Origin of the sequence: Kribbella sp. CCNWLW201 (assembly GCF_037203805.1) — a bacterium.
In the GTDB taxonomy this organism is placed as follows: Bacteria; Actinomycetota; Actinomycetes; order Propionibacteriales; family Kribbellaceae; genus Kribbella.
The window spans coordinates 112,616-169,992 of the sequence record NZ_JBBCBQ010000014.1 but is presented as its reverse complement, the minus strand read 5'-3'; the positions used below and the strand labels follow the sequence as shown (position 1 = coordinate 169,992).

The 57,377-nt window shown below is 68.7% G+C and carries 55 protein-coding genes (1 of these 55 cut by a window edge); 41 read left to right on the top strand and 14 right to left on the bottom strand.

Annotated features, from left to right (window positions below; genetic code table 11):
• Window positions 1-73 precede the first annotated feature (73 nt).
• A complete protein-coding gene (rpmB, locus tag V9K99_RS39200; protein WP_132153237.1) occupies window positions 74-295 on the top strand; it encodes a 50S ribosomal protein L28 in 222 nt (73 codons plus the stop codon).
• A 58-nt stretch (window positions 296-353) separates the two neighbouring features.
• Here the strand turns inward: rpmB and V9K99_RS39195 are convergent, their stop codons facing one another.
• Window positions 354-1,349, bottom strand: a complete 996-nt coding sequence (locus V9K99_RS39195; RefSeq protein WP_337008348.1) for an SAM-dependent methyltransferase — start codon at window positions 1,347-1,349, stop codon at window positions 354-356.
• Window positions 1,350-1,728: 379 nt separating this feature from the next.
• Between V9K99_RS39195 and V9K99_RS39190 the strand changes: the two genes are divergently transcribed.
• From V9K99_RS39190 to V9K99_RS39120, 15 genes are all read left to right on the top strand, one after another.
• Window positions 1,729-3,348 carry a DAK2 domain-containing protein gene (locus V9K99_RS39190; RefSeq protein ID WP_337008350.1) on the top strand — a complete coding sequence of 540 codons (1,620 nt, stop codon included), beginning with the start codon at window positions 1,729-1,731 and terminating at the stop codon, window positions 3,346-3,348.
• Between the two features lie 10 nt (window positions 3,349-3,358).
• Entirely contained in the window at window positions 3,359-5,593 is a 2,235-nt protein-coding gene (recG, locus tag V9K99_RS39185; RefSeq protein ID WP_337008352.1) for an ATP-dependent DNA helicase RecG, read from the top strand.
• Window positions 5,590-6,150, top strand: a complete 561-nt coding sequence (gene rsmD / locus V9K99_RS39180; protein WP_337008354.1) for a 16S rRNA (guanine(966)-N(2))-methyltransferase RsmD — start codon at window positions 5,590-5,592, stop codon at window positions 6,148-6,150. The genes recG and rsmD overlap by 4 nt, the downstream gene beginning before the upstream one ends.
• Entirely contained in the window at window positions 6,143-6,613 is a 471-nt protein-coding gene (coaD, locus tag V9K99_RS39175; RefSeq protein ID WP_337008356.1) for a pantetheine-phosphate adenylyltransferase, read from the top strand. The genes rsmD and coaD overlap by 8 nt, the downstream gene beginning before the upstream one ends.
• A 129-nt stretch (window positions 6,614-6,742) precedes the next feature.
• Window positions 6,743-7,264 carry a YceD family protein gene (locus V9K99_RS39170; protein WP_337008358.1) on the top strand — a complete coding sequence of 174 codons (522 nt, stop codon included), beginning with the start codon at window positions 6,743-6,745 and terminating at the stop codon, window positions 7,262-7,264.
• Window positions 7,265-7,333: 69 nt separating this feature from the next.
• The gene (gene rpmF, locus V9K99_RS39165) at window positions 7,334-7,525 is read left to right on the top strand and encodes a 50S ribosomal protein L32 (protein WP_077012766.1); all 192 of its coding nucleotides are present in this window, start codon (window positions 7,334-7,336) and stop codon (window positions 7,523-7,525) included.
• A 14-nt stretch (window positions 7,526-7,539) separates the two neighbouring features.
• A complete protein-coding gene (gene rnc / locus V9K99_RS39160) occupies window positions 7,540-8,268 on the top strand; it encodes a ribonuclease III (RefSeq protein WP_337008367.1) in 729 nt (242 codons plus the stop codon).
• 1 nt (window position 8,269) lies between these two features.
• Entirely contained in the window at window positions 8,270-9,124 is an 855-nt protein-coding gene (gene mutM / locus V9K99_RS39155) for a bifunctional DNA-formamidopyrimidine glycosylase/DNA-(apurinic or apyrimidinic site) lyase (protein WP_337008369.1), read from the top strand.
• A 181-nt stretch (window positions 9,125-9,305) separates the two neighbouring features.
• A complete protein-coding gene (locus V9K99_RS39150; protein WP_233712037.1) occupies window positions 9,306-9,461 on the top strand; it encodes a hypothetical protein in 156 nt (51 codons plus the stop codon).
• Window positions 9,462-9,732: 271 nt separating this feature from the next.
• On the top strand, window positions 9,733-13,293 hold the full coding sequence (gene smc, locus V9K99_RS39145; RefSeq protein WP_337008700.1) for a chromosome segregation protein SMC: 3,561 nt from the start codon (window positions 9,733-9,735) through the stop codon (window positions 13,291-13,293).
• Window positions 13,294-13,383: 90 nt separating this feature from the next.
• On the top strand, window positions 13,384-13,878 hold the full coding sequence (locus V9K99_RS39140) for a hypothetical protein (RefSeq protein ID WP_337008374.1): 495 nt from the start codon (window positions 13,384-13,386) through the stop codon (window positions 13,876-13,878).
• Between the two features lie 46 nt (window positions 13,879-13,924).
• Entirely contained in the window at window positions 13,925-14,455 is a 531-nt protein-coding gene (locus tag V9K99_RS39135) for a sigma-70 family RNA polymerase sigma factor (protein ID WP_337008376.1), read from the top strand.
• Complete coding sequence (locus V9K99_RS39130; RefSeq protein WP_337008378.1) at window positions 14,452-15,135, top strand: anti-sigma factor family protein; 684 nt, start codon at window positions 14,452-14,454, stop codon at window positions 15,133-15,135. Before V9K99_RS39135 ends, V9K99_RS39130 begins: the two co-directional genes overlap by 4 nt.
• 44 nt (window positions 15,136-15,179) lie before the next feature.
• Window positions 15,180-16,271, top strand: coding sequence for a threonine aldolase family protein (locus V9K99_RS39125; RefSeq protein ID WP_337008380.1), 1,092 nt, complete (start codon window positions 15,180-15,182; stop codon window positions 16,269-16,271).
• 191 nt (window positions 16,272-16,462) lie between these two features.
• Window positions 16,463-17,020, top strand: a complete 558-nt coding sequence (locus V9K99_RS39120) for a dihydrofolate reductase family protein (RefSeq protein WP_337008382.1) — start codon at window positions 16,463-16,465, stop codon at window positions 17,018-17,020.
• Here V9K99_RS39120 and V9K99_RS39115 read toward each other — a convergent pair.
• Together V9K99_RS39115 and V9K99_RS39110 are read right to left on the bottom strand one after the other, a co-directional pair.
• Complete coding sequence (locus V9K99_RS39115) at window positions 17,013-17,918, bottom strand: M56 family metallopeptidase (RefSeq protein WP_337008384.1); 906 nt, start codon at window positions 17,916-17,918, stop codon at window positions 17,013-17,015. The two genes, V9K99_RS39120 and V9K99_RS39115, sit on opposite strands and share 8 nt — an antisense overlap.
• Window positions 17,915-18,301, bottom strand: a complete 387-nt coding sequence (locus V9K99_RS39110; RefSeq protein ID WP_337008386.1) for a BlaI/MecI/CopY family transcriptional regulator — start codon at window positions 18,299-18,301, stop codon at window positions 17,915-17,917. The genes V9K99_RS39115 and V9K99_RS39110 overlap by 4 nt, the downstream gene beginning before the upstream one ends.
• Window positions 18,302-18,385: 84 nt before the next feature.
• On the opposite strand from V9K99_RS39110, the gene V9K99_RS39105 reads away from it, so the two are divergent.
• From V9K99_RS39105 to V9K99_RS39070, 8 genes are read left to right on the top strand one after another with little or no spacing between them, the layout of a single operon-like run.
• Entirely contained in the window at window positions 18,386-19,798 is a 1,413-nt protein-coding gene (locus V9K99_RS39105) for a cytochrome ubiquinol oxidase subunit I (protein WP_337008388.1), read from the top strand.
• Between the two features lie 13 nt (window positions 19,799-19,811).
• Entirely contained in the window at window positions 19,812-20,810 is a 999-nt protein-coding gene (cydB, locus tag V9K99_RS39100) for a cytochrome d ubiquinol oxidase subunit II (protein ID WP_337008390.1), read from the top strand.
• Complete coding sequence (gene cydD / locus V9K99_RS39095) at window positions 20,807-22,432, top strand: thiol reductant ABC exporter subunit CydD (RefSeq protein WP_337008392.1); 1,626 nt, start codon at window positions 20,807-20,809, stop codon at window positions 22,430-22,432. The genes cydB and cydD overlap by 4 nt, the downstream gene beginning before the upstream one ends.
• The gene (gene cydC, locus V9K99_RS39090; RefSeq protein ID WP_337008394.1) at window positions 22,429-24,075 is read left to right on the top strand and encodes a thiol reductant ABC exporter subunit CydC; all 1,647 of its coding nucleotides are present in this window, start codon (window positions 22,429-22,431) and stop codon (window positions 24,073-24,075) included. Before cydD ends, cydC begins: the two co-directional genes overlap by 4 nt.
• 43 nt (window positions 24,076-24,118) lie before the next feature.
• On the top strand, window positions 24,119-25,291 hold the full coding sequence (gene ftsY / locus V9K99_RS39085) for a signal recognition particle-docking protein FtsY (RefSeq protein ID WP_337008396.1): 1,173 nt from the start codon (window positions 24,119-24,121) through the stop codon (window positions 25,289-25,291).
• A 60-nt stretch (window positions 25,292-25,351) separates the two neighbouring features.
• Window positions 25,352-26,032 (top strand): hypothetical protein, encoded by a 681-nt coding sequence (locus tag V9K99_RS39080; protein ID WP_337008398.1) that lies wholly within the window; start codon window positions 25,352-25,354, stop codon window positions 26,030-26,032.
• Window positions 26,033-26,069: 37 nt separating this feature from the next.
• Window positions 26,070-26,477, top strand: coding sequence for a YciI family protein (locus V9K99_RS39075; RefSeq protein ID WP_337008400.1), 408 nt, complete (start codon window positions 26,070-26,072; stop codon window positions 26,475-26,477).
• Window positions 26,474-27,685, top strand: a complete 1,212-nt coding sequence (locus V9K99_RS39070) for an RNA polymerase sigma factor (RefSeq protein ID WP_337008402.1) — start codon at window positions 26,474-26,476, stop codon at window positions 27,683-27,685. The genes V9K99_RS39075 and V9K99_RS39070 overlap by 4 nt, the downstream gene beginning before the upstream one ends.
• On the opposite strand, the gene V9K99_RS39065 is transcribed toward V9K99_RS39070, so the two are convergent.
• A complete protein-coding gene (locus V9K99_RS39065; RefSeq protein WP_337008404.1) occupies window positions 27,657-28,616 on the bottom strand; it encodes an asparaginase in 960 nt (319 codons plus the stop codon). The two genes, V9K99_RS39070 and V9K99_RS39065, sit on opposite strands and share 29 nt — an antisense overlap.
• Before the next feature lie 38 nt (window positions 28,617-28,654).
• Complete coding sequence (locus V9K99_RS39060; protein WP_337008406.1) at window positions 28,655-29,230, bottom strand: helix-turn-helix domain-containing protein; 576 nt, start codon at window positions 29,228-29,230, stop codon at window positions 28,655-28,657.
• A gap of 81 nt (window positions 29,231-29,311) precedes the next feature.
• On the opposite strand from V9K99_RS39060, the gene V9K99_RS39055 reads away from it, so the two are divergent.
• From V9K99_RS39055 to V9K99_RS39045, 3 genes are read left to right on the top strand one after another with little or no spacing between them, the layout of a single operon-like run.
• Entirely contained in the window at window positions 29,312-30,256 is a 945-nt protein-coding gene (locus V9K99_RS39055; RefSeq protein ID WP_337008408.1) for an NAD(P)/FAD-dependent oxidoreductase, read from the top strand.
• 26 nt (window positions 30,257-30,282) lie between these two features.
• Window positions 30,283-30,735 (top strand): RNA polymerase sigma factor, encoded by a 453-nt coding sequence (locus tag V9K99_RS39050; RefSeq protein ID WP_337008410.1) that lies wholly within the window; start codon window positions 30,283-30,285, stop codon window positions 30,733-30,735.
• Complete coding sequence (locus V9K99_RS39045) at window positions 30,732-31,967, top strand: hypothetical protein (RefSeq protein ID WP_337008411.1); 1,236 nt, start codon at window positions 30,732-30,734, stop codon at window positions 31,965-31,967. Before V9K99_RS39050 ends, V9K99_RS39045 begins: the two co-directional genes overlap by 4 nt.
• Here the strand turns inward: V9K99_RS39045 and V9K99_RS39040 are convergent.
• Window positions 31,923-32,570: a TetR/AcrR family transcriptional regulator gene (locus tag V9K99_RS39040; protein WP_337008413.1), complete on the bottom strand. Its 648-nt coding sequence runs from the start codon at window positions 32,568-32,570 to the stop codon at window positions 31,923-31,925. The genes V9K99_RS39045 and V9K99_RS39040 overlap by 45 nt on opposite strands.
• A 254-nt stretch (window positions 32,571-32,824) precedes the next feature.
• Here V9K99_RS39040 and V9K99_RS39035 point away from each other — a divergent pair, with 254 nt between their 5' ends.
• Genes V9K99_RS39035 through V9K99_RS39020 form a run of 4 tightly spaced genes read left to right on the top strand, consistent with a single transcriptional unit; the run spans window position 32,825 to window position 37,837 of the window.
• On the top strand, window positions 32,825-34,171 hold the full coding sequence (locus V9K99_RS39035) for an ammonium transporter (protein WP_442914759.1): 1,347 nt from the start codon (window positions 32,825-32,827) through the stop codon (window positions 34,169-34,171).
• Complete coding sequence (locus tag V9K99_RS39030; protein ID WP_132212583.1) at window positions 34,168-34,506, top strand: P-II family nitrogen regulator; 339 nt, start codon at window positions 34,168-34,170, stop codon at window positions 34,504-34,506. Before V9K99_RS39035 ends, V9K99_RS39030 begins: the two co-directional genes overlap by 4 nt.
• A complete protein-coding gene (locus V9K99_RS39025; protein ID WP_337008419.1) occupies window positions 34,507-36,768 on the top strand; it encodes a [protein-PII] uridylyltransferase in 2,262 nt (753 codons plus the stop codon). It abuts the gene before it with no gap.
• A 10-nt stretch (window positions 36,769-36,778) separates the two neighbouring features.
• Complete coding sequence (locus V9K99_RS39020; protein WP_337008420.1) at window positions 36,779-37,837, top strand: DUF2332 domain-containing protein; 1,059 nt, start codon at window positions 36,779-36,781, stop codon at window positions 37,835-37,837.
• A gap of 234 nt (window positions 37,838-38,071) precedes the next feature.
• Here the strand turns inward: V9K99_RS39020 and V9K99_RS39015 are convergent, their stop codons facing one another.
• The 3 genes from V9K99_RS39015 to V9K99_RS39005 form a co-directional block, all read right to left on the bottom strand.
• Complete coding sequence (locus tag V9K99_RS39015; protein WP_337008421.1) at window positions 38,072-38,806, bottom strand: arginase family protein; 735 nt, start codon at window positions 38,804-38,806, stop codon at window positions 38,072-38,074.
• A gap of 241 nt (window positions 38,807-39,047) precedes the next feature.
• A complete protein-coding gene (locus V9K99_RS39010; protein WP_337008423.1) occupies window positions 39,048-39,983 on the bottom strand; it encodes a hypothetical protein in 936 nt (311 codons plus the stop codon).
• A 57-nt stretch (window positions 39,984-40,040) separates the two neighbouring features.
• Window positions 40,041-40,472, bottom strand: a complete 432-nt coding sequence (locus tag V9K99_RS39005; RefSeq protein WP_337008425.1) for a hypothetical protein — start codon at window positions 40,470-40,472, stop codon at window positions 40,041-40,043.
• A gap of 146 nt (window positions 40,473-40,618) precedes the next feature.
• On the opposite strand from V9K99_RS39005, the gene ffh reads away from it, so the two are divergent.
• The 8 genes from ffh to V9K99_RS38965 all read left to right on the top strand — a co-directional run bounded on the left by ffh (window position 40,619) and on the right by V9K99_RS38965 (window position 50,909).
• Window positions 40,619-42,187: a signal recognition particle protein gene (ffh, locus tag V9K99_RS39000; protein ID WP_337008427.1), complete on the top strand. Its 1,569-nt coding sequence runs from the start codon at window positions 40,619-40,621 to the stop codon at window positions 42,185-42,187.
• 193 nt (window positions 42,188-42,380) lie between these two features.
• Window positions 42,381-43,730, top strand: a complete 1,350-nt coding sequence (locus tag V9K99_RS38995) for a lytic transglycosylase domain-containing protein (protein ID WP_337008429.1) — start codon at window positions 42,381-42,383, stop codon at window positions 43,728-43,730.
• Between the two features lie 261 nt (window positions 43,731-43,991).
• A complete protein-coding gene (locus V9K99_RS38990) occupies window positions 43,992-45,140 on the top strand; it encodes a lytic transglycosylase domain-containing protein (protein ID WP_337008431.1) in 1,149 nt (382 codons plus the stop codon).
• Window positions 45,141-45,164: 24 nt separating this feature from the next.
• Window positions 45,165-46,259, top strand: coding sequence for an amidohydrolase family protein (locus V9K99_RS38985; protein ID WP_337008433.1), 1,095 nt, complete (start codon window positions 45,165-45,167; stop codon window positions 46,257-46,259).
• Between the two features lie 131 nt (window positions 46,260-46,390).
• The gene (locus V9K99_RS38980; protein ID WP_337008435.1) at window positions 46,391-47,764 is read left to right on the top strand and encodes an N-acetylmuramoyl-L-alanine amidase; all 1,374 of its coding nucleotides are present in this window, start codon (window positions 46,391-46,393) and stop codon (window positions 47,762-47,764) included.
• Window positions 47,765-47,896: 132 nt separating this feature from the next.
• Complete coding sequence (locus V9K99_RS38975; RefSeq protein WP_337008437.1) at window positions 47,897-49,066, top strand: sensor histidine kinase; 1,170 nt, start codon at window positions 47,897-47,899, stop codon at window positions 49,064-49,066.
• A complete protein-coding gene (locus V9K99_RS38970; protein WP_337008439.1) occupies window positions 49,054-49,692 on the top strand; it encodes a response regulator transcription factor in 639 nt (212 codons plus the stop codon). The genes V9K99_RS38975 and V9K99_RS38970 overlap by 13 nt, the downstream gene beginning before the upstream one ends.
• 101 nt (window positions 49,693-49,793) lie before the next feature.
• Window positions 49,794-50,909, top strand: a complete 1,116-nt coding sequence (locus V9K99_RS38965) for an alpha-lytic protease prodomain-containing protein (RefSeq protein WP_337008441.1) — start codon at window positions 49,794-49,796, stop codon at window positions 50,907-50,909.
• Window positions 50,910-50,960: 51 nt separating this feature from the next.
• On the opposite strand, the gene V9K99_RS38960 is transcribed toward V9K99_RS38965, so the two are convergent.
• On the bottom strand, window positions 50,961-52,313 hold the full coding sequence (locus V9K99_RS38960) for a flotillin family protein (RefSeq protein ID WP_337008443.1): 1,353 nt from the start codon (window positions 52,311-52,313) through the stop codon (window positions 50,961-50,963).
• Window positions 52,314-52,339: 26 nt separating this feature from the next.
• On the bottom strand, window positions 52,340-52,534 hold the full coding sequence (locus V9K99_RS38955; protein WP_337008445.1) for a hypothetical protein: 195 nt from the start codon (window positions 52,532-52,534) through the stop codon (window positions 52,340-52,342).
• A gap of 123 nt (window positions 52,535-52,657) precedes the next feature.
• On the opposite strand from V9K99_RS38955, the gene V9K99_RS38950 reads away from it, so the two are divergent.
• Window positions 52,658-53,044, top strand: a complete 387-nt coding sequence (locus V9K99_RS38950) for a hypothetical protein (protein WP_337008447.1) — start codon at window positions 52,658-52,660, stop codon at window positions 53,042-53,044.
• Window positions 53,007-55,205, top strand: a complete 2,199-nt coding sequence (locus tag V9K99_RS38945) for a caspase family protein (RefSeq protein WP_337008449.1) — start codon at window positions 53,007-53,009, stop codon at window positions 55,203-55,205. Before V9K99_RS38950 ends, V9K99_RS38945 begins: the two co-directional genes overlap by 38 nt.
• Here the strand turns inward: V9K99_RS38945 and V9K99_RS38940 are convergent.
• The 3 genes in view from V9K99_RS38940 to V9K99_RS38930 are tightly spaced (each overlapping or abutting the next) and all read right to left on the bottom strand, a layout consistent with a single transcriptional unit that may run on beyond the window.
• On the bottom strand, window positions 55,171-55,995 hold the full coding sequence (locus V9K99_RS38940) for a carbohydrate ABC transporter permease (protein WP_337008702.1): 825 nt from the start codon (window positions 55,993-55,995) through the stop codon (window positions 55,171-55,173). The genes V9K99_RS38945 and V9K99_RS38940 overlap by 35 nt on opposite strands.
• The gene (locus V9K99_RS38935) at window positions 55,995-56,945 is read right to left on the bottom strand and encodes a carbohydrate ABC transporter permease (protein ID WP_337008451.1); all 951 of its coding nucleotides are present in this window, start codon (window positions 56,943-56,945) and stop codon (window positions 55,995-55,997) included. Before V9K99_RS38935 ends, V9K99_RS38940 begins: the two co-directional genes overlap by 1 nt.
• Window positions 56,942-57,377: the final stretch of an ABC transporter substrate-binding protein gene (locus tag V9K99_RS38930; protein WP_337008453.1), read on the bottom strand. The gene runs 854 nt beyond the window's last position; 436 of the gene's 1,290 nt are visible here — the last part of the coding sequence; its start codon lies beyond the right edge, outside the window; the stop codon is at window positions 56,942-56,944. Before V9K99_RS38930 ends, V9K99_RS38935 begins: the two co-directional genes overlap by 4 nt.

The following is a 57,377-nucleotide window of genomic DNA, read 5'->3' as shown; positions in this document are numbered from 1 at the left end:
ATGCCGAATTGGTGGGGCGCCGACACACATGTAACATGGTCTGTCGGTGTCACGACCCTGAACACGGAGAATCATGTCTAAGAAGTGCGATGTCTGCGGCAAGCAGCCGACGTTCGGCAACAGCGTTGCCCGCCTGGGTAAGGGTGCGATGATCCGCCGGGTCAAGGCTCGTACGCCCCGGCGGTTCAACCCCAACATCCAGCCGGTCCGGGCGCTCATCAAGGGCACCCCGACCCGCATGAAGGTCTGCACGTCCTGCATCAAGGCCGGCAAGGTCCAGCGCGTCGTCGGCTGACCCCCAGCTTTCTCCGTTGTAGGGCCTTGAAATAGGCGCCCGGGTTCAGCCCGGGCGCCTATTCGTGTCTGGCGATCACCGTGATCTCGTTGCGGTTGTGATGGAGCTGCCGGGCGTGCAGTACGTCGTACCCCTGCCGCAGCACGTCCATCCCGCGCCGCGCCCCGTCCAGCGGGTTCTTCCCGCCACCCTTCAGCGTGACGACCGCCAGCCCGCCGCGACGCAGATGCGCGCCGGCGTCGAGCATCATCCGGGCGCTCATCACCTGATCCATCCGCATGTCGTTCACCACCACGTCGAACCGCACCCGGTTCTCGGCGAAGAACCGCCCGGCCGTCGTCGCCGCATGGTGAATCCGCCGGTCGCCGCGCAGCCGCGGGTCCAGCGCGCCCGGATCCACCGACCAGACCTCCTGCCCGTGCAGCCGCAGAATCCGCGTCCAGCCACCCGGCGAGGCGCCGAGATCCAGCGCCTTCCCGCCCGCCGGCAACTCCAGCCCGAAGGTCGCGATCGCCTCCTCCAGCTTGAACTCCGACCGCGACACCCGCTCCTCCGACCGGGCCAACCGCATCCGCCCACCCGGCCAGTCCGACAGGCTGTGCTGGAGCCGGTTGAGTCCCAGCAGCACGCCTCGGCGGCCGACGAAGCAGGAGACGACGACCTCCTGGCCGGAGCGCGTCACAGCGACGCCGCGGTCGGCGAGTGCCTCCTCCAGCCGGTGGTAGTACGACCCTCCAGTGCCGGCGCTGTCGGTCCAGGCCTGGACGGCGAGCGCCTTCGGATAGTCCGGCAGTTCGCCCAGCACCAGATCGGCGAGTTCGTAGTCGGGCGGCAGTTCCTGGAAGCTCGCGATCTCCGTGGTCAGGTGCCGCACGAAGATGATCCGCCCCGCATCGCACGCCGCGGCAAGCTCCTCGACCGATGGGCCTACGACGCGCCCGAGGTCCCCGCTGACGCGCTCGATCCGGACCTCCCGCCCGAACTCTGCCCGGATCTCCCGCACAGCCCACTCATAGCTGTCGGCCGCGACCGAGAACAGCACAGCCCTGCCCACTACGTCTCCCACCTCTCGCCGCAGCCCCGACCTTATCCACCCCAACCCCTCCGCCGGTTCGGGCCGCTCCCGACCAGATCATCGAGTGGGGGAAGCGTGTCGCTGGAAACCGCTCTCCGAAAGCACATTGCTTTCACTCGACACGGTGGCTTCACTCGCCGGGGACCTCTGTCGACACGGTGGCTTCACTCGCCGGGGACCTCTGTCGACACGGTGGCTTCACTCGCCGGGATCTCTGCCGGCAGGGTGGTTTCAGTGGCGGGGTTGGGGCGCACGGTGGCTTCGGTGGCGGGTGAGACGTGCACGGTGGCTTCAGTGGCCGGGGCGAGCGGGGGTGTGCCGCGGGCGGAGGGTGGGGGAAGAGGTTAGCCTTCCGGGCGTGGAGGAACTGACCGTCGAAGTGTTGCGGGCCTGGGCTCGGACCGCGCTGGCCGACTTGGGCCGGGCGCGGACCGAGATCGACGAGCTGAACGTGTACCCGGTGCCGGACGGCGATACCGGGACGAACCTCTACCTGACCTGGGAGGCCGCCTGCGACGCGCTGCCTGAGGGTGAGCTGACGTTCGCCGAGGCAGTCCAGGCGTTCGGCCGCGGCGCCCTGCTCGGCGCTCGAGGCAACTCCGGCGTCATCACGTCTCAGCTCGTCCGCGCCTGTGGCCTCCGCCTCGCCGAGAACCTCCCGCGTGACCAGGACGCCGACGATCACGCCGTACTGGCCGATCCCAGGATGAGCGAGCCGGTCGCGTTCGCGGATGCGCTCAGGTACGCCGCTGATGCCGCGTACGGCGCGGTCGCGCAGCCGGTCGAGGGCACCATGCTCACCGTCGCCCGGGCCGCCGCGACCGGGGCGATGACGGCCGCCAACGACGGGAAGAGCCTGGCCGACGTGTGCCTGGCCGCCGTCGCGTCCGCCCGACAGGCGCTCACGAAGACGACAGAGCAGTTGGACGTACTGCGACGCGCGGGCGTCGTGGATGCCGGGGGAGCGGGCCTGGTCGTCATCCTCGGCGCGATGGAATCGGTGCTGACCGGACGGCACGTGACAGTCGACGTACCGGCCCGGGTCGAGCCCCAGGGCGAAAACGCCGTGAGCCAGGACGGCCCGGCGTACGAGGTCATGTACCTGCTGGATGCGCCGGACGACAAGATCGGCGACTTCCGGCAGAACCTGGCCGGACTCGGCGACTCGGTGGTGGTCGTCGGCGGTGACGGACTGTGGAACGTGCACGTCCACACCGACGACGTCGGCGCCGCGATCGAGCAGGGCATCGACATCGGCCGGCCGCACCGGATCCGGGTCACCCACTTCGCCGACCAGGCCCACCACGAGCCCATCCCGGGCCGCGCGGTGATCGCGGTGGTCGCCGGCGACGGTCTGGCGGACCTGTTCACCGAGGCGGGTGCCCAAGTGATCCGCGGCGGCCCCGGCCGGAGGTGCTCCACCGGAGAGCTGCTGAAGGCGATCGAGCGGTCGAAGGCGCCCGAGATCGTGCTGCTGCCGAACGACAAGGACTCCATCGCGGTCGCCGAGGCTGCCGCGACCGCGGCCCGGCAGGACGGGATCCGGGTCGCCGTCATCCCGACCCGGGCGCAGGTCCAGGGGCTCGCCGCGATCGCCGTACACGATCCCGACCGCAGCTTCGACGACGACGTCGTCCACCAGTCGGCGGCCGCCGGGCAGACCCGGCACGGCGCGGTCACGATCGCGGTGAAGGACGCCTGGACGATGGCCGGGATGTGCCGGATCGGCGACGCACTGGGCGTGGTCGACGGCGACTTCGCGCTGATCACCGAGGACCTGGAGGAGGCGGCGATCGGCGTGGTCGACCGGCTGCTCGGCGGCGGTGGAGAGCTGCTCACGATCGTCACCGGCCAGGGCGCGGAGCCCGGTCTGGTGGTCGCGCTGGAGCGGCACGTCCGCCGGAATCGCAAAGATGTCGATGTCGTGGTGTACGACGGAGGACAGGACAGGTACCCGCTGCTGATCGGGGTGGAATAGCGGTGTTGACATGAAGGCGGACATGGACCGGAAGCTCCGCGACTTCCTCGGTGCCAGGACGGCCAAGACCTTCGCGGACGTTCTCGGCCTGGAGACCGTCGGGGAACTGCTGCGGCACTACCCCCGCCGGTACCTGAAGAAGGGCGAGCTGACCCCGTTCGACGAGCTCGAGGTCGGCGACCAGGCGACCGTGAACGGCCGGGTCAAGAAGGTCACCGTGCGTTCGCTGGACACCAAGGCCGAGATCCCGATCGCCGACGTGCAGAAGTGGGCCCGGCGCAAGACGCTGACCAAGGTGGTCGTCACCGACGGCCGGCGCGACCTGGAGCTGGCCTTCTTCAACCAGCCCTGGCTGGCGGCCAAGCTGCAGCCCGGCACCGCCGCCCTGTTCTGGGGCGAGGTGACGATGTTCCGCGACATCATGCAGCTGAAGAGCCCGGGCACCGAGATCCTCGACGACGAGGACCTGTCCGAGGCCGAGATCGAGCGCCGGGCCAGGCCGTTCCGGCCGCTCTACCCGGCCACCGCGAAGTTGCCCACCGCAACGATCGAGCGGAGTATCAAGATCGTCCTGGACAGCCTGGACGAGAGCCTGGACGACCCGATCCCGGAGCTGATCCGGCGTAAGGAGAAGCTGCTCGGGCTGCGCGAAGCGCTGCAGAAGGTGCATCTGCCGGACACCGAGAAGGACATCCGCGACGCACAGCAGCGGTTCCGGTTCGAGGAAGCACTGGTGATGCAGACGATCCTGGCCCAGCGCCGGGCCGTCACCGACGCGCTGAACGCGGTGCCGCGGCCGCGCACCGAGGGCGGCATGCTGGACGAGTTCGATCAGCGGCTGCCGTTCAAGCTCACCGAGGGCCAGGCCGAGGTCTGCGAGGAGATCTTCGCCGACCTCGCCCGTCCACACCCGATGCACCGGCTGCTTCAGGGCGAGGTCGGCTCCGGCAAGACCGTGGTCGCGCTGCGGGCGATGCTGTCGGTGGTCGACGCCGGCGGTCAGGCCGTCCTGCTCGCGCCGACCGAGGTGCTCGCGACCCAGCACCACAAGACGTTGACGAAGATGCTCGGCGATCTGGCCGAGGAGGGGATGCTCGGCGGCGCGGAGCGGGCGACGCGGGTCGGCCTGCTGACCGGGTCGCTCGGCGCGGCAGCCCGTCGTACGGCGATGCTGGACGCGGCCAGCGGAGCGGCGGGGATCGTGGTCGGCACGCACGCCTTGCTCGAGGACAAGGTGCAGTTCGCGGACCTCGGGCTCGTGGTCGTGGACGAGCAGCACCGGTTCGGCGTGGAGCAGCGGGCGGCGCTGAGCCAGAAGTCCGGCGACAACACGCCCCACGTGCTGGTGATGACCGCGACCCCGATCCCGCGGACCGTGGCGATGACCGTGTTCGGCGACCTCGCGGTGTCGACCCTGACCGAGCTCCCGGCCGGGCGCTCGCCGATCCAGTCGTCCGTGGTCCCGGCGAAGGAGAAGCCGGACTGGCTGCAGCGGGCCTGGGCGCGGGTCCGCGAGGAGGTCGGCAAGGGCCATCAGGCGTACGTCGTCTGTCCGCGGATCGGCGACGACGTGAAGAACGCGGCCGACGAGGAAGGCGAGTTCGTCGCGGGTGAGGAGAAGACGTCCAAGGCTCGGCCACCCATCTCGGTGGTGCAGGTCGCTGAGGCGCTGGCCGAGATCCTGCACGACCTGCGGGTGGAGATCCTGCACGGCCGGCTGCCCGCCGAGGAGAAGGACGCGGTGATGACCCGGTTCGCGGCGGGTGAGGTCGACGTCCTGATCGCGACCACGGTCATCGAGGTCGGCGTCGACGTACCGAACGCCTCGACGATGGTGATCATGGACGCCGACCGGTTCGGCATCTCCCAGCTGCATCAGCTGCGTGGTCGGGTCGGCCGGGGTCGCGTGCCGGGGCTGTGCCTGCTGGTGACGGATCTGTGGCCCGGGTCGAAGTCGTACGGGCGCCTGGACGCGGTCGCGTCGACCACGGACGGGTTCGAGCTGTCCCGGATCGACCTGGAGACCCGGCGCGAGGGTGACGTGCTCGGTGTGGCTCAGTCGGGCAAGCGCAGCAGTCTGAAGCTGCTCAGCGTGCTGCGGGACGAGGAGATCATCTTCACCGCGCGACACGTGGCCAACTCGATCGTCTCGGTGGACGCGGAGCTGGCCGACTACCCGACCCTGCGGTCGTTCGTCCGGAGCGCACTGGAGTCCGAGACGACCGAGTATCTGGAGAAGACATGACCCGGATCATCGGGGGAGCGGCCGGTGGGCGGCGGATCGTCGTACCGCCGGGGACTGGGACGCGGCCGACCGCGGATCGGGTGCGGGAGGCGCTGTTCTCGTCGCTGGAGTCGGAGTTCGGCAGCTTCGACGGGCTGGCGGTGCTCGATCTGTACGCCGGTTCCGGGGCGATCGGGCTCGAGGCGCTGTCCCGTGGAGCCGCGCGGGTCGTGCTGGTCGAGTCGGACCGGCGGGCGGCCGAGGTGATCTCCGCCAACATCCGGGCGGTCGGGATGCCGGGTGTGACCGTGCTCACGCGTCCGGTCGAGAAGGTCGCGGCGGGAGACAGTCCCGCGCTGTTCGATCTGGTGTACGCCGACCCGCCGTACAAGCTGGAGACCAGTGAGCTGCAGGACGTGCTGACCGAGCTCGCCGCGAACGGTTGGCTGGCCGACGAAGCCGTGGTCGTGGTCGAGCGCGGCAAACGGGAGCCGTGGGAGTGGCCGGCCGGATTCGCCGCGCTGCGGGATCGCAAGTACGGCGAGGCCCGGCTTTGGTACGGTCACCGCCATGAGTAAGGCGGTCTTTCCAGGCACCTTCGACCCGCCCACGAACGGGCATCTCGACATCATCGCCCGGTCGTCGGCCGCCTTCGACGAGGTGATCGTCGCGGCCGGGGTGAACCAGTCCAAGAACCGGCTGTTCGAGGCGGACGAGCGGATCGCGATGCTGACCGAGATCGCCGCGCCGTACCCGAACGTCCGGATCGGCACCTTCGAGGGCCTGCTGGTCGACTACTGCCGGGCCGAGGGCGCCGGCGTGATCGTCAAGGGGCTGCGCTCGGCCGCCGACTACGACTACGAGCTGCAGATGGCCCAGCTCAACCACGCGATGACCGGGGTCGACACGGTGTTCCTGCCGACCCGGTCGGAGAACGCTTTCATCTCCTCCAGCTGGGTCAAGGAGATCGCCAAACTGGGTGGCGAGGTCGCCTCCTTCGTGCCGCCGAGTGTTTACGCGCGGTTACTGGAGAAACTCTAGAATCGCCCCGAATTGGGCGACTGGCCGCGGTGTTGGTAATGTTGAGCACCGGTCTCGACGAGACCGAGATCTTGCCTGCCCACGCCTGAAAGGGATGTCCTGAGCGTCTTGGACCCGCGGTCCCCCCTCGTGATCGATACCCACGAGCTGACACGCCGCGCCGGGTCCCAGCGCGAAGTCTCCTTCACGGCACCGGCTCCGGCGGATCTCGGAATCGACGTGATCGGCGTCCCCGAGGGCGATCAGATCCAGTTCGATCTACGGCTGGAATCGGTTGTCGAAGGGGTGCTCGTCACCGGGACGGCCAGTGGTCGTCTGGTCGGGGAGTGCGCGCGGTGCCTGGTCGATATCGAGGACGAGTTCCTCGCTGACGTCCAGGAGCTGTACGTCTACCCGGAGAGCGAAGCCGAACCGGACGAGGCCAGCCGGATGGAGGGCGATCTGATCGACCTCGAGCCGGTGCTGAGGGACCAGGTGGTGCTCGCGCTGCCCTTCCAGCCCTTGTGTACGGACGACTGTCCGGGTCTGTGCCCCGAGTGTGGGGTACGCCTGGCGGACGACCCCGGCCACAACCACGGAGAGGCGAGCGACCCGCGCTGGGCCGCGCTCAGCGGCCTGCTCCAGCAGGACGAACGACCGCACGACAACTAGATACCGAAAACACGTCAGCCAGCCGGCCGGGTCCCACCAGGCCCCCGGCCGAACCGAGGAGTCATAACCGTGGCCGTTCCGAAGCGGAAGATGTCGCGCAGCAACACCCGCAGCCGCCGGGCCCAGTGGAAGACCACTGCCCCGTCGCTGGTCACCTGCGTGAACCCCGCCTGCCGCGCGAAGCACCTGCAGCACACCGTTTGCCCCACCTGCGGCCAGTACGGCGCCAAGGGCGAGCGTCGCCAGGTCGTCGAGAGCTAAACGGCACCAACCCAGTGAACTCTGCCAACGAAACGGGGCTCTACGCCGAGCTGAACCAGCGGCTCGGCGTATCGCTGGCTGACAATTTGCTGGAGCACGCCTTCACCCACCGTTCGTACGCGTACGAGAACGGTGGGCTGCCGACGAACGAGCGGCTGGAGTTCCTCGGGGACTCCGTGCTCGGCGTCATCGTCACGGAGTCGCTGTTCCGCAACCATCCGGACCTGTCCGAGGGCCGGCTGGCGAAGCTGCGCGCCGCTGTGGTCAACATGCGCGCGCTGGCCGGCGTCGCCCGCGAGCTCAAGCTGGGCAAGTACCTGCGGCTCGGCCGGGGCGAGGAAGCGACCGGCGGGCGGGACAAGTCGTCCATCCTGGCCGACTGCGTCGAGGCGCTGATCGGTGCCGTCTACCTGGACCGCGGCTTCGAGACCGCCGGCCAGGTGGTGCACACCCTGTTCGACGACCTGATGGAGTCCTCGGCCCGGCTCGGTGCCGGCCTGGACTGGAAGACCTCGCTGCAGGAGCTGGTCGCCCAGCTCGGCGTCGGGGTCCCCGAGTACGTGATCGCCGAGTCCGGCCCGGACCACGCCAAGACGTTCGAGGCGCGGGTCCGGATCGGCACGGACACCTACGGTCACGGCATCGGCCGGAGCAAGAAGGAAGCCGAGCAGCAGGCCGCCGAAACCGCCTGGAAGGCGTTGCGCGCCGCGCACCCGGACAGCACGGACCCCTCGCAGTCCTGAGGTGCCAGAGCTTCCGGAAGTAGAGGTCGTCCGCCGGGGCCTGGCGGAGTTCACCACCGGCCGGACCATCGACGCCGTCGAGGTCCTGCATCCCCGCCCGGTACGGCGTCATGCCGCCGGGCCGGACGATTTCGCTGCCCGGCTCAAGGGCCAGGTGTTCGCCGAACCGGCCCGGCGCGGGAAGTACCTGTGGCTGCCGCTGGAGTCCGGCGACGCTGTGCTGACCCACCTCGGGATGAGCGGGCAGTTCCGGGTCCAGCCGGTCGGCGCGCCGGACGAGCCGCACCTGCGGGTCCGGTTCCGGTTCGCCGACGACGGCGGAGAGGTCCGGTTTGTGGACCAGCGGATGTTCGGTGGTCTGTCGTATTCCGACGGTGGCGCGGAGTTGCCGCCGGAGATCGCCCATATCGCCCGCGACCCGTTCGATCCTTTGTTCGATCCGGACGCTTTCGTGGCTGGCGTGCGGCGGCGCAAGACCGGTCTCAAGCGGGCGTTGCTGGACCAGTCGCTGATCAGCGGCGTGGGCAATATCTACGCAGACGAAGCGTTGTGGCGGGCCAAGCTGCACTACGCCCGGGCGACCGAGACGCTGAAACCCTTGCAGATAAGGGAGATCCTGCGACACGCCCACGAGGTGATGGCCGAGGCGCTGGACGTCGGCGGCACCAGCTTCGACGCCCTGTACGTCAACGTGAACGGGGAATCCGGCTACTTCGAACGTGGCCTGAACGTCTACGGACAAGAGGGATCGCCGTGTCCGCGCGACGGCCGGCCGATCCGTCGCGAGCCGTTCATGAACCGTTCGTCGTACCGGTGCCCGAAATGTCAGCCGGTCCCTCGTCACGTCCGTTGGTGAGAGAGGTATCGTTAAAGAGTGTGGACCCAGGTTGACCACCGGGCCCGCCGGTGTCACCCTGAAAGACGGCACACATTTATAGGCGCTCCGGGGACAGGGGCGCTCACAGGCCAGAACCCTTCCGGAGGACAGCACAATGGCCAAGGCTCTTCTAGGGCACCTTGGAGGCACTGACCCGCGCATGCTCGAGCAGGTTCGACTGCTCAACCGGCGTGTCGCCGATCTGGAGGCGCACGTGATGCGCCTGCAGGCAGAGAACGACCACCTCGTCGCACAGGTCCACGAGGGCCGGCTGCTGACAGTCGACGAGGCTCTGCGCGCCCCCGCTTCGGTCTGAGGACCCGAGCCGCGACAACAGAGTTCCATCTCTACCGTCCGCACAACCACGGCGGTGGCCCCCGTCCGGGCCTCCGCCGGTTTCATGTCCGCTGAATGTTGAGCTCCCTGACCTTGCCGGCCATTCTGATCGGTCGGCCTCCAACGGTTCGCGTGCATGTCTTTGTAGACTGCGAAGCGGAACTACTTCCCCCGGGTAGCGGCAGCGTCACGAGCAGTTACGACGGTTCCTTGGGTATCGTCTGTCCTTTCACGGGTTGGAGAGCTTCGCTTTGTACCTGAAGAGCATGACGCTCCGAGGCTTCAAGTCGTTCGCGTCGGCCACGACGATGAATTTCGAACCGGGCATCACCTGCATCGTCGGCCCGAACGGCTCCGGGAAGTCCAACGTCGTCGACGCGCTCGCCTGGGTGATGGGCGAACAGGGCGCCAAGTCGCTGCGTGGCGGCAAGATGGAAGACGTCATCTTCGCCGGCACCTCCGGCCGCGCCCCGCTGGGTCGCGCCGAGGTGGTGCTGACCATCGACAACACCGACGGCGCGCTGCCGATCGAGTACGCCGAGGTGACCATCTCGCGGACGATGTTCCGCAACGGCGGATCCGACTACCAGATCAACGGCCAGAACTGCCGGCTGCTCGACGTCCAGGAACTGCTCAGCGACTCCGGTATCGGCCGTGAGATGCACGTCATCGTCGGGCAGGGCCAGCTCGACTCGATCCTGCGCGCCACGCCGGAAGGCCGCCGCGGGTTCGTCGAGGAGGCGGCCGGTGTCCTGAAGCACCGCAAGCGCAAGGAAAAGGCGATCCGGAAGCTGGAGGCCACCGAGGGCAACCTGAACCGCCTCGGCGACCTGATCACCGAGATCCGCCGCCAATTGAAGCCGCTCGGGCGCCAGGCGGAGGTGGCGCGCCGGGCGGTGACGATCCAGGCCGAGGTCCGCGACGGCCGGGCCCGGCTGCTGGCCGACGACATCGTCCAGGCGCAGTCCGCGCTCGAGGCCGAGCTCAAGGACGAGGCCGCGCTGACCCAGCGCCGGGCCGAGACCGAGGCCAAGCTGCGCGAGGCCCGCGAACTCGAGGCGGAGCTGGAGGACGCGCTCCGCGAGGACGCGCCGGCCCTGCAGGCGGCCCAGGACACCTGGTACCAGCTGTCCGGCTTCGGCGAGAAGATCAAAGGTACGGCGCGGATCGCGGCGGACCGGATCCGGTCGCTGAACGACGAGGCCGAGGAGCCGCGGGCCGGGCGTGACCCGGACGAGCTCGAGCTGGAAGCGGCCCGGGTCCGCGAGACCGAGGCGCAGATCGAGGCCGAGGTCGAAGCCCACTCCGAGCTGCTCGCCGAGGCGGTCGAGCGGCGCCAGCAGCTGGAGTCGCAGGAGGCCGAGGAGGAGCGCCGGATCGCGGCACTGATCCGGGCCGCCGCGGACCGCCGTGAGGGACTGGCTCGGCTGACCGGCCAGGTGAACGCGCTGAAGAGCCGCGCGGCCGCCGCGGAGTCCGAGATCGGCCGGCTCGCGAGCAACCAGCGTGAGGCGGAGGCGCGCGCCGCCAAGGCGCAGCACGACTTCACCGCGCTGGAGACCCAGGTGGCCGGCCTCGACGCCGGTGAGAAGGGCCTGGACGATCAGTACGAGGCAGCGCAGGCAGTCCTCGACGAAATGGACGAGCGGCTCGCCAAGCTGCGTGCCGAGGAGCGTGACGCCGAGCGCGAGCGGACCGGTCTGGCTGCCCGCAAGGAGGCGCTGGAGCTCGGTCTGAACCGCAAGGACGGCGCCGGGGCCCTCCTGGCCGCCTCCGAGCAAGTGAACGGCCTGATGGGCTCTGTTGCAGCGCTACTGAGCGTGCGGTCCGGCTACGAGACCGCCATCGCGGCTGCTCTCGGTGAGGCCGCAGACGCAGTCGCGGTCACCCACACCGACGCAGCCCTCGAGGCAGTCGGTCACCTGAAGCAGCACGACCTCGGCCGCGCCGGGCTGCTCCTGGGCGACGCCCCAGCCGACGACTACACGACCTGGCCGCAGCTGCCGTATGGAGCGTCGTACGCCGTTGATGTCGTGGACTGCCCGCAGAACCTGCGGCCCGCGTTGCGGCGACTGCTGCGCAAGGTCGCCGTGGTGGACGATGTACCGGCTGCTCAGTCGCTGGTGCGCCATCTCCCCGACGTCACCTGCGCCACGCGGGCCGGCGACGTACTGGGTGCTCACTTCGCGTACGGCGGTTCGGACGCGGCGCCGAGCCTGATCGAGGTGCAGTCCGCGGTCGACGAGGCGGCGGAGAAGCTGACCGAGGCGACGGCCCGGAGCGAGCGGCTGCGGTTCGAGCTGGCCGCGCTGGAGGACGAGCGGACGCGGCAGAAGGAGTCCGTCGAGATCACCCTGGCCCGGCTGCACGAGTCGGACGCGGCGATGGCCGCGGTGGCTGAGCAGCTGGCGCACTTCGGGTCGCTGGCGAAGGCCTCCCGCGGTGAGGCGCAGCGGATGGCCGAGGCGATCGCGGCGGCCGAGGAAGAGCGCGACCGGAACCTGACCGGACTGGCCGAGCTGGAGGAGCGCCTCACCGACGCCGAGCAGTTCGACGAGGACGGCGACGAGCCGGACACCACCGATCGGGACCGCTTGGCCGAGGCGGCCAAGGCGGGCCGTGCCGCCGAGATGGAGGCGCGGCTGGCGCTGCGGACCACCGAGGAGCGGGCCCGGGCACTGTCCGGGCGGGCGGACTCGCTGGAGCGGGCAGCGCGGCAGGAGCGCGAGGCACGTGCCCGGGCGATCGCGCGGGCCGCACGGCGGGCCCGGCAGGCAGAGGCTGCGCAGGCCGTGCACCTGGCCGCCGGACACGTGCTGGCCCGGCTGGAGTCCTCGTTGCAGCAGGCCGCCACCGAGCGGTCCGCGATCCAGGCCCAGCGGGCGGACCGAGAGCAGGCGCTGGCGCAGGCCCGGTCAGCCACGCGGAACCTGAGCTCCGAGCTGGAGCAGCTGACCAACACCGTGCACCGGGACGCGCTGGCGCGGGCCGAGCAGAAGATGCGGCTGGAGCAGCTGTACGAGAAAGCGCTGGGCGAGCTCGGTATCGAGGTCGACGCGCTGGTCGCCGAGTACGGGCCGGACCAGCTGGTGCCGCCGCTGCCGAAGGACGGGGACGACAACACCCTCGAGCTCGAGGGGGAGCCGTTCAACCGGACGAAGGTCGAGAAGCGGCTCAAGCAGGCCGAGCGGGCGCTGAACCAGCTCGGGCGGATCAACCCGCTCGCGCTGGAGGAGTTCGACGCGATGGAGGAGCGGCACCGGTTCCTGTCCGAGCAGCTCGACGACCTGAAGAAGTCCCGGCGCGACCTGATGGACATCGTCAAGGAGGTCGACGAGCGGGTCGAGCAGGTCTTCACCGAGGCCTACCGCGACGTCGAGGTCGCCTTCCAGCACGTGTTCAGCCGGCTGTTCCCGGGCGGTGAGGGCCGGCTGGTGCTGACCGACCCGGACGACATGCTTGCCACCGGCATCGATGTCGAGGCGCGCCCGCCGGGTAAGAAGGTGAAGCGGCTGTCGCTGCTGTCCGGTGGTGAGCGGTCGCTCGTCGCGGTCGCCTTCCTGGTCGCCCTGTTCAAGGCGCGCCCGTCGCCGTTCTACATCCTCGACGAGGTCGAGGCGGCGCTGGACGACACCAACCTCGGTCGTCTGCTGGAGATCTACGAGGAGCTGCGCGAGAACAGCCAGCTGCTCGTCATCACCCACCAGAAGCGCACCATGGAGGTCGCCGACGCCCTGTACGGCGTGACCATGCGCGGCGACGGGGTGTCGTCGGTCATCTCCCAGCGCATCCGGGAGCCCGAACCCGTCTGAGCGGTGATCGGCGATATCTCCTCGGGTTGAACCGGTCCGGGCCTCCGCACGTGTGGGAGGTGAAGATCGGCAACTATGAGGGGAACCATCATGAAGCGTCTGGGCATTGTCATCGGGGTGTTCGTGCTCGGTCTGGCCGGGTTGACGGCGTGCGGTGACGAGAGCGACACACCGGCGAGCGGGGGCACCGCGGCAAGCAGCGGCGCGAAGCTGGCCACCGCGGACGTCGGCGGCCTCGGCAAGGTCGTTGTCGATGGCAACGGACGGACGGTGTACATCTTCGACAAGGACACCTCCGGCAAGTCCAACTGCGAGGGCGACTGCCTGGCCAAGTGGCCGGTCGTGCCGGCCGGCGCAGGCACTCCGCAGCTCGACGGTATCGACGCGTCCCTGGTCGGCACGGTGACCCGCAGCGACGGCAGCAAGCAGCTGTCCATCGGCGGACTGCCGATCTACCTGTTCGCCCAGGACACCAAGGCCGGCGAGGCCAAGGGCCAGGCGGTCGGCGGAGTCTGGTGGGTCGTGGGCGCGGATGGCAAGAAGATCACCACGCAGCCGTCTGACAATGGCAATTCCGGCTACTGAGGCTTTCCCGATGTGGGCGCCCACCGTTACCGGTATCGTGCGGTCGGTGGGTGACTACCCGGGGCCGGAGGCCGCCGAAGCGCTTGTCCGATCCCTGTACGCCGAACACGGCCGCAGCTTGCTCGCGTATGCGACCAGGCTCACCGGAGACCGGGCTGCCGCGGAGGACGTCGTACAGGAGACGCTGGTTCGGGCGTGGAAGCATGCGGACGACCTGACCGAAGGCAAGGGGTCCGTGCGGGGTTGGCTGCTCACGGTGGCACGCAACATCGTCACCGACCGGGCCAGGGCGCGTGCTGTTCGGCCGGTCGAGGTGGCGGACGTGGTGGACCGGCCGCCGATCGAGGGAGACCACTCCGAGTCGGTGGTGAACACCATGGTGGTGCTGGACGCACTGGACAAGGTGTCACCTGAGCACCGCGACGTACTGGTGCAGCTGTACTACCGCGGCCGGTCTGTCAGCGAGGCCGCCCAGGAGCTGGGAGTCCCGCCAGGTACCGTGAAATCGAGATCGTATTACGCCCTCCGAGCCCTGCGCGCGGTGATGGCAGGACAAGAAGCGGAGGTGGCCCGATGACCGAGCACGATCGCTCGCAGCTAGGCGCCTACGCCCTTGGCGCGCTGGAGCCCGACGAGGTCCGTGAGGTCGACGAGCACCTGGCCACGTGCGCGGAGTGCCGTGCCGAGCTGGTGGAGCTCGAGGAGATGAAGGAGTTCCTCGGCGAAGTGCCGCCGGAGGCTTTCCTGGAGGGCCCGCCTCCTGATGGCGACCTCCTGCTGCAGCGCACGCTGCGCGAGGTGCGTACGGCGGCGGCGCCTGCTGCTGCGCCTCCCGCCAAACGGTCTCGGTGGCTGCTGGTTGCCGCTGCGGTCGTAGTGGTGGCCGGTGCGCTCGGTGGTGGTGTCCTGATCGGGCGCCAGAGCGCGGACCAGGGCGACACCCCAGTGGCCGGGACCAAGCACGTGGCGGCGACTGATTCGACCACTGGTACGCGGATGGCGACCACAGTGGAGCCGCGGGCCGGGTGGAGCTGGATCCAGGTCGAGATCGACGGTCTGAAGGCCGGAGCCGAGTGCGAGATGCTCGTGACCGACACGGCAGGCAAGACCTGGGTAGCGGGCACCTGGAAGGTGTCGGAGAAGTCAGCACGCGAAGGCAGTGAGTTCGGCGGTGGTGTGCTGGTCCCGATCGACAAGGTGAAGTCGGTGGAGATCAGGACGCTCCAGGGCCAGCATGTGGTGACCACCACGATCTGAAAGTCACTTGCTCTGCCGGTTGGCGGGCACGAGAGGATGGGGGAGTGGCTACTACCTCCGACGACCTCCGGGCCCGCCGAAAGGCCGCGTCCGACAACTGCGACCGCTGGCTGTCCGGCCGCCGGGTGCCGGTGCCGGACAGGTTGCGGCAGCTCACTGAGGCCGCCACTGAGGACAAGCCCGACATGTACGGCGACGGGGGTGACGTCACCGCGCTGGAGCAGGAGGTGGCCGAGCTCCTGGGCAAGCCGGCGGCTGTGTTCATGCCGACCGGCGTCATAGCCCAGCAGAGTGTCCTCCGGGTGTACGCCGACCGCGCGGGGACCAGCCGGGTCGCCGTACACGGGCTCTCACACCTCCTGGTCCACGAGCTGAACGCACTGGAGGAAGTGCACAGGCTACGGATCGAGCGGCTGACGTCGGAGCCGCGGCAGCCCCGGCCGGATGAGCTGGCCGCCATCCCGGGCAAGCTGGCCGCGGTGACGCTGGAGCTGCCGCTGCGGGACGCCGGGTTCGTGCTGCCGACGTGGGACGAGCTGGTGGTGTTCGCCGAGTCCTGTGCGGAGCGCGGCGTACCACTGCATCTCGACGGAGCTCGGTTGTGGGAAAGCACGCCGTACCTGGAGCACAGCCTCGCTGAGGTCGCCGCACTGGCTTCGAGCGTCTACGTCTCGTTCTACAAGGTGTTGGGTGGGCTGAGCGGTGCAGCGCTGGCCGGGCCGGAGGACGTGATCGCCGAGGTACGGCGTTGGCAGCGCAGGCTGGGCGGGAACCTCTTCACGCTGTTCCCGTACGCCGTCTCGGCACGCGAAGGGCTGCGGGACGTGCTGCCGCAGATGGGAGACCTGTACCAGCGGGCGGTGGAGCTCTCGATGGCCTTGCAGAGCGAGGGATTCCGGGTGTTCCCCGAGCCGCCGCACACCAACTCGTTCCGCGTCTACGCGCCCCGGGCGGCCGACGCGATCGAGCGAACGGCGGTGGAGCGTATGGAGGCGACGCGGGAGGCGATCTGCCAGCCGTGGCAGCAGGCCGACGTACCGGGCTGGTCGTGGGTGGAGCTGGTGGTGACTCCGAACACGTTGCGCTGGGAAGTGGACGAAGTGGCAAAAGCGTATGGGGAACTTCTGGAACATTGAGGGCGTAAGACTTTCAGTGAGGTTTGGTGTGGGGATACGGGGAGAGCAGTGCTGACGTTTGTCATCACCATGGTGGTTCTGCTGGTTCTGTCGGGGCTTGTGCTCCTGGCGGTCGCTCGGGGGGAAGGTAAGAACTTCCTGTAACGACCGGGGCGGTGGGGTGGGATAGGACTGCGGGGTACCGTGCCTGGATGAGACGGTTGATCTTCCAGGAATACGTGACGCTGGATGGGTACGCCGCCGATCTGGATGGCGGGCTGGAGTTCTTCGACACGATCGCCGAGCACGCTGACGCCGACAATCTCGAGTTGCTCGAGAACGTCGACACGATGCTGCTCGGGGCCGAGACGTACCGGCTGTTCGTCGCCTTCTGGCCGACCGAGGCGTCGGCCGACGAAGCGATCGCGCCGAAGCTCAACGCGCTGCGCCTGGTGGTCGTGTCGAGGACCCTCGACAGCGCGCCGTGGGGACCGTACGAGCCCGGTCTGGTCGTCCGCGACCTCGACCAGGTGCGCGAGCTGAAGGCCGAGGCCGGCAAGGACATCATCCTGTGGGGCAGCATCACGCTGTTCCACTCGCTGCTGCTCGCCGGACTCGTCGACGAGGTACAGCTGCGGGTCTGCCCGGTGCTGCTGGGTGCGGGGAAGAGTGCGTTCCCCAGTAGCGGCTCACCGGTCGACCTCGAGCTGATCGAGGCCCGGCCGTGGGCGAAGGGCGGCGTACTGCTGCGCTACCAGCCGGCTAGCTGACCGCGTCGACGATCGCCTTCACGATCGGTGCTGCGACGGTGATCGTCGGCAAGACGAGCAGTCCGACGGCAACGGCGTACGTCCCGGCTGAGAGCCACGGGTAGCGCGGCTCGGGGTCAGCGAGCCGCTGGACCCGCAGTACGGTGGCTGACTTGGCTGCGGCCAGTCCAGCCTCCGGAGCGGGTGCACCTGCGAGTGCGACCAGGGCACGGGCGAGTGGGCGAGGGCCGTTGCGGCGGCGGGCGTCGTCGTCCGCCAGCAGCTCTACCAGCGTGCGTGCCTGCTCCAACGCCACCTCACTGCGCACCCAACGCGGGAAAGCCTGGTGCAGTGCGGTGAACGCTTCCAGAACCAGGTCGTGCCGTGCGCGCAGGTGAGCCTGCTCATGCGCGAGTACGGCGTGCAGCTCGCTCTCGTCGAGTCTCTCGAGAGCTCCGACCGACACGACGACCCGGGCGCCACGCAGTGCGGGCAGACAGTAGGCGAGCGGCGTCTCCTCGGACAGCACCCGCAGACCGGGGATCAGACCGTCTGGTGTGGCCAGTACGTCGACCAGGTCGCGGTGCCGTTTGCGACGGGCCCGCGTACCGACTGCCACTCGTCCGGCAGCCCACAGGAGCTTGACCAGGACCAGTGCGGTCATGGCGAGGATCGCAGCCGCCAGGAGGTCCCTGATGGAGGACGGGTCGAAGCTGGGCTCACCCGGCTGGCCCGCGGTGGAGTAGGAGAGGGCTATGCCCGCGCCGAGTGCCGCCAGGACCGCGGCCAGGGCTATCGCTTGCCAGAGTGCTACAGCGGCCCGGGGGATCCGGTAGGGCCAGGCGGAGCGGGCCAGCAGCGCTGGTGCCGGTCCGGTCAGCACCAGTGCCAGTGCGGCGAGGAGGACCGGGGTGATCACCCCTCCCGCTCCTCCAACCGCGCGAGAGCCTCGCGCAGGAGTGCGGCTTCCTCATCGCTGACCTGGCCGACGAAGCGGACCAGGGCCTCGCGACGGTCGCCCGCGCGTTCGAGCGCATCGCGCATGAGGTCGGCGGCCAGCTCCTCGCGGGGCGCCGCGGCGCGGTAGCGCCAGGCCTTCCCGTCGCGCTCCCGCTCGGTCAGCTTCTTCTTGGCCAGCCGGTCCAGCACCGTCATCACGGTCGTGTAGGCGAGCTCCCGGGTGATCGACAACTGCTCGTGCACCTCGCGCACGGTCAGCGCGGCCGGTGCGGCCCAGAGCTGCTCCATCACCAGTCGCTCGAGGTCGCCCAGGGGCCTCGGTGCCTTCTCCTCACTCGCCACGTGACCAGTATAACTACACGTTGTAGTAGATCCGCGTTAGCATCTACTACGTATCGTCGTAGACAGCTGGGGAGGACCTGGCGCGTGGACACCCTGGATCTGGCCCGATGGCAGTTCGCCGTCACCACCGTGTACCACTTCTTCTTCGTCCCGGTGACGATCTCGCTGGTCGCGATCACCGCCGGGCTGCAGACGGCGTGGTACCGGACCGGCAAGGAGAAGTACCTGCGGCTGACCAAGTTCTACGGGAAGCTGTTCTTGATCAACATCGCGATGGGCGTGGTCACCGGCATCGTCCAGGAGTTCCAGTTCGGGATGAACTGGAGCGACTACTCGCGCTTCGTCGGTGACGTGTTCGGCGCCCCGCTGGCGCTGGAGGGGCTGCTCGCGTTCTTCCTCGAGTCGACCTTCATCGGGTTGTGGATGTTCGGCTGGGACCGGCTGCCCAAGCGCGTTCACCTGGCCTGCATCTGGATGGTGGTGCTGGGTACGCAACTGTCGGCGTACTTCATCCTGGCGGCCAACTCGTGGATGCAGAACCCGGTCGGCTTTCGCTACAACGCCGAGCGCGGCCGGGCGGAGCTGACCGACCTGTGGGCGGTGCTGACCAACAAGGTCGTGCTGGTCACCTACCCGCACACGATCTTCGCCGCGTTCATGGTGGGCGGCGCGTTCGTCGCCGGCGTGGCGATCTGGCACCTGGTACGACGGCCATCGGTGGACGCCGATGTCTTCCGTACGGCGCTCAAACTCGGCGCCGTGATCGTGATCGCGGCCGGGGCCGGGGTGGCGCTGAGCGGGGACCAGCAGGGCAAGGTGATGACCGAGGTGCAGCCGATGAAGATGGCCGCGGCCGAGGCGCTGTACGAGACGGAGAAGCCGGCGTCGTTCTCGGTCTTCACCGTGGGCACGCTGGACGGGTCGAAGGAGATCTTCTCGGTCAAGGTGCCGTATCTGCTGTCGTTCCTGGCGACCGGGCACTTCGACGGTGAGGTGCAGGGGATCAACTCGCTGCAGGAGGCGTACGAGCAGCTGTACGGGCCGGGGTCGTACAAGCCGAACATCCCGCTGACCTACTGGACCTTCCGGCTGATGATCGGGGTCGGGATGGCGTCCGCGGCGATCGCCCTGTGGTTGCTGTGGGCAACACGCCGGGGCCGGGCGCCGAACCGGCGGCTGGTCTGGCTGGCGGTCCCGTTGCCGCTGCTGCCGCTGGTGGCGAACTGCTTCGGCTGGATCTTCACCGAGACCGGGCGGCAGCCGTGGCTGGTGTTCGGACTGTTGCCGACGGCATCGGGTGTGTCACCGGGGACGACCAGCGCGGAGGTGATCACCTCGCTGGCCGGGTTCACCGTGCTGTACGGCGTACTGGCGGTGGTCGAGGTGAAGCTCCTGTTCCGGACCATCCGGGGCGGGCTGGCCGGGACGGACGCGGCGTCCGGGCACGACTCGCCGGATGACGCACCCGAAGACAAGCCGTTGTCGTTCGCGTACTGAGAGGGCTGGGGACATGGAACTCACGACGGTTTGGTTCCTCGCCATCGCGGGGTTGTGGATCGGGTACTTCGTGCTCGAGGGATTCGACTTCGGCGTCGGCATGCTGCTGCGCGTGCTCGGCCGGAACGAGCCCGAGCGGCGCGCGGTGATCACCACGATCGGGCCGGTCTGGGACGGCAACGAGGTGTGGCTGATCGTGGCCGGCGCCTCGACGTTCGCGGCGTTCCCGGAGTGGTACGCGACCTTGTTCAGCGGGTTCTACCTGCCGCTGTTCGCGATCCTGGTGACGCTGATCCTGCGCGGGGTGGCGCTGGAGTACCGCGGGAAGCGCGACGACCTGGCGTGGCGCGGGCGGATGGACACGTTGATCACGATCGGGTCGGCCGTGCCCGCGTTCCTGTGGGGACTGACCTTCGCGAACCTGGTCCGCGGCGTCCCGCTGGACGCGTCCTACGAGTACGTCGGGAACCTCGGCGACCTGCTGAGTCCCTTCGCTCTCCTTGGCGCCACCGCCTTCACCGCGGTCTTCGTTGCCCACGGAGCGATCTTCCTGGCCCTCCGCACGACCGACGACCTGCGGGTCCGCGCCAACCGGCTGGCTTCCTGGGCGGGGGTGGCCGCCGCCGTCCTGGTGGTCGCGTTCCTCTGGTGGGCCCAGGCGATTCGCGGCGACACCGCCTCGCTGATCGTCGCGGCCGGTGCCGTGGTCGCCTTCGCCGGCGGCTTGCTCGCGAACCGCGTTCGCCGCGAGGGCTGGGCCTTCGTCGGTACGGCGCTCGCGATCGGGCTGGCCGTGACGTCGCTGTTCGCCGCGATGTTCCCGGCCGTCATGCCGTCAACACTTGATCCCGGATCAACATTGACAACAGTTGATGCCGCGTCAACGCCATACACGTTGAAGATCTTGACGATCATTGCCGCGATCTTCACGCCGCTGGTGCTGCTGTACCAAGGGTGGACCTACTGGGTCTTCCGCAAGCGCGTCACGGTCGAGCCGGTTGCGGTCTCGTGAAGCCGCTCGATCCGCGGCTGCTGCGGAGGGCGCGAGCGGCCCGGACCTTTCTGGCCGCGTCGGTGCTGATCGGCGTCGCCAGCGGACTGTTGATCATCGTGCAGGCCGCCTTGCTGGCACGCGGCATCGCAGGCGTGGTGCTGCATGGTGACGCGGTTGCAGGTGTTGCCTGGGGGCTGGGCGCTGTGGTCGTGGGACGGGCACTGCTGGTGTGGGGGCAGGAGGTGGTGGCGCAGCGCGCGGCGGCCACGGTGAAGTCGACCTTGCGGCGCCAGGTGTTGGAGCACTCGCTGAAGCTGGGGCCCGTGTGGCTGAGTGGCGAACGCAGCAGTGCCCTGACGACCCTGCTGACCAAAGGACTCGACGACCTGGACCCGTACTTCGCCCGCTACCTGCCGCAGTTGGTGCTGGCAGCAACAGTCCCCGCCGGAGTGATCGGCTGGATGGCGACCGGCGACCTGATCGCGGCGGGGACTGTGCTGGTCACCCTGCCGCTGATCCCGATCTTCATGGCGTTGATCGGTTGGGCGACCCAGGCACACAGCAGACGTCGTCAGCACGCCCTGTCCGTCCTGGCGCACCACTTCGCAGACGTCGTCGCCGGACTGCCGACACTCAAGCTTTTCGGACGCGCCAAGGCGCAAGAGGCAGCCGTACGACGAGTGACGGATAAGCACCGGGTCGCGTCGATGAGCAGCCTGCGGTTGGCGTTCCTGTCGTCGCTGGCGCTGGAACTGCTGGCCAGCATCTCTGTGGCGCTGGTCGCGGTCGGAGTCGGGCTCCGGCTGGTCGAGGGCAAGCTCGGACTCGAGACGGCGCTGATGGTGCTGATCCTCGCGCCCGAGGCGTACCTCCCGCTGCGACAGGTCGGCATGCACTTCCACGCCAGCGCTGACGGCGTTGCCGCGAGCGAAGAGGTGTTCCGCGTCCTGGAGACACCATTACCCGAGCGAGGCGATCGCACCGACGTCCCGGACCTACGCGTGACGTCCCTGCACCTGTACGACGTGACAGTGCGGTACCCGGGTCGCGACGAGCCGGCACTGGACGGCTTCGACCTGGACCTCCGGCCGGGCGAGGTGGTCGCACTCGCTGGCCCGAGTGGTGCCGGTAAATCGACCGTGCTGGCAGTGCTGCTCGGATTCGTCGAGCCGGAGCGCGGTGTGGTGATTGCCCGCGGGAGTGCGGCCGACGAGTTCGACCCTGCGGTGTGGCGGCGGCAGTTCGCGTGGGTGCCGCAGCGGCCGGGGCTTCGCCTGGGCACGGTCGCGGACAACGTGCGGCTGGGTCGCCCGGACGCATCGGACGACGAGGTGCGGCTGGCGTTGATCGGAGCTGGCGCGAGCGAACTCGAGCCGGACAAGGCAGTGGGGGAGCAGGGCCAGTTGCTGTCGGGCGGTCAGCAACGCCGAGTAGCCCTGGCTCGCGCATTGATCACCGATGCGCCCGTGCTGCTGCTGGACGAGCCGACGGCTGGGTTGGACGCCGACGCCGAAGCCACAGTGATCGCCGGTCTGCGTGCCAGCGGTCGGACGGTGCTGATGATCGCCCACCGGCCCGCACTGATCGCGGCCGCAGACCGAACAGTCACCGTAGGCGCGAGAGAGCTGGTGAACGCATGAGCGCTGAGAGAGCTGTTGGCGGGGCAGCACTGTGGGCCCTCGTTCGGCCGCAGGGGCGGGTGTGGGGCCGGCTGGGGTTGGCGCTCCTGACTGGTGTACTCGCGGCGGGGTCGGCGGTCGCGTTGCTGGCTACCTCGGCCTGGTTGATCACCACTGCGGCGGCTCAGCCTCCGGTGTTGATCCTGATGGTGGCGATCGTGGCAGTGCGGGCGTTCGGCGTCGGCCGGGGCGTGTTCCGGTACGTCGAGCGGTTGGTCGGCCACGACGCGGCGTACCGAGTGCTGGGGGAGACCCGGGCACGCATCACCGGACGGCTGGAGAAGCTGGCACCGGGTGGCCTGACCTCAGGCCGCAAGGGCGACCTCCTGGCGCGGCTGGTGCTCGACGTCGACGCAGTACTCGACCTGTGGTTGCGCGTCCTGCTGCCGGTCGCAGTCGCAGCAGTGACAGCAACCGCAACCGTCGCCCTGGTGGCACTGCTGCTCCCCACAGCAGGCGCCGCCGTAGCACTGGCAGTCCTCGTCGCGTGCACCGTCGTACCGTGGCTGACTGCCCAGACAGCGGCCCGGGCTGAGCGGAAGATCGCCGGCACGCGTGGCGAGGTGGCGGCCGCAGCAACCGAGACCCTGCTCACCGCAGGAGACGTGGTCGCCTTCAACGCAGTCGACGACGTACTCAACTCCTTCAGCGCCAGTGACGCGAAGCTGGCCAAGGCGGAGCGACGCTCGGCCTGGAGCGCAGGGCTCGGCAGTGCGTTGCTGATGCTGTGCGTCGGCGGTGCGAGCGTGGCCGGGCTGGTGCTCGGCAGCACTGCGAACACAACCGGCGCGGTGTTCGCCGTACTCGTCCTGACCCCGCTCGCGCTCGCCGACGTACTCGGAGGCATCCCAGCCGCCGCGCAACTCGCCATTCGCGTGCGGGCGTCACTCGGCCGAGTGCAGGAGCTCCTGGACAGTCCCGAGCCCGTGACTGAGCCTGCGAACCCGCTGCCGTTGCCAGCAGGGCGTGACCTGGCGGTCAAGCTGTTGAAGGTCGGGTACGGCGAGGACGACGTACTGGATGGGTTGAGTCTGGACATGCCGGCTGGGAGCCGGGTGGTCATCACTGGCCCGAGTGGTTCGGGCAAGAGCACGTTGGCGGCAGTGCTGCTGCGGTTCCTGGAGCCCCGAGCCGGTGAGGTACGGCTGGACGGTGTGGACCTGGCCAGGCTTGAGGGCGATCAGGTGCGGTCTGTGGTCGGGCTGCTGACGCAGGAGAGCCATGTGTTCGACACGAGCATCCGGGAGAACCTCCTGCTCGCCAAGCCCGGTGCGAGCGATCTGAGGCTGTGGAAGGCGCTGTACCGGGCTCGACTCGGAGTGTTCGTCGAGAAGCTGCCGGACGGGCTCGACACGATGGTGGGCGAGCACGGTGCGCGTCTGTCGGGCGGTGAGCGCCAGCGGCTCGCGTTCGCTCGGCTGCTGCTCGCCGATCGCGACGTACTCGTGCTCGACGAGCCGACCGAGCACTTGGACGAGGAGACCGGCCGGGCACTGCTCGAGGACCTGTTCGCCGCGGCAGGCCGCCGTACTGTGGTCCTGCTCACCCACCGGCCCGAGTTGGTTCCTCCTCACGTACCGCGACAGTTGGTGCGCCTGACGTGACGAATGCGGGTAGCGGGCTGGGTGTCTGTCAAGATGGGGAACCGTGTTGACTCCCCAGCTTGCCGACTCCGTCCTGATCGCCATCATCGTGGCCGCTGTCGTCCTGGTCGCCGGCTCGGCCGGCCTGGTCGTGACCCGGCGCCGCAAGGCCCAGCTGCCGTCGCGCACCCAGCCGGCGCCGCTGGACACCGCGGAGCCGCAGGTCGGCGACGACGCGGAGGAGCCGCGCGACACGCCGACCCGGACGCTGGAGGACACTGAGCTCCCCGAGGCGCCGGTTGCGACGATCGAGAAGCCTGAATCGGCGCAGGGCCGGCTGGTCCGGCTGCGTGCGCGGCTGGCCCGGTCGCAGGGCTCGCTGGGCAAGGGACTGCTCGCGCTGCTGTCGCGCGACAAGCTGGACGAAGAGGCGTGGGAGGACATCGAGACCACCCTCATCACCGCTGACGTGGGTGTGACGCCCACCCAGGAGCTGGTCGAGCGGCTGCGGACGCGGATCCGCGTCGAGGGCGTCGGCGGCGAGCAGGCCCGGCAGATCCTGCGCGAGGAGCTGATCGAGCTGGTCAACCCGTCACTGGACCGCTCGCTCAAGGTGAGCCGCAAGGACGGTCAGCCTGCTGTCGTCCTGGTGGTCGGGGTGAACGGCACCGGCAAGACGACCACAGTGGGCAAGCTGGCCCGTGTTCTGGTCGCCGAGGACAAGCACGTCGTACTGGGTGCGGCGGACACGTTCCGGGCCGCCGCCGCGGACCAGCTGCAGACGTGGGGCGAGCGGGTCGGTGTGCGGACTGTGCGCGGGCCTGAGGGCGGCGACCCGGCCAGCATCGCGTTCGACTCGGTCAAGCAGGGCATCGAGGAGGAGGCGGACGTCGTACTCGTCGACACCGCCGGACGGCTGCACACCAAGACCGGCCTGATGGACGAGCTCGGCAAGGTGAAGCGGGTGATCGAGAAGTCCGCGGAGGTGGGCGAGGTGCTGCTCGTCATCGACGCCACCACTGGCCAGAACGGCCTCACCCAGGCCCGCGTGTTCGCCGAGGTCATCAACGTCACCGGCCTGGTCCTGACCAAGCTCGACGGTACGGCGAAGGGCGGCATCGTGATCGCGGTCCAGCGCGAGCTCGGCGTACCGGTCAAGCTCGTCGGCCTGGGCGAGGGCCCGGACGACCTGGCCCCCTTCGACCCCGAACAGTTCGTCGACGCCCTGCTCGACTGAGCTTCAGCCTCGCCACCGCGCCGAGTCCGCGGGCACTATGAGGGTGGCGAGGGGGTTGGTATGGCGTCGTTCGGCGGACGGCCGGCTGTCTGGGTCGGTGCTGGGCTTGGGGTGGTGCTCGGAGGCGGACTGGTCGTCGGCTTCGTTCTCATGGCTGGTGGTATGAACCCCGGCTTGGCCGGCCTGATCGTCGTACTCACTGCGCTCTTTGCGTGGCGGCCACTCATGTCCCCGGATACCGGCGGTGTGAAACGCGGATTCGCACTCGGTACCGCGGTGGGCTTGACGGTCCTGAGCATCACGGCGGCGGTGTACACGGTGACCATCGGCACCGACCAGGACGAGGACCCGGCAGCGCTGGAGGCGCGGCTGCGGCAGATCTCGTCGGCCGGCAACCTGCAGGTCTGGTACCTCGGCTCGTCGTACAACGGCTGGGATCTGTCACACGTAGGCGTGATGCAGGACGGCAGTGAGATGGAAGGCGACACCGTCCTCGACCCCGGCCAGTATCTGTTCATCATGTACGGCGAGTACGACGAGATATGCTCGGACGTCGGGTGCGGTTCGGCGATCGAGGTCATCGTCCGCAGAGTCGGTTCGACCGCCAAGGTCACCGTGTGCCTGGACGGCGCGGCCGGGGACGACAGGTTGCGCGAGGCTGCCGACGCGCTGCGCCCACTCGAACCCACCGACCCTGCGCCGAAGGCGACCGCGCAGCTCAGGCGTTGTTTCGGCGGCTGAGCGGATGCGCCAAGATGGGGCCGGAGGAGGAGATGAGATGACCCGGTTCTTGCTGCTGGTGAACATGGATGGCGGGAACGTCGACACTCCGATGCTGGAGTGGGACGAGGCGGACATGAAGGCCCATATGCAGTTCCTGAACGATCACCTGGAGCGGTTGCGGGAGAGCGGCGAGCTGGTGGAAGCCCAGGCGCTGACGTGGCCCAAGCACGCCAAGGTGGTTCGTGCGGCGGACGTGAGCGCGCCGGTGGTGACCGACGGTCCGTACGCCGAGTCCAAGGAGATCCTGGCCGGCTACCAGATGGTCGACGTCGAGTCGGAGGAGCGGGCACTGGAGATCGCCGCGGAGCTGTCCTCGGCGCCCGGCCCGGGTGGCGTGCCGATCGAGCAGCCGATCGAGGTCCGCCGGCTGATGGACGCGGATACCGACCTCTACGACGTGTGACCGGCCACGCCATCGAGGACCTGCTGCGTGAGCTCACGCCGCAGGTCCTCGGCGCGGTCGTCCGGTGGTCCGGCGACTTCGCGGCGGCCGAGGACGCCGTCCAGGAGGCACTCCTGGCCGCCGCGACCACGTGGCCTCGGGACGGCACGCCGGACAAACCGAAAGCGTGGTTGATCCAGACCGCGTCGCGACGCCTGATCGACGAGGTCCGGCAGGAGCAGGCCCGGCGCCGGCGCGAGGAGCGGGCCGCACTGCGCGACGTGCCGCCCGAGGACGTCGAAGAGCAGGACGACACGCTGCGTCTGCTGTTCCTCTGCTGTCATCCGACGCTCACACCGGCCTCCGCGATCGCGTTGACGCTGCGTGCCGTCGGCGGTCTCACCACCGCCGAGATCGCGACCGCCTACCTGGTGCCTGAGGCGACGATGGCGCAGCGGATCAGCCGGGCGAAGCAGCGGATCAAGGGTCAGTCCTTCGAGCTGGACGCCAGTGAGGAGCGGCTGCGCAACGTGCTGCACGTCCTCTACCTGATGTTCAACGAGGGCTACACGACGAGTAGCGGTCCAGAGCTGCACCGAAGCGACCTGTCCGGTGAAGCCATCCGTCTGACCCGCACTGTGCACGCACTGCTGCCTGACAACGGCCAGGTGACCGGACTGCTCGCATTGATGCTGCTCAACGACGCACGCCGTGCAGCACGTACTGGCAAGGCGGGAGAGCTGATCCCACTGGCCGAGCAGGACCGCACGCTGTGGAACAAGGACTACATCACCGAAGGCCTCGCCCTGGCCGTAGAAGCCTTCGGTACGCCGCCACTGGGCGAGTACCAACTGCAAGCCGCCATAGCCGCGCTGCACGACGAGGTGGACCGCCCCGAGGACACGGACTGGCCGCAGATCCTCGCACTGTACGACCTGCTGGAGAACCTGTCCGGCAACCCCATGGTGAAGCTCAACCGAGCCATCGCAGCAGCCATGGTGGAAGGCCCTGACGCCGGTCTGAAGCTCCTGGAGCCGTTGGACAACGAGCTAGCGGGTCACCACCGCCTGGACGCCGTACGCGGGCACCTTTACGAGATGCGCGGCGACACCGAGCTCGCCGCACACCACTTCCGCGAGGCAGCCCGTCGTACGACGAGTAAGCCGGAACAGGACTACCTGGCCACCAAGGCCGCAGCTGTCACTGGTACTGCGCGAAAGCCGCAATGATGTCGTCATCCGTTGCCAACAGCAACCGCAGCAGCACCCGCGCCTTGTAGGGGTCCAGGAACCCGCCGTCGATCAGCCCACGCTGTAGCAGGTCGGACTCCGACCCCACTGACGTGTACGTGTTCCGCAGTACCGACCCGCCACCAGTCCGCGACGTCAGCACGACAGGCATCACCGCAGCCAGCTCACCCAGGACAGGAGCGAGTGCCGACGGCACGTGCCCCACACCGAACCCTGCAACCACCAGACCCTGGTGAGTGTCCGCCAACCCCTTCAGTAGAAGGCCATCGTCGTCCATCGTCACCGTGTACAGCGCCACCCGGGTCGCATCGAGCTCAGCCGGCTCAGCCCTTCCCTGTACGCCGTCCAGCCGCAGCGGACGCGTGAGGACGCGCACCCGATCCTCGACCACGTGGCCGATCGGACCGGTGTTGGGAGACACGAAGGTCGCCGTACTCGTGCTGTGCGTCTTGCGCACCCACCGGGCCGCGTGGATCTCCTCCTTGAACACGACCAGTGCACCGAGGTCACGGGCCGCAGGGGAGCAGGCAACGCGTACGGCGGCCAAGAGGTTCGCTGGACCGTCAGGACCGGCCAGAGTCGGGTTACGCATCGCACCGGTGAGGACGAACGGCTGCGGGTGCGGCCACACCTGGTCGACGAGGAAGGCGGTCTCCTCGAGGTTGTCGGTCCCCTGCGTGACCACGACGCCAGTGGCGCCGTCCGCAACGACCTTCGACGCGGCATCGACAACGTCGAGCATCTTCGCGGCGGTCAGGTTGGCGCTGGGGACCTTCTCGATGTCCTGGATCTCGACAGCGTGGCCGACCTCGGCCAGCCCGGGTACGGCCGCGGTGAGGTCGTCACCGGTTAGCCGGTGGTTACCGGCCATCGAGATGGTGCCGCCCAGCGTGAACAGCGCGATGCTCACAACAGTTCCTCCACAGTCCGGGATCGAACTGGCGAAGGCTACCGGGTCCGAGCGCGCACGTGCATCCGTTCGCCCTGCGGGCCGTACAGGCACAGCATCTCGGCCGCTCCGGGCCCCGGGTTGCTGAACCAGTGCGGCACCCGGGTGTCAAACTCCGCGGCCTCGCCCTCGGACAGCACGAAGTCCTTGTCGCCGAGCACCAGCCGGATCCGCCCAGACAGCACGTAGAACCAGTCGTAGCCCTCGTGCGTCTTCTGCGACACCTCACCACCCGGCCAGCCCTCCGGCACGATCTGCTTGAACGCCTGCAACCCACCTGGCCGCCGGGACAGCGGAATGTGCACCACACCGTGATGCTTGATCGGCTTCGCGTGGATTCGCGGATCACCTGTCGGTGGCGCGTCCACCAGCTCGTCCAGCTGCACCTGGTGCGCCCGGGCCAGCGGCAGCAGCAGCTCCAGCGTCGGGCGGCGCTGGCCGGACTCGAGCCGGGACAGCGTGCTCACCGAGATCCCGGTGGACTCGGACAGCTGGGCGAGCGTCGTCTTCCGCTCGGCCCGCAGTCTCCGCAGCCGCGGGCCGACTGCCTCGAGGACGTCGTCGAAGGTCTCCATGTTTGCCAGTATGGCAACAAATGTTGTCGAAAACGAAAACCATCGCGGATCCTCGAGGCACCGAACGAAGGAGTCCGAGAGATGAAGAAGTACGACGTGATCGTGATCGGCGGGGGAGCCGCAGGGCTGAGTGGTGCGCTGGCGTTGGTGCGTTCGCGCCGGTCGGTGCTGGTCGTCGATGACGGTACGCCGCGCAACGCGCCGGCCGAGGGAGTCCACAACTACTTGACCCGCGACGGCGTTCCGCCGGCTGAGCTGTACGCGATTGGCCGCCAAGAGGTCGCGGGGTACGGCGGTGAGTTCGCGAGCGGGACCGTGACCGCAGTCCGCCGGGACGAACTGTTCACAGTCGAGCTTGCTGACGGTACGACGTACCAGGGCCGGCGGCTGCTCGTCACGACAGGGTTGACCGACGTGCTGCCCGACGTACCTGGACTGGCCGAGCGGTGGGGGCGTGACGTGCTGCACTGCCCGTACTGCCATGGGTGGGAGGTGCGGGACCAGGCGATCGGCGTTCTGGGAGTCAGTGGGATGGCGACGTTCCAGGCGCTGCTGTTCCGGCAGTTGAGTGACGACGTCACGCTGTTCCTGCACACTGCACCGGAGCCGACCGATGAGCAGTGGGAGCAGCTCGCAGCTCGCGGAATCTCTGTAGTACAAGGGAAAGTCGAGCAGCTCGAAGTGGAGAACGACAAGCTGACCGGTGTCCGGTTGGAAGGCGGCAGAGTCATCCCGCGGCAGGCACTGGCGATCCAGACCAGCATGCGCGCCCGTGCGGGCTTCCTGGTCGACCTGGGTCTCGAGACGGTCGAGCAGGAGATGGCCGGCCTGGTGATGGGCACTGTCATCGCGGCCGATCCGACCGGTGCCACCGCCGTACCTGGCGTCTTCGTGGCAGGCAACGTGACCGACGCCCGCGCCACGGTCATGCCTGCCGCTGCGGCCGGCCTGCTGGCGGCCGGAGGTATCAATGCCGACCTGATCCAGGAAGAGACCCGTCTGGCGGTGGCCGCGCGCAGTAGTTGAGGAGTTGAATAGAGGCGGGAGGGTGGATGCAGGAATCGGTCGACCCGGACTTCGCCTCGTATGTCGACGCGCGGCAGGGCAGATGGCTCCGTACGGCGTATCTCGTGTACGGCGATCTGGAGCGCGCTGAGGAAGCACTGCTGCACGCCTTCACCCGGCTGGCATTGCGCTGGACCAAGGTGGACGACCCGGACGCGTTCGTCCAACGGCTGCTCTACCAACCGGTTCTGGTGCGGTGGAACCGGGTGAAGGCGTTCCCGGACGAGGACGACCCGGTGAAGCGCGCACTGGCCGAGCTGACTCCCACACAGCGCGCCGTGTTCGTGCTGCTGCACCTTGAGGAACTCACCGAGTTCGAGGTGGCCGACGTACTCAATCTGTCCCACACAACCGTGCACGGACACGGCCTCACCGCCTTCAGTCGCTTCCGTACGGCGCTCGGCGCTGGTGACTGGCGTGACGCGGGAGAACCGCGATGAGGCGCGAGGACATACAGCCGCTTCTGTACCAGGCCGGCGACCGCCTGCCCGAGCCGGACCTGGCTGACACGGCCTGGGCCGCCGGAGTGGAAACCAGGCGCCGCCAGCGCCGCAACGTCATGATCGGCTTGCTGGTCATCTTCGTCATCGCTGTGGTCACTGCGATCGGAGCGGGAGTCAGTGGGAGCAGGAACTCCGAACTGGTCCCACCACCGACCACACCGACGCTCCCACCCGGCTACGTCCCACCGGCCGGGCAGATCGCAGGGATCGACTACTGGGTCGCACCACCGGCCGGCAGCGAGCGCTTCCTCGACCGGATCTACACACCGCTCGGCGACCGCCTGAGGCTGCCGGACGACCCAGAGCCACTGACCGAGCATCCGATCGACAACCTGGCCGCCGTGGTGCTCGAGGAGCGCGGCGGCCGGTACGACGCGCTTCTGCTCGGAGCCGACTCCAGCTGGGCGCGTGCTGACGTTCAGTTGGCCCCGATCAGCAACGGGTCACCACTGAGCTCGGGAGCGATCTCGCCCGACGGCCGGACCGTTGCCTTCCCGCAGCCCGGCGAACTGGTCACGCTCGACGTCGTGACCGCGGAGGTGGCCCGCTACCCGTTGCCGGTGCAGGACATCCGCAGCGTGGCCTGGACGCCGGACGCTCAGCGTGTACTGGTGAGCGGACCCGGCAAGGCCTACCGCGTGCTCGTGCGCGAGGGTGACTTCGGCGAGAAGGCCGTGGTCGCGATTCCCCCGTCCTTGAACCCCGCATCGATCACAGCGCCGTTCCGGATCGAAAGCAACGCCGTACTGCGGTACTTGTCCACCGGCCACTGGACGGTGGACAGCGAGCTGCAGCTGCCGGTGCGGACCTGGGTAGGCCAGACGTTCTCGACGTACACCATGACGGCCCGGCTGTTCGTCGCGAACGACCTCCAGCAGGTGCCGACCAAGAACTCTCAGCCACAGGTAGTAGCGGCCATCTCCACCCTGCGTGCACTGCCGAGCAGTCTGCTGGTGCTGGGGGAGACGGACCGCAGCACACCGGCGATGGACCCGCAGTACCTCCGGGAGCCCGGCTGCTGCGCCGTACTGGGCTGGTACGACGACTACAAGCCGCTGATCCAGGTGCGTGGCTGGGTGCTCGCCTGGGACGTCCGCAGCGGCAAGGTGGAGCGCGTCACCGAGCTAGCCGTGGACGGTGTCGCCCTCGGTCCGGGTGTCCGTTCCTGAGCTCCCCTCCTCGGTGATCGAGAGCATGGTGAACCTCACCAGGCGGTCGGCGTCCTCCGGTGCGGGCATCGGCTCACCGGTCAGGGCGCGGACGACGAACACGCCGGCCAGCCACTGCACCATCAGCACCGGGTCCACGGTGCGCCGGATCGGTTCACCCCGGGCCCGGGCCCGGTCCAGTGCCTCCCGGGTCAGCTGGATCCGCCTGTCCAGGAAGGCGCGGTAGATCGCGGCGGACCGCTCGTCGCGGTTCGCCTCCGATACCGCCAGGCGGATCAGTGCCAGCCCCTCTTTGCTGTTCACGAACGTCAGAGCATCGGTGTAGACCTGGCGCAGGTCGCCCTCGATCGACCCTGTGTCGGCATCCGGGATCTCGATGTCGAACAGGTCGGCCATGGCGTCGTTGGCCAGTTGCTCCTTGCTCGCCCAGCGCCGGTAGATCGTCGCTTTGCCGACCCCAGCGGCCTCGGCGACGTCGTCCACCGTCATTCCGTCGAATCCCCGCTCCAGCAGCAGCTGGACGGCGGTCCTGCGGATCCTCGGCTCCGCATCCGGGTCCCGTGGCCTGCCGCGGCGTGGCCTCACCCCGTGGTTCGTCCCCATTTCGCGTTCCCCAGCTCGGACGGGTGCAGTGGCGCGGCTGCGGGCCCGTGTGGTCCAGGCCAGAGTGCCACACCTTTGCCGATGTCACGCCGATGTCACCTGAACGCCCTGTTTGTCACATGCCTGAAACAAACGGACCGATCGGCTGAAACGGCGCGCCGACACCGTGTCCGTTGTGGCTGAGCGCGGGCTCCCCGGCGTTGTGGAGTTCTCCCGACTGAGGACGCCGGCCACTCCCCAGATCGATGGAAGGGATGACGTTGATGGAGATCAACGCCGGCGATACCGCCTGGGTCTTGGCAAGCGCCGCCCTGGTGCTCTTGATGACACCGGGCTTGGCTTTCTTCTACGGCGGCATGGTGCGCGTCAAGAGCGTGCTGAACATGATGATGATGAGCGCCATCACCATCGCCGTCGTCACCGTGTTGTGGGTGCTGGTCGGTTACTCGCTGACGTTCGGCGGTGACACCGGGCACGTGATCGGCAACTTCTCCGAAGCCGGCCTGTCCGGCCTGATCGCGCCCGAGGCGGTGAGCGGGACGATCCCGACGCTGGCCTTCGTCGCCTTCCAGCTGATGTTCGCGATCATCACGCCGGCCCTGATCTCGGGTGCCATCGCCGACCGGGCCACCTTCCGTGGCTGGATCGCGTTCGTGGTGGGCTGGACGTGCCTGGTGTACTTCCCGGTCGCCCACTCGGTCTGGTTCCTGGACGAGGGCAACGGCGGCTGGATCGGCGACAAGTTGGGCGCGATCGACTTCGCCGGTGGTACCGCGGTGCACGTGAACGCCGGTGCGGCCGCGCTGGCCCTGGCGATCGTGCTGGGCAAGCGGATCGGCTGGAAGAAGGACCCGATGCGGCCGCACAGCCTGCCGCTGGTCGTCCTCGGTGCCGGTCTGCTGTGGTTCGGCTGGTTCGGCTTCAACGCGGGCTCGGCGCTGAGCGCCGGCACCACCGCCGCGGTCACCTTCGTGAACACCCAGGTCGCCACCGCTGCCGCCGTGATCGGCTGGCTGATCGTGGAGCGGATCCGGCACGGTAAGGCCACCACGCTGGGCATGGCGTCCGGTGCGGTGGCCGGTCTGGTCGCGATCACCCCGGCCTGTGGCGCCCTCACCCCGGTCGGCTCGCTCATCCTCGGTGTGGTCGCCGGTGGTATCTGCGCCTTCGCGGTCTCGCTGAAGTACAAGCTCGGCTTCGACGACTCGCTCGACGTGGTCGGCGTCCACCTGGTCGGCGGTCTGGTCGGCTCGCTGGCGATCGGCTTCCTGGGTACGGCGGCGGCCCCGTCGGCCGTGGACGGCCTGTTCTACGGCGGCGGCGCCTCGCAGCTGGGCAAGCAGGCACTGGCGAATCTCGTGGTCGCCGTCTACTCCTTCACCGTCGCCTTCATCCTCGGCAAGGTGATCGACCTGACCATCGGCTTCCGGCTCAAGGAGGAGGACGAGGTCGCCGGTGTCGACCAGGTCGAGCACGCCGAGACGGCGTACGACTTCCTCGGTGCGTCTGGTCTGCGTGGGCACACCCCGCTGGCCCGGCAGAGCGCCGAGGCCGAGAATGGCGCCACTGAGTCCTCGGAAAAGGAAGGTGCGCACGCATGAAGCTGATCACCGCGGTGGTCAAGCCGCACAAGCTGGAGGACGTCCGGGCCGCGCTGGAGACGTTCGGCGTCACCGGCATGACCGTGACCGAGGCCAGCGGCTACGGCCGGCAGAAGGGTCACACCGAGGTCTACCGCGGCGCGGAGTACGAGGTGGACCTGGTCCCGAAGGTCCGGGTCGAGGTCGTCGTCGAGGACGGCGACAGCGCGGACGTGGTGGACGTGATCGTCAAGGCCGCGCAGACCGGCAAGATCGGTGACGGCAAGGTCTGGGTGACGCCGGTGGAGTCCATCGTCCGGGTGCGTACCGGCGAGCTCGACGGCGACGCGCTGTAGATGGTCGATCGAGCAGAACAGCGGCGCGTCCGTGCCGAGGAGGCCGACGCGCTGCTGTACCTGCTCCTCTCCAAGGCTTGTGACGCCCTCGGTGTACCCACCGAGGGCGTCGCGCTGGTCGCTGTCGGCGGCTACGGCCGGGAGGAGCTGTCGCCGTACAGCGACCTCGACGTGATGCTCGTGCACGCCGAGGGGTACCCACGGGTGGACGAGCTCGCCGCACAGATCTGGTATCCCCTGTGGGACTCCCGGACCAAGCTGGACCACAGTGTCCGGACCGTCGACGAGGCCCGCAAGGCGGCCGCCGACGACATCCGGGTCGCTCTCGGCCTACTGGACGCACGGCACGTCGCAGGGGACTCACACCTCACACTGCAGTTGCGGTCCGTGCTGATGGCGGACTGGCGCCGTACTGCTCGCTCACGGCTGCCTGCCCTCGCAGAGGCGTGCCGGGACCGTGCGTCCACAGTCGGAGAGCTCGCGCACCTCGCAGAGCCCGACCTCAAGGAGGCGTACGGCGGTCTGCGGGATGCCGTCGTACTGCGTGCCTTGGTGGCTTCGTGGTTGATCGACGTACCGCACCCAGTGGTGGAGCGGGCGCGACTGGACCTGTTGGAGGTTCGGGACGAGCTACACACGGTTGCGGGACGTTCTACTGACCGGCTGGTCGCTGACGTGGCTGGAGAGGTCGCCGCGGGGCTCGGCATGGACGGCCGGGACGAGCTCCTGCGGCACGTGTACTCGACCGGTCGGACGCTCGCCCATGTGTGTGACGTGTCTTGGCGACGGATCGAGAGCCTGATGACCGGGCCGACTCGGTCCCGGCGTCGTCAGCGGACCGGGGGACCGGTGCTGCTGGCACTCGACGAGGGAGTCGGCCAGCACGAGGGTGAAGTCGTACTGATGCCCGACGCGCGGCCGGAGCGGGACGCAGTACTGGGCCTGCGCGCTGCTGCTGTTGCCGCCGACCGAGAGCTTGTCTTGTCGCCTGCTGTCTGTGGACGGCTGGCTAATCGTGCACTGGCGCTTCCTGAGCCGTGGCCTGGTGAGGCGCGGCGCCTGCTGTGCGCTCTGCTGGGTGCTGGCAGCGGTCTGCTCGAGGTTTGGGAGGCGCTGGACCAGTCCGGCTACATCTCGCGGATTCTGCCGGAGTGGGACACGGTGAGGTTCCGGCCGCCGCAATCGGCCATTCACCGCTTCACAGTCGACCGGCACCTGCTGGAGACGTGTGTCGAGGCTTCGAAGATGGTCCGCGACGTACGGCGGCCTGACTTGCTGCTGGTCGCCGCTCTGCTGCATGACCTCGGTAAGGCGGTCGAAGGCGACCACAGCGTGACAGGCGCGGTGATCGCGGGGACTGTGGCTCGTCGGCTCGGTTTCGTCGAGTCGGACGCCGACACGATCGCACTGCTGGTCCGGCAGCACCTGATGCTCGCGCAGGTCGCCACCCGGCGGGACCTGGACGACCCGATGACCGTAGAACTGGTCGCGGGCATCGTCCGCAACACAGAGACGCTCGACCTGTTGGAAGCCCTCACGTACGCCGACGCGCGTGCTGCCGGCCCTGCGGCCTCCTCACCGTGGCGGATGCGGCTGGTCGGTGAGCTGTGCCGACGGGTGCGCAGTGAGCTGGCCGGAGGCGGGGAGAGCATGTGGACCGAGGCTCCGCCGATCCCAGTACCAACACTGCAGCAGATCGTCGGAGTAGGACGGCTGGGCGTGACTGTCTCCGAGCATCTCGGTGACGTCCGGGTCAATGTCGCCGTACCCGATCAAGTGGGCACGCTGTCGACTGTTGCGGCTGTGCTGGCTGTTGAGCGGCTCCCCGTACGGTCCGCGGTCATCACGTCGGTCGAGGGTCTGGGCATCTCGCAGTGGACCGTTGCCGGGTCACCTGACCCGGTGCGGTTGCGCGACCGGCTGGCGGTGGCGCTGCGCGACGACACCGACCTGGTACGGCGCTTGGCCGCACGCGACTCGTCTGCGGTGAAGGCACGGGTCGCCAGCCGGGTGGACCTGTTGCCCGGTGCATCAGAGACGGCCACGGTGCTGCAGGTGCGAGCACACGACCGTCCAGGCCTGCTGTACGACGTCACGTCGGCGATTGCGTCCACTGGTGCTGACATCCGGTCCGCCCACGTGAGCACGCTGGGTGCTGAGTGTGTGGACGTCTTCTACCTCACCGACAACCAGGGCTCGCCCCTCGACGACGAAGACGCGCGTACGACGGCAAAGACGGTCCTGGATCGTTTGACCTTCTAGTGTCGGCAGTGTGCATGTCGTAGAGACACTTCAGCGTCAAGCGATCGCCTGCGAGGAGCTCGGGTCGTCGATGTACGCCGAGCTGTGCCGGCTGCTCGTGGACGACTACGAGGTCGGTGGCATGTCCACCGGCGTACTGGCCGGCTATGAGGACCGTCCGTTCGGTGACGCGATCGCACTGCGGTTGCTGGGCGCTGTGCACCGGCTGGTGCTGGCTGGCGAGGCGCCGGAGCTTGCAGGCTTCTATCCGAGCGTGGGTGGTTCGTGGGACCCGGTGCTGGGCTGGGAGGCGTTCGAGCAGGTGTTGCAGTCCCGGTCTGCGGAGCTGCGGTCGTTGCTGACCCAGCCGCCGCAGACCAACGAGGTAGGCCGGGCTGCCGCGCTGTACGGCGGTCTGCTGCAGCTCGTTGAGGCTGTGCCGCTCCCGGTGCGGCTCTTCGAGATCGGGGCGAGTGGCGGGCTCAACCTGCGGGCGGACCACTTCCGGTACAACCTGCCCGACGGGACTGGGTTTGGACCGGCTGACAGCCCAGTGGTCTTCGACAACGCGTGGTCGGGACAGGCGCTGAAGCCCCAGCCAGTGCGGATCGCTGAGCGGGTTGGAAGCGACATCGCGCCGGTGAACCCTCTGACCGAGGACGGTGCGCGCACGCTGACGTCGTACGTGTGGCCGGACATGCCGGTGCGATTGGCCCGGTTGCGCGGTGCCCTGGAGATCGCACGTGCAGTGCCGGCCGACGTACGGCGGGAGGACGCGGTCTCGTTCCTGCGGGGGCTGGAGTTGTCGGAGGGGCACGTGACGGTCGTGTGGCACTCGATCATGTGGCAGTACCTGACCCGCGACGACCGGGCCGCTGTGGAGTCGCGGCTGGCGGAGCTTGGCGCCACGGCGGGGGAGTCGTCACCGTTGGCGCGGCTGAGGCTCGAACCCCTGCCGCGGACAGCGGGCGGGCCGTACGACTTCCTGGTCGACCTGCAGCTGTGGCCGGGCGGCGTACGGCGGACCCTCGGCCGAGCCGAGCCCCATGGCCAAGGCCTGGTCTGGGAACTTCCCACCGAGGTCAGGTAAGCGGCTACGACCCGGCACTCGGGTACTACGTCGCACTGTGCGCCGTACCCGATCGCCGCCGACGGCACCTTCACCGCCCAGATCCACATCGCCGAGGTCAACTCCGGCCTCGACTGCAGCGACCCCGACATCACTTGCGCGATCGTCTCCCGACGCGACCACGTCGCATCGAACGACCGGACCGGCGACGTCTACATCCCCGTGTCCTTCAGCTGATCTTGTTGCCAGCGGCCCTCAACTGAGGGCGGCCACCAAGGTGTCGGTGAGCTCGGCGGCGTAGGTGCCGTCCGGGTCCAGGTCGGGGTCGAAGATGCCGATGTCGATCCCCATGCAGGTGGGTGCCGCGAGCAACGGTCGGAGCAGGGCGACGAGCTGGGCGTGATCGATGCCGCCCGGGTCGGGACTGTCGACCGCCGGCATGATCTCCGCGTCGAGGATGTCGACGTCGAGATGCACCCAGAATCCGTCGAGCTCCTGGAGATGCTCGAGTACGCCGCTCGCCGCGCTAGCCGGGTCCGCGGCGATCTTTTCGGCCGGCCAGACCGGGATCCCGGCCTCGCGCACATCCCCGACGTACTCGTCGTCCGCCCGGATGCCGAGCAGCGCCGCATCGGTGTCTCTCGTGTAGGGGCCCAGGTGTTCGAGATCGGTGAGATCCGCCTGCCCGCGCCCGGTGATCAACGCGAGCGCCTCACCGCCGGCGGCCCCCACGTACGGCGAGTTGTCGACCGTCCGGAAGTCCGAGTGCCCGTCCAGGTAGACGACGCCGTACCGCCCCCGCCGCTTCAACGCCAACGCCGGCCCGAGCAGATTGCTGCACTCGCCTCCCAGCAGCACCACGAACCGATCCTCGTCGAACAACTTCGTCAACCGATCCGCCAACTTCACCGTGTACGACGCCATCCCCGCCGCGTTGAACACCCCGTCCCCCGGCTTCCACCCCTCCCGGTCATACCGAGGCGGCGTCACACATCCCGCATCCTCAGCCCCGATCCGCTGGAGAAACCCCTGATCCCGCACCGCCCCCGCCAACTTGTAACACCCCGGCACCGCCCCCACCACAGGCGCCCGCAACCCCAAGTTAGAAGGCCCATCCACCACCACCCGCCGCTTCCCCACCCCAGCCTCCTAACCATTAATCACGTGCAATCCGGTTAGATCCTCACCGCCATCCACCCACCTGTCAACAACCCTCCTCCGACCGCCTTTGTCACTCTCGCCTATGGGCCTGGTTTGGCGTGGAGGTTGTGATTGTCCGCCGTGCACCCTGTCCTAGCATCGGTCTCCGCATCACCGCCCCAACGGCCGCCGCCTGCGCCTCCAGAAACTGCAATCCACCGGCCACGTCGGCCGCCGCACCCTTGGGTCGGTCCTGCCAACGCTCGACAGTCGGCCCATCAACATCAAACGGCCGCCGACCGCCGTACCGGTAATACCGCCGAATCTCGTCAACCTTCGCGTCCAACCCCATCCGGATCTCCTCCCCGACGCGTTCGCCGATGCTTGTCGGCTGGTCGGGCAGTTGAGGCCAGACGTCGTGCAGCATCGGCCTGATCAGCGCCGCTCGCACGGCCCGCTGGTGCTCCTCGTGATGCGGTACGACGTCCCACAGCCGATTGCGGACCACGCCGCCGGCGAGTCGATCGAAATGCATCGCGGCCGGGCCGGCGACGAGCTCGTCCGTCAGTTGTTCGCGTGACTTGAAGGGTCCACTGGCTTGATCGAGTAGCCGATCGGTCGCCGCATAGGCCCCTTCGTACTGCGGTCCGGGCAGCACCACATCCAGGTAGCCAGCCCGCCACGTGAAGGCGTGGAAATCTTCCACGGCTCGTACTTCGGCGACGCCTTCAGTCAGGCCGAGGCTGTGGTTGGAGTGCACGGCGTTGGGCTCGGTGAGGGCCTTCAACTCCATGCCGGTGTGAGTCGACTCATGCAGGACGGTTGCCAGCGCCTCGGCCTGCTCGACGGGGTGCTGATGCGAAGTCGATCCAGTCAGGTGCGGCAACACCAGCTTGGCCGAGAGGCGGACAGCGCCAGTGAGCGGGCTGACGCTGCCCCAGACGGCCGCGTCGGTGGCGTAGAGCTCGCCGTTCCACCTGTCGATCGGCGTCGGCCGGAGCACCCGGGCTATCCGGTACAAGCGCACGAACTCTCGGTGGACTGCGGAGCCCGGCGGGATCAGCCGGTCGCCGGCCGGCACGAGTCAGCCTTCTCGACCGGTGGGGCTGTCGTCGGTCCACGTCGGCTCGCGAAGCTCGGCCTCGAGGTGATCCAGGACGCGGGTCATCGCTCTGATGTGCGGTGCCTCGTCCTTGGCCGCGCGGTCGGCGATCGCCCAAATGCGGCGACGCGCCTCCTGTAGTGCCGCGATCTGCTCTTCCACGGAGTCGCCGGTGCGATAGGAACTGGCGTGGATCGCGCCGGCCTCGTAGTACAGCGGGCTCCATTGGCGCGGCGGCGGGGGTGCGACGGCCAGCGACTCGATCAGGCGCAGCGCCCAGTCACGGTCTTCGGCTGGATCGTCGTCGGACACCAGCGCGCGCAATCTGTCTTGCTCGCGGCCGACGTCGGCCTGCTCGGTCCTGATCCGCCGCCTGGCGGCGCTGAAGGCCGAATTGAATCCCGCGATGTCCATCCGTGGTCCTTACCCGCAGTCGGTCACTCTCTCCGGCTAACGGTAGTGACGAACGCCCGACGGCAGCGGAAGTTATCCACAGGGTGGGGTGGTCGGTAGACTCGGTGGGGTTGTGGTGGCGGTTTCTCTGGAGAACGGATTGTTTCGTGTTCGATACGCTTTCTGATCGGTTGTCGGCGACGTTCAAGAACTTGCGTGGCAAGGGCAAGTTGACCGACGCCGATATCGAGGCGACGACGCGGGAGATCCGGATCGCGCTGCTGGAGGCGGATGTCGCGCTGCCGGTGGTGAAGGAGTTCATCGCGGCGGTCCGGGAGCGGGCCGGTGGGGCCGAGGTGCGCGGCGGGCTGAACCCGGCGCAGCAGGTGATCAAGATCGTCAACGAGGAACTGGTCACCATCCTCGGCGGCGAGACCCGCGAGCTGCGGATGGCCAAGCGGCCGCCGACGGTGATCATGCTGGCCGGTCTGCAGGGTGCCGGTAAGACGACCCTGGCCGGGAAGCTGGCCAAGTGGCTGAAGGAGACCCAGCACCAGACGCCGATGCTGGTCGCGGCCGACCTCCAGCGGCCGAACGCGGTGACCCAGCTGCAGGTGGTCGGCGACCGGGCCGGCGTACCGGTGTTCGCGCCGGAGCCGGGCAATGGCGTCGGCGACCCGGTGGACGTGGCCCGCAAGGCGATGGACGAGGCGCGGACCAAGCAGCACAGCGTGGTGATCGTCGACACGGCCGGCCGGCTCGGCATCGACGAGGACATGATGAAGCAGGCCGCGGACATCCGCGACGCGGTGCAGCCGGACGAGGTGCTGTTCGTCGTCGACGCGATGATCGGCCAGGACGCGGTGACGACGGCGCGGGCGTTCGAAGACGGTGTCGGGTTCGACGGCGTTGTGCTGACCAAGCTGGACGGTGACGCCCGCGGTGGTGCCGCGCTGTCGATCGCGCAGGTGACCGGCCGCCAGGTGATGTTCGCCTCGAACGGCGAGAAGCTCGAGGACTTCGACGTCTTCCACCCCGACCGGATGGCGTCGCGCATCCTCGGCATGGGTGACGTGATGAGCCTGATCGAGCAGGCCGAGCGCACCTTCGACGCCGAGCAGGCCGCCAAGACCGCGGCCAAGCTGCAGAAGAAGGGCGGCAAGGACTTCACCCTGGACGACTTCCTCGCCCAGATGCAGTCGGTCCGCAAGATGGGTCCGCTGACCAAGATCTTCGGCATGCTGCCGGGTGCGGCCCAGTTCAAGGACCAGCTGGAGAACTTCGACGAGCGCGAGATCGACCGGATCGAGGCGGTCATCCACTCGATGACACCGGCCGAGCGGACCGATCCGAACATCATCAACGGCTCCCGCCGGGCCCGGATCGCGAAGGGTTCCGGGACCGAGGTCGCGACCGTGAGCGGGCTTGTCGAGCGGTTCTTCGAGGCCCGCAAGATGATGAACGCGATGGCGACCGGCAAGGGCATCCCGGGGATGCCTGGAATGCCGGGGATGCCAGGGATGGCCGGTGGCGGCGGCGCCCGGAAGGCGAAGCAGCAGGCGAAGAAGGGCAAGAAGCGCGGCTCGGGCAACCCGGCCAAGCGGGCCGGCCAGGCCGGTCAGCCGTCCGCTCCGCAGCCGGGCCAGCTGCCGGCCGCGTTCGGCGGCGGTGGCCAGAACGGCGACGACTTCGAGCTCCCGGACGACCTGAAGAAGATGCTCGGCGGTGGCCAGTAGGTGAATCCTGTCCGCCGTTCGCCCGACGCGGCGGTGAGCAGGACCCGCCTACTGTGGGTAGACGGGGTGATCGGCACTCGGTGACTGCGTGAAGTGGCGCACCGTTACCGGTTGTCCGTAACCCTCGGGCGACTAAGATCGTGCCTACGCCCGAAGGAACACGTACTGCGGAACACGTCGAAGGACGGCTCGGATGAGGCAGCAGTTCAAGAACCTGGACACGTGGCGGGGGAAGCTGACCGCCACCTGGGTCATCTTGGCTCCGCCGACCGCCATGGTTGCCATGTTCGTCGCGGGCGGTGTCACCTCGAACACGTTCATCGTCGACGCGCACGCGCTGGCCCAGCCGCGCCAGGACGCGCAGTTCGACGACCTGGTCGACGATCTGCCGACCCAGCCTGGTGCCGACGGCAGCCTGCCGACCCAGGAGAAGTCGCAGATCCAGGTGCCGGTGACCGGGACCGTCGACGGTCCGGTGCAGCCGATCCCGGGCGTCATCGGCAACCCGTCGGGCATTCCGGGGACAGTGCTGGCGGCGTACCAGAAGGCTGCCAACGAGCTGGCCGTGGCGATGCCGGGTTGTCACATCACCTGGCCGTTGCTGGCCGGGATCGGCAAGGTCGAGTCCGCGCACGCCAGCGGCGGCCGGGTGGAGACGAACGGGAACACCCGGGGCAAGATCCTCGGCCCGGTCCTCGACGGCGGTCCGGGAATGGCCGCGATCACCGACACCGATCAGGGCCTGTACGACGGGAACACGGCCTGGGATCGTGCGGTCGGGCCGATGCAGTTCATCCCGGGGACGTGGAAGGCGTTCGGGGCGGACGGCAACGGCGACGGGGTCAAGGACCCGCACAACGTGTTCGACGCGGCGCGGGCGGCCGGCGACTACCTGTGCTCGGGCGGGGCGAACCTGTCCGATCCACAGGGCCTGGTGCAGGCAGTACTGCGCTACAACCACTCGATGGACTACGTGTCCACGGTCCTGCGGTGGATGCAGACGTACGCCAACCAGACCGTGACGATCCCGGACACGCAGGGCAACATCACCCCGCCGGACGACGACAACGGCAACGTGGACCACTCGAACGACCCGACCCGGCAGGGATCGACCACCACGCCGACCCCGGTCCCGACCACGACGCCGACGGCGGCCCCGACGTCTCAGCGCAGTACGCCGGTCCCGTCGACGACCACCTCGACGCCGGTCACCACGCCGACGTCGCCGAAGCCGCCGATCTCGACCACGACGACGCCGCGGCCTTCGCCGACGAACACCCCGGGCACCCCGTCGCAAACGCCGACGCCGACGCCGACTCCCACACCGACGCCGACGCCCACGCCGACTCCGACGCCCACCCCGACTCCGACGCCGACTCCCACGCCGACGCCGACGCCGACGCCCACGCCGACTCCGGACCCGACCTGCACGGCGACGCCGACCGCGACGCCCACCCCGACCCCGGACCCGTGCGCGACGGCCCCGCAGGGCGAGACGACGTCGCAGTCCACCCCGGACCAGGCGCCCCAGCCGGCTGGCTGAACCAGCCGGGCAGACCGGGTTTCAGGCCGGGGTAACCGGGCAGATTACCTGCGTCCTCGCGCGACCGTCGCGGCCGATCCACGCTCGATGGGTGCCCGTTTTCAGGGGTGTTGGCGGGTCAGGTAACTTTGCGTCGACTTGATGTAACTTTCTGGCGTATAGATCGTTGAGGGGACTATGCGCCTAACCCGTAGTGGTAACCGTCGGGTCAAAATCATCATCGCTTCACTGTGCACGGCCCCGCTCCTGGTCGGGGCCATCGTGACAGTCGCCTCGGGCGGGGCCGGTGCCTCCGGTCAGCTCGCGGCGGACAGCCCGGTTGCTCCATCGCCTGGAGCCGGGCTGAACAGCGGTGAGTTCGACGAACTGACGATGATCGTTCCGCAGCGTCCTGGAGTGGACGGCCGGCTCGGTTCGGACAAGCCTGCCCGTGCCGACGTCCCCGTGCAGGGCGCGACCGACGGCCGGTCCGTGGTCCGGCCGGGACGACCGGATGCCGTCAACGGCATCCCGCGCGGGGTGTTCCCCGCCTATCGCCGCGCCACCGCGAACCTCGCCGTGGTCCGGCCGAACTGTGGGCTCACCTGGCCGTTGCTGGCCGGGATCGGCAAGGTCGAGTCCGACCACGCCAGCGGCGGCCGGGTCGACGTGGCCGGCACCACCCGGGGCAAGATCCTCGGCCCGGTGCTGAACGGTCGCCGCGGCAACGGCCGGATCACCGACTCGGACAAGGGCCGGTACGACGGCGATCTGACCTGGGACCGTGCCGTCGGGCCGATGCAGATCATTCCGCAGGTGTGGGACGAGTTCGGTGCCGACGGCAACGGCGACGGCTTCCGCAACCCGAACAACGTGTACGACGCGGTCACCACAGTCGCTGTGTACCTGTGCTCGGAGGGGGACGACCTGAAGCAGCCGCGGGATCTGGTCGCGTCCCTGCTGCGCTACCAGCACTCCAAGGACTTCGTCGCCACCGTGCTGAAGTGGATGCGGGTCTACAGCAAGAGCGCGGTGCTGATCCCGAACGAGAAGGGCAGCCTGTCGGTGCCCAAGGCGACCGGCAACGCCGAGCGCAAGGTGGACCCGCGCGAGGTGCCGGACGTCCCGGACGACAAGCCGACCACGTCAGCCACGCCGAAACCGACCGCGCCGACGACCACCGTCGACCCGACGCTGCCGGACCCGGTGGACACGCCCACCAAGGAGCCGACGCACAGGCCGACGAAGCCGACGACGCGTCCGTCGCCGACTCCCACGCCGACACCGACTCCCACGCCGACGCCCACCCCGACTCCGACACCCACCCCGACACCGACTCCGACCCCGACGGCCACGCCGACCGGTACGCCGTGTTCGACGAGTGATCCGACCACGCCCACCTGCACCCCGGGCGGCGGCTCGCACGGCTGACCGTACGCCGGTTAACGTCGCCGTATGACGGAAACCGGCGTACTCAGGCTCGTTGGCACGGTGTTGCCGGCCGGCGAGCGGCAGGAGATCCATCTCAGCGGTGGGCTGGTCGTGGACCGGCCCGCCGCTGCCGATGTCAGCACCGTGCACACCGGCGGCTGGATCGTGCCCGGCCTGGTCGACGCGCACTGTCACATCGGGCTGGACCAGCACGGTGCCGTCGACCGGGAGATCCAGGAGCAGCAGGCGGTCGCCGACCGGGAGGCCGGTGCGCTGCTGGTCCGCGACGCGGGGTCGGCCGCGGACACCCGGTGGATCGACGACCGCGAGGACCTGCCGAAGATCATCCGGGCCGGCCGGCACATCGCCCGGTCCAAGCGCTACATCCGCAACTACGGCTGGGAGATCGAGCCGGACGAGCTGGTCGCGTACGTCGAGCAGGAGGCGCGGCGTGGTGACGGCTGGGTCAAGCTGGTCGGCGACTGGATCGACCGCGATGCCGGCGACCTGACCGCCTGCTGGCCGGCGGAGGCGCTGAACGCGGCGATCGCGCGCGCTCACGAGCTCGGCGCCCGGGTCACCGCGCACGTCTTCGGCGAGCACGCCCTGCCGGACCTACTTGCCGCCGGCATCGACTGCATCGAGCACGGGACCGGCCTGCTCCCGGACATGCTCGACCGGATGGCCGAGCACGGGGTCGCCGTCGTCCCGACCCTCATCCAGTTGGAGAACTTCCCGCAGTACGCCGACCAGGCCGCCGCCAAGTTCCCGGTGTACGCGACCCATATGCGCGACCTGTACGACCGCCGCCTCGACCGACTCCGGGACGCCTACGAGGCCGGCGTACCCGTGTATGCCGGGACCGACGCGGGCGGGGTGCTCGGGCACGGCCTTGTGGCGCAGGAGATCCAGGCACTGACGAGCATCGGCCTGTCGGGGGAGCAGGCGCTGGCCGCCGGATCGTGGGCGGCGCGCGAGTGGCTGGGTGCCCCGAGCAACCTCCGGCCGGGTGATCCGGCCGATCTGGTCGTGTACGACGAGGATCCGCGGGCGAATCCCGCCGTACTCAGTCACCCGCGGGTGATCCTGTTGCGTGGCAAGGTGGTCTTCACCGCGTGATGGCCCGAGTTCACGCCGTGACGGGAAAAAGTTCACTCAAACACTGGTCCCGGCGGAAGATCTTGACCTAGCGTGGGCTCACGGGACCGCCGACGCCCCTCGGCGGACCGCATCAGGGAAGGAACCGCCCCATGGGGAAAACCGCCCGAGTACCCATCTCCAAACTCTCCGCACTGCTCGCCACCGCGGCCGCCGGCGCCCTCGCACTGAGTGCCCTGCCGAGCAACGCCGCCGAGCCATCCGAGCCGCCGAGAGCGACAGCTGACCTCGCCACCGCATTCCAGGAGGCGGCGGCCAAGTACGACGTACCAAGAGAGGTGCTCGTCGGCGTCGGGTACGCCGAGTCGCACCTCGACGGCCACAACGGGCTGCCCAGCCAGGCCAACGGGTACGGCGTCATGCACCTGGTCAGCAACAACAAGAATCCGACGATGTCCGAGGCAACAAAGCTCACCGGCCTGCCGGTCGAGAAGCTTGCCAAGGACACCGCAGCCAACGTCCTCGGCGCCGCCGCCGTGCTGGACTCGTACGCCGACGCCGCGAAGCTGACCGAGCGGTCGAACCTCGGCAAGTGGTACGAGGTGATCGCGAAGTACTCGCACTCGGCCGACGCACCGACCGGCCGGCTCTACACCGACGAGGTGTACCGGATCATCGGCCAGGGCGTGAACGCCGCGGGCGTCACCACCCAGCCGAAGAAGGTCACCCCGGACCGTGGCGCGTACGCGAAGGTCGCCCCGCTCGGCACGCGTACGCCGACCTCGGTCGCGGCTGTGGACTACCCGGGCGCGATCTGGAACGCGGCCAGCACCAGCAACTACCGGGTCGGCCGGACCGCGGCCATCTCCACGATCGTCATCCACGTGACGCAGGGCTCGTACGCCGGCACGATCAGCTGGTTCAAGAACCCGTCGGCCCAGGTGAGCGCGCACTACGTGATCCGGTCCAGTGACGGGCAGGTCACCCAGATGGTGGCCGAGAAGGACACGGCCTGGCACGTGCGGACCGAGAACCCGTACACGATCGGGATCGAGCACGAGGGCTGGGTCGATCAGCCGTCCTGGTTCACCGACGCGATGTACCGCTCGTCGGCCGCGCTGACCAGGAACATCGCCGACCGTCGCGGCATCCCGAAGGACCGGGCCCACATCCGGGGCCACAATGAGATGCCGAACAACGACCACACCGACCCGGGTCCGAACTGGAACTGGAACTACTACATGCAGCTGGTGAACGGCGGGAACCCGAACCCGCCGACGTACAACTTCACCACCTACGGCAGCGGTGTCCGGGTCCGTTCGGCGCCCAGCCTGTCCGCCTCGATCGTGACCACACTGCCCGGCCCGACCCAGGTGTACGTCACCTGCCAGGTGAAGGGTGATCCGGTCACTGCCGAGGGCACCACCAACGACTGGTGGGCCAAGCTGCGCGACCAGGGTGGCTACATGACCAACATCTACATCGACCACCCGGATCCGAAACTCCCAGGCGTCCCCGAGTGCTAGTCAGATCCTCCTGAGCTCGTACGGCGGGTGGTAGCGAGGCTACTGCCCGCCCGTACGATCCAGTGGGCACCCGCGCGAAGAGTAGAGCCTGCTGTACCGACTGCGGGGCGCTGGTGCCGGAGGATTGGGGACATGTTGACCAAGATCCTGTCCCGTGGCGGCAGAGCCAGCGGCTACCTGGCGGTCCGCTTCCTGACGGGCATGGGCATCCTCGCGGCGCTCCCGCTCGGTCTGCTGTTCAGCTGGCTTCCTCCAGTGCGGGCCGGTCTGGTCCGGCTGGCGAACTTCGAACGGTCCCAAGCCTCTAGGTACCTCGAGCTACCGGCTGATCCCGGTGGCAAGTCCTTCAAGCGCAGTCTGTGGCTGCTGTGGATGCCGCTCCTCATGGTGCCCGAGCTGTTCGTGGCGGTCATCGCAGTGATCGCAGCACCGGCCGCACTCGCCGGCATGCTGCTGTGGAGGCTTGACCCGGGCAACTTCTCGCTGATGGGCATGGACGTCGACAGCTGGCTCGACGCGCTCACACTCGGCCCACTACAGATCCTGGTCGGTCTGGCCGTGCTGGGCTGGGGAGCACCCGCAGTAGCGCGTCGGCATGCTCAGACGGTCCGCAACGTGCTGGCACCCGGTGAAGCCGAGCTGCTCTCGCTGCGCGTGGAGGAGCTCACCAGGAGCCGGGCAGGTGCCGTCGACTCGCACGGAGCCGAGCTGCGTCGCATCGAGCGGGACCTGCACGACGGCACCCAGGCACAGCTGGTCTCTCTGGCCATGCGCATCGGTATCGCCAAGCAGATGATGGCCGACGACCCGGAGAAGGCGGCCAGCCTCCTTGACGACGCCCGTGACGGTGCAGAGCAGGCCATGAACGAGCTGCGCGGCGTACTGCGGACCATGTACCCGCCGATCCTCGCCGACCGCGGTCTGGCCGGAGCGGTCTCCGCACTGTGCGCCCGCTGCCCACTGCCGGTAGAGCTCCGGCTGGGCGAGCTAGGCCAGGTCCCGGCGGCAGTAGAGGCTGCGGCCTACTTCGTCGTCGCGGAGTCCCTCACCAACATCACCAAACACTCCGCGGCCGGGCATGTCGACGTACTGATGGAACGGCGTGGTCCGGAGCTGTACCTGGCGATCACCGACGACGGGATCGGTGGTGCGCGGATCGCCGAGCAGTCCGACCTTCTGGGCCGGGGGAGCGGTCTGCATGGCATGCTCCACCGGGTGGAAGCGATCGACGGACGGCTGGAGCTGCAGAGCCCGATCGGTGGGCCGACCACGGTCGAGGTGGTGCTGCCGTGCGGGTCGTGATCCTGGAGGACAACCCGATCCTGGCCGAGGGGCTCGGCCTGTTGCTCGGCAACTCCGGCTTCGAGGTGGTCGCGGTCGCCAGTGACGCGGACGAGTTCGCCAAGGTCATGGCCGACAACGCCCCGGACATCGCGATCGTCGACGTACGACTGCCGCCCACCTTCACCGACGAGGGCCTGCGCGCCGCCATCGAGGCCCGCCGGGTCCGCCCGGGTCTCCCGGTGCTCGTCTTCTCGCAGTACGTCGAAGAGGTGTACGCCGCCGAGTTGCTGGCCGCCGGAAGTGAAGGCGTCGGCTACCTGCTCAAGGACCGCGTGTCCCGGGTGGACGAGTTCCTGGAGGCGGTACGGCGAGTTGCAGCCGGCGGGACCGTGCTCGACCCGGAAGTGGTCAGCCAGCTGATGGTCAAGCGGAGCAGTCCGCTGGATCGGCTGACACCGCGTGAGCGTGAGGTGCTTGCGCTGATGGCGGAGGGACTGGGCAACACGGCGATCGCGGCGAAGCTGGTGATCTCCGAAGGGGCCGTCCACAAGCACGTCGGCAATGTGTTCCTCAAGCTCGATCTGCCCCCGACCGACTCGGGTCACCGCCGGGTGCTCGCCGTACTCGCGCACCTCGGTCTCTGACAACGTCGGTCATTCGCTCTTGACGAGCTGTCCTCGGTAGGCCACTCTCAAGTGCGAGAGCGCTCTCACGCACCGAACCGCCCCTAGGTGAGGAGAGTCCGATGAAAGTCTTCCTAGCCGCCGTGCTCGCAGTGAGTGCGGTGTCCGTCCCCAGTCAGGCCGCCGCGGCCGAGCCCTTTGCGGTGCCGGCACAAGCGGCCGCCATGCAACAGGACTTCGGTCTGACCGAGCAGCAGGTGCAGCAACGCCTGAAGGCCGAGACGTCGGCCGCCAAGCTCCTGCCCGCTGCGCAGAAAGCTGCCGGTGCCGACTTCGGCGGCGCCTGGTACGACGCGAGCACGCAGAAGCTCGTGATCGGGCTCGCGCAGCCCGACCACGCGGCCGCCGTACAAGCCACAGGTGCGCAGACCACCTCCGTACCGGCAACTGCAGCGGCACTCGACAAGCGGAAGGCTGCTGTCGACAAGCTGGCCGGGAAGGCTGTGCCCGATGCAGTCAGTGGCTGGGCGGCGGACCCGCGCACCGGCAGCGTGGTGATCAATGTGCAAGCGGGCAAGCGTTCCCAGGCTGTCGACGCGTTCGTTGCGAAGGTCGCGAAGGCCGGTGCGGTCACGGTCCGGGAGGTGGCTGCGCAGGCGCCACAGACGTTCGCGGCCGGCACGGTCGGCGGCGACCCGTACTACGTCAGCAACATCCGCTGCTCGATCGGCTTCTCCGTGCATGGCGGCTTCGTCACCGCCGGACACTGCGGTCGCAGCGGCACGGTCCGCGGCTGGGACGGCTCGGACATGGGCAGCTTCCGCGGGTGGTCGTTCCCCGGCAACGACTACGCCTGGGTCTCGGTCGGCAACGGCTGGTGGACCGTACCGGTGGTGCTCGGCTGGGGTCAGACGAGCGACAAGCTGGTCCGCGGCTCCTGGGAGGCGCCGGTCGGCTCGTCGGTCTGCCGCAGTGGCTCCACGACCCATTGGCACTGCGGCCAGATCCTGGCGAAGAACGAGACCGTGAACTACGGCAACGGCCAGTTGTTCTACGGCGCGACCAAGACCAGCGTGTGCGCCGAGGGCGGCGACTCGGGCGGGTCGTTCATCACCGGTGACCAGGCCCAGGGCGTCACGTCCGGCGGCTGGGGCAACTGCAGCAGCGGTGGCGAGACCTGGTTCCAGCCGGTCAACGAGATCCTCTCCGCCTACAACCTCACCTTGCACACCGCCTGAGAACGCCGATGTCCCGGATCCCCGCAGGAGGATCCGGGACATCGGTTCGGGTCAGGCCGGCTCGTTCGGAACCGGCTCGAGGGTGGGCTTGTCGCCGTTCTTCGGCGTGGCCAGCGAGTCGATCAGCTGCTTGGCCAGGGCGAAACCGGAACCGCCCATGGTGATGGTCTTTACCAGGGTGTCCTCGATGCCCTGGGCACCGTTCAGCACGACCATGTTGCCGACCTTCTCGAACGAGCTCGCCGCCGCGGCGACGATCTCCGGGTAGGCCTCGGCCAGCTGCTGGGCGACGACCGCGTCGGTGTTGGTGGCCAGCGCCTCGGCCCGGGCCTTGATACCGGCCGCCTCGGCCATCGCCTTCGCCTGGACGGCGGCCGCCTCGGCCTTACCGGTCAGCTCGGTCGCCTTCGCCTGCGCCTCACCGCGCAGCTGGACCTCGCGGGCCTGCGCCTCGGCGGAGGCGATCTGGGCGTCCCGGGCGGCCTGGGCCAGCGTGCGCTGCCGGTACGCCTCGGCGTCAGCCGGCTTCAGCACCGTCGACTCCAGCTGCTTCTCGGCCAGCGACGCGTTCAGCTTCGCGGTCTCCGTCTCGGCCACGACGACCTCCTGCCGGGCCAGCGCCTCGGCCAGCGGACCGGACTGCGAGGCCTTCGACTTCGCCTGGTCGACCTCGGCCTGGTAACCGGCCTGGGCGATCGAGCTCTGCCGGACGGCGGCCGCCTTGGCCGCGGCCGCGACCTGCTCGCGCTCGGTCGCCTCCCGGTCCCGCTCGGCCTGCGCGATCCGGGCGGCCGCCTCGACCGCCGCGGCCTGCGGACGACCCAGGTTCTTGATGTAGCCGGACTCGTCGTCGATCTCCTGGATCTGCAGCGAGTCCACCACCAGGCCGAGCTTCTCCATGTCGCCGGCCAGCGAGCCGCGGATGTTCGTGGTCAGCGTCTCCCGGTCGTGCAGCATCTCCTCGACCGTGGTCGAACCGACGATCGCGCGCAGGTGACCCGCGAACAGCTCGTGGATGGTGCTCATCACCTGCTCGTCGCTCTGCTCCAGGAACCGCCGGGCCGCGTTCGCGATCGAGCCGTAGTCGTCACCGACCTTGTACGCCGTGACGCCCTTGATGTGCAGCGGGATGCCCTGGCTGGACACGCAGGTCACCGTCAGCGGCGTGGCGCGGATGTCCAGCGGCAACCGCCGTACGGTCTGGAAACCGGGCAGCACCGCGGTACCGCGGCCGACGACGATCTTGAAACCGAGCGTCTCGTTGACCTGGTCCTGGCTCGAGTGCGCGCCGAGACCGGAGATGATCAGCGCCTCGTTCGGTTCCGCCACCCGCCAGACCATCCGGAACAGGATCAGCAGGACCACCAGTGCGACGGCACCGATGATCAGGTACGTCCAGAGCATTTCCCCTCCAAGGGAACAAAGATGTTTCAGAAGGCGCGAGCGACGTAGACCGTGCGCGGCGGATCGAACTCGACCACCACCACCTGGGTGCCCACCTCGATCACCTCGTCGGTCGCCGGGTAAGCGTAGAAGGCCTCGGTGGCACCCCGGACCGGCAGCATCACCTCGCCGACGGTTCCCGGTGCGATCCGGCCGATCACGCGTCCCCGCTTCCCCACCATGACGCCCCTCCGACGCAACTCAGCCAAGCCCAGTTCCCGAAGCCTAGTGCCATTACTCCTTGTCGCCGCGACGGTACAGGCGCATCGTTGGAGGTGTCGGCCTGGGGGTTGGGGGAGGACCGGATGGGAGCGGAAGTTCGGGTGGGGGTCGTCGAGGAGGGGTCCGACGACGCGCGGCTCGAGGAGCTGGCACTGGTACTGCGGCAGGAGTTGCTGGCCCTCGACGTCCGCGCGGTCGAGCCTTACCGCGAGGGCGAGGTGCCGGAGGGGTCGCGCGGGCCTGGTCTCGCGGCCATCGCAGGCGTGCTGAGCGTGTCACTTGCGCCCGGTCTGCAGGCGCTCGGCGCGGTCGTGTCAGTGGTGCGCGACTGGTTGCGGAGGTCCGGCACCGGGCGGACGGTGAAGATGACGCTCGACGGGGACACGATCGAGCTGAGCGGTGCCAGCGATGCGGTCCAGCAGCAACTGGTCGATGCCTGGGTCCGCAAGCACGCCGCTGCGGGCGGATGAGATGGACGGTTCGCGCGTCGCGCTGGTGATCGCGAACGATCAGTACGACGACCCAGGCCTGCGCCGCCTGGTCGCGCCGGCCCAGGACGCGGCCGCACTGGCGGAGGTCCTCGCTGATCCGTCGATCGGCGGCTTCGAGGTGCAGGTGCTGCACAACGCGGCAGCCCAGGAGATCCGGTTCGCTGTCGAGGACTTCTTCGCCGACCGGGCGCCCGAGGACCTGCTGATGCTTCACTTCTCCTGCCACGGGTTGAAGAACGCGGCCGGTGAACTGTTCCTGGCCGTCGCGGACACCAAACCGACCCGGCTGGCGTCGACCGCTGTGGCCGCGGACTTCGTCAACCGGCAGATGGCCGACAGCCGGGCCCAGCGGATCGCGTTGTTCCTGGACTGTTGCTACGGCGGCGCTTTCCCGCGCGGCATGGTCGTCCGCGCGTCCGGTGAGGCGCAGGTACGCGATGCCTTCGCGGGTCAGGAGCAGGTGGGTGGTGGACGCGGCCGGGTGATCGTGACGGCGTCCAGCGCGATGGAGTACGCCTTCGAGGGCGGCCAACTCGCGACGGATGCGTCCGCGCCGTCGGTGTTCACCACGGCGGTGGTCGACGGATTGACCACTGGTGAGGCCGATCGCGATGGTGACGGGTGGGTCGGCCTGACCGAGCTGGTCGGGTACGTCACCGATCGGGTCCACCGGGTGACCCCGAACCAGAACCCGCAGATGTGGACGTTCGGCTCCCAGGGCGAACTGCTGATCGCCCGCAGCGGCATCCGCCGGATCACCCCGGCACAGCTCGCACCCGAACTGCTCGAGGCGATGGAGAGCCCGTTGCCAGCGGCAAGGTTCGGCGTGGTCGACTACCTGCGCGAGCGGCTGGTGGGGAGCGATCTGGGCCAGGCGTACGCCGCGTGGCAGGCCTTGCAGCCGATGGTGAACGACGACAGCCGCCGGGTCGCGCTCGCAGCGACGAAGGCACTCGAGGAAGCCGTTCCGCGGGTGACACCTGCAGTGCTCGATCTGAGTACGACGGGAGAGTTACGACTGGAGGGACCGCCGATCACCCTGATCGCGGTGGCGTCGTCCAGTGTGGCGTGGCTCAAGGTCGAACAGGACGGGCAGACCATCCGGGTTCGCGCCGAAGAGCCGGCGGGCCAGGAGGCGTCGGTCGTCCTCAGCGGGCCAACGGGCGAGTGGACGGTCCCGGTCCGTTTGACGCTGCCGGACACGGAGTCCGAGCCACCGCCGCCCCCTCCCGAACCAGAACCCGGACCACCCCAACCCGTGCCACAGCCGGAACCTCCACACGCGGAACCGCGCCAGGAGAAGATCCCTCAGCCACTGCTGCAGCAGGTCCCGGAGCCGGTCCAGGAGAAGCCGGTGAAGGTGTCGTCGGCTCCGCCCTGGTGGCTGATCGCCGTACTGGTCGTGAGCGCGGTCGTCCTCGTCTACCTGAACTGGCCGGGCGAGACCGAGTCCCGCAAGATCTGGTACGACGAGGGCAACACCGGGTGGTACGTCTACCGAACCTCAGGCGACCCGGTGATCCTGGCATCGGTGGCCGTCCTGCTCGCAGCGCTGGCCGCCCGCTGGGCGGGAACCGTCGCGCTCGGCATCGTGGCCGGATGTGTCGCCTCGCTGCTCGGCGACGCTCTGCTGATCCTCGTCGGCGGGATCGCGTCCGAGGAGAGCGTCAAGCTGTTCGGCATCTGGACGAGCGAGACCACGGCGTGGGTGCTGACCGGTGCGATCGCCGCCGCGTTGGCCGCCGTACTGCTGACCGTACTGTGGCCCGGCGCCTGGCCGGTCTGGCCCGTCCCACCGGTGCCCGCGGTGCTGGCTGTTGCCGGCGGCATCCTTTGGCTGGCGAGCGCGCTGATCCGGCACTCCGACGGCATCTCCTTCTTCACCGTCACCAGGCTCGCCGTGCTGGAGCCGGTGATCGCCGCCGCCCTGGTCTGGCTCGCGGTGGCCGCGACCCAGGCCCGGATCCGGACCTGGCTCACGGCGGCCGCGGCGACGTACGCGCTGATCGGCATGATCGCGGTGATCCCCGCCCTGACCGAGGGCGACTCGTGGCCGGTGTTCCTGACCGCGGAACTCGGCAGCGTGCTGCTGGTCGCGGCCCTGATCAGCCGCGGATCGCACCTTCGGTCGCGCCCTTGATGAACTGGCGGGCGAAGATCCCGAACACGAGTACCAGCGGCGCCATCGCCATCAGCGCGCCGGTCATCACCATGCTGTAGTCGACGCCGTGACTGCGGTTCAGTGTCGACAGCGCCACCTGCAGGGTGAGGTGATCGGGGTTGGTGAGCACGATCAGCGGCCACATGTAGTCGTTCCAGGACGCGACGAAGGTGAAGATGCCGAGGAACGCCAGCGCCGGCCGGGCCGACGGCAGCGCCACGTGCCGGTACACCCCGAAGAATCCGCAGCCGTCCAGGGTCGCGGCCTCGATCAGTTCGTCGTGGATCGAGTTCTGGAAGTACTGCCGCATCCAGAAGATGCCGAACGCGTTCGCCGCCGCCGGAATGACCAGCGCCTTCAGCGAGCCGACCCAGCCGAGCAGCGCCATCGTCTGGAACTGCGGTACGGCGGCCAGTTGCGCCGGCAGCAGCATCGTCGCCAGCAGGATGACGAACAACGTGTTCCGGCCCGGGAACCTGAATTTGGCGAACGTGAACGCGGCCAGCGAGTCGAAGAACAGCACCAGCAGCGTGGTCGAGACGGCCACCAGCGCGGTGTTGGCCATCGACTGGAAGAACGCGACGTTCTCCAGCACCGCCCGGACGTTGTCGTCGAACTGCGACCCGAAGGTGAACTTCGGTGGGAACCGGTAGATGTCCGCGGTGCTGTTCGACGCCATGATGATGGTCCAGGCGAACGGGAACATGAACACCAGCAGGGCGCCGATCAGTACGGCGTGCAGCGCGATCCCGCGCAGCCGGTTGCGCATCACTTGGCCTCACCCCCACTCCGGAAGATCCGCCAGTTGATTGCCGTGAACAACAACACGAGCATGAAGATGCTGAGCGCGATGGCGGCCGCGTAGCCGTAGTCGTTGTCCAGGAAGGCGGCGCGGTAGAAGAACATCACGACCGTCATACCGCTCTGCCCGGTACCGCCGCTGTTGCCGACCATGACCTGCGGCTCGGTGAAGGTCTGCAGGCCGCCGATGGTCGAGATGATCACGGTGAACAACACGACCGGGCGCAACTGCGGCAACGTGATCGACAAGAACGTCCGCATCGCGCCGGCGCCGTCGACCTTGGCCGCCTCGTACTGGTCCTTCGGGATCGCCTGCAGGCCGGCCAGGTAGATCAGCGTGTTGTACCCGACCCACTGCCACACGATCATCGTCGAGATCGCGATCTTGATCCCCCACGGCTGGCCCAGCCAGTCCTGCTCGGGGATGCCGAGCGACCGCAACGCGGCGTTGACCAGGCCGAAGTTGGTGCTGAACACGGAACCGAAGAAGATCGCCATCGCCACCAGCGAGGTGACGTTCGGGATGAAGTACCCGATCCGGTAGACGTTGGTGAACCGTACGGCGGACTGCAGCATCACCGCGAGCAAAAGCGCGATGGCCAGGGTCGGGACGGTCGACATGAAGAACAGGACGACGGTGTTCTTCAGCGACAGCCAGAACGTCGGGTCCTCGACCAGGTACCGGAAGTTGTCGATCCCGGTGAACCGGCGCGGGCTGAGTCCGTCCCAGCGCTGGAACGCCAGCACGATCGTCGACAGCATCGGGTACAGCCCGAAGACCGCGAACAGGATGTAGAACGGCGACAGCGCGAGGTAGAACCGCCAGTACGACCAGACCCGCCGGCCCCGCCACTGACCGGCGGAAGCCCCGGTCGGTGACGTGGCCGGCGCAGTCGGCACCGTCGCAGTTCCGGTCACTGCACCCCCTGCCGCTTGGCGATGGCCTTCGCCTTGGAGACGGCGGATGCCCAGGCGGCGTCGGAAGCCTTGGCGCCGGACTGCACGGTCTTGAGCTCGTCCTTGAACGGCGCGGCGACAGCGTCGTCGGCCGGGGCCTGGTAGGCCACCGGGATGCCCTTGGCCGCCGGGCCGAACACGTCGATCGGCACCTGGCCGCCGAAGAACGGGTCCGCGGCCTTCAGCTCAGGCTTGTCGTAGGCGGCCGGGGTGGCCGGGAAGATCTGCGCGTCCTTGAACGCCTTGGCCTGGTTGTCGGCGTTGAGCATGTACTTGATCACCTCGAACGCCTTCGCCGGATCGGCGGCGTTCTTGGTGATGGTGAGGAACGAGCCGCCGAAGTTCGCCGGTCCACTCGGGGTCGGCGCGAGCCGCCACTTGCCGATGCTGGTC

Bases quoted from the DNA above. Each gene is read 5' to 3' on its own strand.
- V9K99_RS39045 (WP_337008411.1), top strand. From the start codon at position 30,732: ATGAGGCGCGAGGACATACAGCCGCTTCTGTACCAGGCCGGCGACCGC.
- V9K99_RS39040 (WP_337008413.1), bottom strand. From the start codon at position 32,570: ATGGGGACGAACCACGGGGTGAGGCCACGCCGCGGCAGGCCACGGGAC.
- cydB (WP_337008390.1), top strand. From the start codon at position 19,812: ATGGAACTCACGACGGTTTGGTTCCTCGCCATCGCGGGGTTGTGGATC.
- V9K99_RS39060 (WP_337008406.1), bottom strand. From the start codon at position 29,230: ATGGAGACCTTCGACGACGTCCTCGAGGCAGTCGGCCCGCGGCTGCGG.
- coaD (WP_337008356.1), top strand. From the start codon at position 6,143: ATGAGTAAGGCGGTCTTTCCAGGCACCTTCGACCCGCCCACGAACGGG.
- cydC (WP_337008394.1), top strand. From the start codon at position 22,429: ATGAGCGCTGAGAGAGCTGTTGGCGGGGCAGCACTGTGGGCCCTCGTT.
- V9K99_RS39150 (WP_233712037.1), top strand. From the start codon at position 9,306: ATGCTCGAGCAGGTTCGACTGCTCAACCGGCGTGTCGCCGATCTGGAG.
- V9K99_RS39050 (WP_337008410.1), top strand. From the start codon at position 30,283: ATGCAGGAATCGGTCGACCCGGACTTCGCCTCGTATGTCGACGCGCGG.
- V9K99_RS38960 (WP_337008443.1), bottom strand. From the start codon at position 52,313: ATGCTCTGGACGTACCTGATCATCGGTGCCGTCGCACTGGTGGTCCTG.
- V9K99_RS39005 (WP_337008425.1), bottom strand. From the start codon at position 40,472: ATGGACATCGCGGGATTCAATTCGGCCTTCAGCGCCGCCAGGCGGCGG.
- V9K99_RS38945 (WP_337008449.1), top strand. From the start codon at position 53,007: ATGCCTGGGTCCGCAAGCACGCCGCTGCGGGCGGATGAGATGGACGGT.
- V9K99_RS38985 (WP_337008433.1), top strand. From the start codon at position 45,165: ATGACGGAAACCGGCGTACTCAGGCTCGTTGGCACGGTGTTGCCGGCC.
- V9K99_RS39140 (WP_337008374.1), top strand. From the start codon at position 13,384: ATGAAGCGTCTGGGCATTGTCATCGGGGTGTTCGTGCTCGGTCTGGCC.
- V9K99_RS38950 (WP_337008447.1), top strand. From the start codon at position 52,658: ATGGGAGCGGAAGTTCGGGTGGGGGTCGTCGAGGAGGGGTCCGACGAC.
- rsmD (WP_337008354.1), top strand. From the start codon at position 5,590: ATGACCCGGATCATCGGGGGAGCGGCCGGTGGGCGGCGGATCGTCGTA.
- V9K99_RS39130 (WP_337008378.1), top strand. From the start codon at position 14,452: ATGACCGAGCACGATCGCTCGCAGCTAGGCGCCTACGCCCTTGGCGCG.
- V9K99_RS38995 (WP_337008429.1), top strand. From the start codon at position 42,381: ATGAGGCAGCAGTTCAAGAACCTGGACACGTGGCGGGGGAAGCTGACC.
- V9K99_RS38955 (WP_337008445.1), bottom strand. From the start codon at position 52,534: ATGGTGGGGAAGCGGGGACGCGTGATCGGCCGGATCGCACCGGGAACC.
- rpmB (WP_132153237.1), top strand. From the start codon at position 74: ATGTCTAAGAAGTGCGATGTCTGCGGCAAGCAGCCGACGTTCGGCAAC.
- V9K99_RS39080 (WP_337008398.1), top strand. From the start codon at position 25,352: ATGGCGTCGTTCGGCGGACGGCCGGCTGTCTGGGTCGGTGCTGGGCTT.
- V9K99_RS38940 (WP_337008702.1), bottom strand. From the start codon at position 55,995: ATGCGCAACCGGCTGCGCGGGATCGCGCTGCACGCCGTACTGATCGGC.
- V9K99_RS39025 (WP_337008419.1), top strand. From the start codon at position 34,507: ATGGTCGATCGAGCAGAACAGCGGCGCGTCCGTGCCGAGGAGGCCGAC.
- V9K99_RS38980 (WP_337008435.1), top strand. From the start codon at position 46,391: ATGGGGAAAACCGCCCGAGTACCCATCTCCAAACTCTCCGCACTGCTC.
- V9K99_RS38975 (WP_337008437.1), top strand. From the start codon at position 47,897: ATGTTGACCAAGATCCTGTCCCGTGGCGGCAGAGCCAGCGGCTACCTG.
- V9K99_RS39055 (WP_337008408.1), top strand. From the start codon at position 29,312: ATGAAGAAGTACGACGTGATCGTGATCGGCGGGGGAGCCGCAGGGCTG.
- V9K99_RS38965 (WP_337008441.1), top strand. From the start codon at position 49,794: ATGAAAGTCTTCCTAGCCGCCGTGCTCGCAGTGAGTGCGGTGTCCGTC.
- V9K99_RS39120 (WP_337008382.1), top strand. From the start codon at position 16,463: ATGAGACGGTTGATCTTCCAGGAATACGTGACGCTGGATGGGTACGCC.
- V9K99_RS39030 (WP_132212583.1), top strand. From the start codon at position 34,168: ATGAAGCTGATCACCGCGGTGGTCAAGCCGCACAAGCTGGAGGACGTC.
- V9K99_RS39035 (WP_442914759.1), top strand. From the start codon at position 32,825: ATGACGTTGATGGAGATCAACGCCGGCGATACCGCCTGGGTCTTGGCA.
- recG (WP_337008352.1), top strand. From the start codon at position 3,359: ATGAAGGCGGACATGGACCGGAAGCTCCGCGACTTCCTCGGTGCCAGG.
- V9K99_RS39075 (WP_337008400.1), top strand. From the start codon at position 26,070: ATGACCCGGTTCTTGCTGCTGGTGAACATGGATGGCGGGAACGTCGAC.